At 67.8% G+C, this 56,288-nt stretch carries 53 protein-coding genes, 1 tRNA gene and 1 CRISPR repeat array (1 of these 55 running past the window's edge); of the genes, 36 read left to right on the top strand and 18 right to left on the bottom strand.

Going from position 1 to position 56,288, the window contains the following annotated elements; genetic code table 11:
- The 10 genes from tpiA to glmS form a co-directional block, all read left to right on the top strand.
- Positions 1-552, top strand: the 3' portion of a protein-coding gene (gene tpiA / locus ACTIFS_RS17815) for a triose-phosphate isomerase (RefSeq protein ID WP_439575470.1). Its footprint begins 201 nt before the window's first position; only the last 552 of its 753 coding nucleotides appear in the window; its start codon lies beyond the left edge, outside the window; the stop codon is at positions 550-552.
- Between the two features lie 96 nt (positions 553-648).
- A complete protein-coding gene (gene secG / locus ACTIFS_RS17810) occupies positions 649-1,116 on the top strand; it encodes a preprotein translocase subunit SecG (protein WP_439575469.1) in 468 nt (155 codons plus the stop codon).
- Positions 1,117-1,286: 170 nt separating this feature from the next.
- Positions 1,287-2,915 carry a CTP synthase gene (locus ACTIFS_RS17805; protein WP_439575468.1) on the top strand — a complete coding sequence of 543 codons (1,629 nt, stop codon included), beginning with the start codon at positions 1,287-1,289 and terminating at the stop codon, positions 2,913-2,915.
- A 20-nt stretch (positions 2,916-2,935) separates the two neighbouring features.
- Complete coding sequence (locus tag ACTIFS_RS17800) at positions 2,936-3,262, top strand: DUF1190 domain-containing protein (protein WP_439575467.1); 327 nt, start codon at positions 2,936-2,938, stop codon at positions 3,260-3,262.
- Between the two features lie 54 nt (positions 3,263-3,316).
- The gene (locus ACTIFS_RS17795) at positions 3,317-3,721 is read left to right on the top strand and encodes a DUF350 domain-containing protein (protein ID WP_439575466.1); all 405 of its coding nucleotides are present in this window, start codon (positions 3,317-3,319) and stop codon (positions 3,719-3,721) included.
- Positions 3,722-3,731: 10 nt separating this feature from the next.
- A complete protein-coding gene (locus ACTIFS_RS17790; RefSeq protein WP_439575465.1) occupies positions 3,732-4,322 on the top strand; it encodes a hypothetical protein in 591 nt (196 codons plus the stop codon).
- A 1-nt stretch (position 4,323) separates the two neighbouring features.
- Entirely contained in the window at positions 4,324-5,484 is a 1,161-nt protein-coding gene (locus ACTIFS_RS17785; protein WP_439575464.1) for a glutathionylspermidine synthase family protein, read from the top strand.
- Positions 5,485-5,577: 93 nt separating this feature from the next.
- On the top strand, positions 5,578-6,429 hold the full coding sequence (gene kdsA, locus ACTIFS_RS17780; RefSeq protein WP_439575463.1) for a 3-deoxy-8-phosphooctulonate synthase: 852 nt from the start codon (positions 5,578-5,580) through the stop codon (positions 6,427-6,429).
- A 253-nt stretch (positions 6,430-6,682) separates the two neighbouring features.
- A complete protein-coding gene (glmU, locus tag ACTIFS_RS17775; RefSeq protein WP_439575462.1) occupies positions 6,683-8,059 on the top strand; it encodes a bifunctional UDP-N-acetylglucosamine diphosphorylase/glucosamine-1-phosphate N-acetyltransferase GlmU in 1,377 nt (458 codons plus the stop codon).
- A gap of 510 nt (positions 8,060-8,569) precedes the next feature.
- Positions 8,570-10,396, top strand: a complete 1,827-nt coding sequence (gene glmS, locus ACTIFS_RS17770; RefSeq protein ID WP_439575461.1) for a glutamine--fructose-6-phosphate transaminase (isomerizing) — start codon at positions 8,570-8,572, stop codon at positions 10,394-10,396.
- Positions 10,397-10,517: 121 nt separating this feature from the next.
- On the opposite strand, the gene ACTIFS_RS17765 is transcribed toward glmS, so the two are convergent.
- The 6 genes from ACTIFS_RS17765 to topA all read right to left on the bottom strand — a co-directional run bounded on the left by ACTIFS_RS17765 (position 10,518) and on the right by topA (position 19,065).
- Positions 10,518-11,690: an MFS transporter gene (locus tag ACTIFS_RS17765; protein ID WP_439575460.1), complete on the bottom strand. Its 1,173-nt coding sequence runs from the start codon at positions 11,688-11,690 to the stop codon at positions 10,518-10,520.
- A 55-nt stretch (positions 11,691-11,745) separates the two neighbouring features.
- Positions 11,746-12,675 (bottom strand): PepSY domain-containing protein, encoded by a 930-nt coding sequence (locus ACTIFS_RS17760; RefSeq protein WP_439575459.1) that lies wholly within the window; start codon positions 12,673-12,675, stop codon positions 11,746-11,748.
- Positions 12,676-12,763: 88 nt separating this feature from the next.
- Positions 12,764-13,507, bottom strand: coding sequence for an NUDIX hydrolase (locus ACTIFS_RS17755; RefSeq protein ID WP_439575458.1), 744 nt, complete (start codon positions 13,505-13,507; stop codon positions 12,764-12,766).
- The gene (locus ACTIFS_RS17750) at positions 13,504-13,941 is read right to left on the bottom strand and encodes a DUF983 domain-containing protein (RefSeq protein ID WP_439575457.1); all 438 of its coding nucleotides are present in this window, start codon (positions 13,939-13,941) and stop codon (positions 13,504-13,506) included. Before ACTIFS_RS17750 ends, ACTIFS_RS17755 begins: the two co-directional genes overlap by 4 nt.
- The gene (gene rnr, locus ACTIFS_RS17745) at positions 13,938-16,292 is read right to left on the bottom strand and encodes a ribonuclease R (protein ID WP_439575456.1); all 2,355 of its coding nucleotides are present in this window, start codon (positions 16,290-16,292) and stop codon (positions 13,938-13,940) included. The genes ACTIFS_RS17750 and rnr overlap by 4 nt, the downstream gene beginning before the upstream one ends.
- A gap of 67 nt (positions 16,293-16,359) precedes the next feature.
- The gene (topA, locus tag ACTIFS_RS17740) at positions 16,360-19,065 is read right to left on the bottom strand and encodes a type I DNA topoisomerase (RefSeq protein WP_439575455.1); all 2,706 of its coding nucleotides are present in this window, start codon (positions 19,063-19,065) and stop codon (positions 16,360-16,362) included.
- A gap of 241 nt (positions 19,066-19,306) precedes the next feature.
- On the opposite strand from topA, the gene ACTIFS_RS17735 reads away from it, so the two are divergent.
- Entirely contained in the window at positions 19,307-19,570 is a 264-nt protein-coding gene (locus ACTIFS_RS17735; protein ID WP_439575454.1) for a hypothetical protein, read from the top strand.
- On the opposite strand, the gene dprA is transcribed toward ACTIFS_RS17735, so the two are convergent.
- From dprA to ACTIFS_RS17710, 5 genes are all read right to left on the bottom strand, one after another.
- Positions 19,534-20,673: a DNA-processing protein DprA gene (dprA, locus tag ACTIFS_RS17730; RefSeq protein ID WP_439575453.1), complete on the bottom strand. Its 1,140-nt coding sequence runs from the start codon at positions 20,671-20,673 to the stop codon at positions 19,534-19,536. The two genes, ACTIFS_RS17735 and dprA, sit on opposite strands and share 37 nt — an antisense overlap.
- Positions 20,670-21,290, bottom strand: coding sequence for a glycerol-3-phosphate 1-O-acyltransferase PlsY (gene plsY, locus ACTIFS_RS17725; RefSeq protein WP_439575452.1), 621 nt, complete (start codon positions 21,288-21,290; stop codon positions 20,670-20,672). Before plsY ends, dprA begins: the two co-directional genes overlap by 4 nt.
- Before the next feature lie 28 nt (positions 21,291-21,318).
- Complete coding sequence (locus ACTIFS_RS17720) at positions 21,319-22,617, bottom strand: dihydroorotase (RefSeq protein WP_439575451.1); 1,299 nt, start codon at positions 22,615-22,617, stop codon at positions 21,319-21,321.
- Positions 22,618-22,624: 7 nt separating this feature from the next.
- Positions 22,625-23,575 (bottom strand): aspartate carbamoyltransferase catalytic subunit, encoded by a 951-nt coding sequence (locus ACTIFS_RS17715; RefSeq protein WP_439575450.1) that lies wholly within the window; start codon positions 23,573-23,575, stop codon positions 22,625-22,627.
- 155 nt (positions 23,576-23,730) lie between these two features.
- Positions 23,731-24,387 (bottom strand): alpha/beta hydrolase, encoded by a 657-nt coding sequence (locus tag ACTIFS_RS17710; RefSeq protein ID WP_439575449.1) that lies wholly within the window; start codon positions 24,385-24,387, stop codon positions 23,731-23,733.
- A 249-nt stretch (positions 24,388-24,636) separates the two neighbouring features.
- On the opposite strand from ACTIFS_RS17710, the gene ACTIFS_RS17705 reads away from it, so the two are divergent.
- The 8 genes from ACTIFS_RS17705 (at position 24,637) to ACTIFS_RS17670 (ending at position 32,005) form a co-directional block, all read left to right on the top strand.
- A complete protein-coding gene (locus ACTIFS_RS17705) occupies positions 24,637-25,794 on the top strand; it encodes a cysteine desulfurase family protein (RefSeq protein ID WP_439575448.1) in 1,158 nt (385 codons plus the stop codon).
- Positions 25,795-25,842: 48 nt separating this feature from the next.
- The gene (gene sufB / locus ACTIFS_RS17700) at positions 25,843-27,315 is read left to right on the top strand and encodes a Fe-S cluster assembly protein SufB (RefSeq protein ID WP_439575447.1); all 1,473 of its coding nucleotides are present in this window, start codon (positions 25,843-25,845) and stop codon (positions 27,313-27,315) included.
- 76 nt (positions 27,316-27,391) lie between these two features.
- Entirely contained in the window at positions 27,392-28,147 is a 756-nt protein-coding gene (sufC, locus tag ACTIFS_RS17695) for a Fe-S cluster assembly ATPase SufC (RefSeq protein WP_439575594.1), read from the top strand.
- Between the two features lie 10 nt (positions 28,148-28,157).
- The gene (sufD, locus tag ACTIFS_RS17690) at positions 28,158-29,495 is read left to right on the top strand and encodes a Fe-S cluster assembly protein SufD (RefSeq protein ID WP_439575446.1); all 1,338 of its coding nucleotides are present in this window, start codon (positions 28,158-28,160) and stop codon (positions 29,493-29,495) included.
- 2 nt (positions 29,496-29,497) lie between these two features.
- Entirely contained in the window at positions 29,498-30,754 is a 1,257-nt protein-coding gene (locus tag ACTIFS_RS17685) for a cysteine desulfurase (protein WP_439575445.1), read from the top strand.
- Positions 30,755-30,779: 25 nt separating this feature from the next.
- The gene (locus ACTIFS_RS17680) at positions 30,780-31,151 is read left to right on the top strand and encodes an SUF system Fe-S cluster assembly protein (RefSeq protein WP_439575444.1); all 372 of its coding nucleotides are present in this window, start codon (positions 30,780-30,782) and stop codon (positions 31,149-31,151) included.
- A gap of 108 nt (positions 31,152-31,259) precedes the next feature.
- Positions 31,260-31,637, top strand: coding sequence for a Fe-S cluster assembly scaffold SufA (gene sufA, locus ACTIFS_RS17675; protein WP_439575443.1), 378 nt, complete (start codon positions 31,260-31,262; stop codon positions 31,635-31,637).
- Positions 31,637-32,005, top strand: a complete 369-nt coding sequence (locus ACTIFS_RS17670; RefSeq protein WP_439575442.1) for a TfoX/Sxy family protein — start codon at positions 31,637-31,639, stop codon at positions 32,003-32,005. Before sufA ends, ACTIFS_RS17670 begins: the two co-directional genes overlap by 1 nt.
- A 6-nt stretch (positions 32,006-32,011) precedes the next feature.
- Here the strand turns inward: ACTIFS_RS17670 and ACTIFS_RS17665 are convergent, their stop codons facing one another.
- Both ACTIFS_RS17665 and ACTIFS_RS17660 read right to left on the bottom strand, forming a co-directional pair.
- Positions 32,012-33,076: a GGDEF domain-containing protein gene (locus ACTIFS_RS17665; protein WP_439575441.1), complete on the bottom strand. Its 1,065-nt coding sequence runs from the start codon at positions 33,074-33,076 to the stop codon at positions 32,012-32,014.
- A gap of 128 nt (positions 33,077-33,204) precedes the next feature.
- Positions 33,205-34,776 carry a DEAD/DEAH box helicase gene (locus tag ACTIFS_RS17660; RefSeq protein WP_439575440.1) on the bottom strand — a complete coding sequence of 524 codons (1,572 nt, stop codon included), beginning with the start codon at positions 34,774-34,776 and terminating at the stop codon, positions 33,205-33,207.
- A 249-nt stretch (positions 34,777-35,025) separates the two neighbouring features.
- On the opposite strand from ACTIFS_RS17660, the gene ACTIFS_RS17655 reads away from it, so the two are divergent.
- Positions 35,026-35,724 carry an alpha/beta fold hydrolase gene (locus tag ACTIFS_RS17655; protein ID WP_439575439.1) on the top strand — a complete coding sequence of 233 codons (699 nt, stop codon included), beginning with the start codon at positions 35,026-35,028 and terminating at the stop codon, positions 35,722-35,724.
- Here ACTIFS_RS17655 and ACTIFS_RS17650 read toward each other — a convergent pair whose 3' ends face one another.
- Together ACTIFS_RS17650 and parE are read right to left on the bottom strand one after the other, a co-directional pair.
- A complete protein-coding gene (locus tag ACTIFS_RS17650) occupies positions 35,725-36,189 on the bottom strand; it encodes a hypothetical protein (protein WP_439575438.1) in 465 nt (154 codons plus the stop codon).
- 3 nt (positions 36,190-36,192) lie between these two features.
- A complete protein-coding gene (parE, locus tag ACTIFS_RS17645) occupies positions 36,193-38,232 on the bottom strand; it encodes a DNA topoisomerase IV subunit B (RefSeq protein WP_439575437.1) in 2,040 nt (679 codons plus the stop codon).
- 215 nt (positions 38,233-38,447) lie between these two features.
- Between parE and ACTIFS_RS17640 the strand changes: the two genes are divergently transcribed.
- The 7 genes from ACTIFS_RS17640 (at position 38,448) to argC (ending at position 43,047) form a co-directional block, all read left to right on the top strand.
- Positions 38,448-38,930: a TspO/MBR family protein gene (locus tag ACTIFS_RS17640; protein WP_439575436.1), complete on the top strand. Its 483-nt coding sequence runs from the start codon at positions 38,448-38,450 to the stop codon at positions 38,928-38,930.
- Positions 38,931-38,948: 18 nt separating this feature from the next.
- Complete coding sequence (locus ACTIFS_RS17635) at positions 38,949-39,140, top strand: twin transmembrane helix small protein (RefSeq protein WP_439575435.1); 192 nt, start codon at positions 38,949-38,951, stop codon at positions 39,138-39,140.
- A gap of 10 nt (positions 39,141-39,150) precedes the next feature.
- A complete protein-coding gene (locus tag ACTIFS_RS17630) occupies positions 39,151-39,729 on the top strand; it encodes a cob(I)yrinic acid a,c-diamide adenosyltransferase (RefSeq protein WP_439575434.1) in 579 nt (192 codons plus the stop codon).
- Between the two features lie 10 nt (positions 39,730-39,739).
- On the top strand, positions 39,740-40,261 hold the full coding sequence (locus ACTIFS_RS17625; RefSeq protein WP_439575433.1) for a GNAT family N-acetyltransferase: 522 nt from the start codon (positions 39,740-39,742) through the stop codon (positions 40,259-40,261).
- Positions 40,262-40,367: 106 nt separating this feature from the next.
- Positions 40,368-41,027 (top strand): hypothetical protein, encoded by a 660-nt coding sequence (locus ACTIFS_RS17620; RefSeq protein WP_439575432.1) that lies wholly within the window; start codon positions 40,368-40,370, stop codon positions 41,025-41,027.
- Positions 41,028-41,191: 164 nt separating this feature from the next.
- A complete protein-coding gene (locus tag ACTIFS_RS17615; RefSeq protein WP_439575431.1) occupies positions 41,192-41,809 on the top strand; it encodes a hypothetical protein in 618 nt (205 codons plus the stop codon).
- Positions 41,810-41,997: 188 nt separating this feature from the next.
- Positions 41,998-43,047, top strand: a complete 1,050-nt coding sequence (argC, locus tag ACTIFS_RS17610; protein ID WP_439575430.1) for an N-acetyl-gamma-glutamyl-phosphate reductase — start codon at positions 41,998-42,000, stop codon at positions 43,045-43,047.
- Positions 43,048-43,057: 10 nt separating this feature from the next.
- Here the strand turns inward: argC and ACTIFS_RS17605 are convergent, their stop codons facing one another.
- Together ACTIFS_RS17605 and phaC are read right to left on the bottom strand one after the other, a co-directional pair.
- A complete protein-coding gene (locus ACTIFS_RS17605) occupies positions 43,058-43,492 on the bottom strand; it encodes an acyl-CoA thioesterase (RefSeq protein ID WP_439575429.1) in 435 nt (144 codons plus the stop codon).
- A gap of 3 nt (positions 43,493-43,495) precedes the next feature.
- On the bottom strand, positions 43,496-45,484 hold the full coding sequence (gene phaC / locus ACTIFS_RS17600; protein WP_439575428.1) for a class I poly(R)-hydroxyalkanoic acid synthase: 1,989 nt from the start codon (positions 45,482-45,484) through the stop codon (positions 43,496-43,498).
- 557 nt (positions 45,485-46,041) lie between these two features.
- Between phaC and ACTIFS_RS17595 the strand changes: the two genes are divergently transcribed.
- The 6 genes from ACTIFS_RS17595 to recJ all read left to right on the top strand — a co-directional run bounded on the left by ACTIFS_RS17595 (position 46,042) and on the right by recJ (position 52,960).
- Positions 46,042-46,482, top strand: coding sequence for a hypothetical protein (locus tag ACTIFS_RS17595; protein ID WP_439575427.1), 441 nt, complete (start codon positions 46,042-46,044; stop codon positions 46,480-46,482).
- Positions 46,483-46,583: 101 nt separating this feature from the next.
- Positions 46,584-47,813 (top strand): LL-diaminopimelate aminotransferase, encoded by a 1,230-nt coding sequence (locus ACTIFS_RS17590; RefSeq protein ID WP_439575426.1) that lies wholly within the window; start codon positions 46,584-46,586, stop codon positions 47,811-47,813.
- A gap of 30 nt (positions 47,814-47,843) precedes the next feature.
- The gene (gene dapB, locus ACTIFS_RS17585) at positions 47,844-48,650 is read left to right on the top strand and encodes a 4-hydroxy-tetrahydrodipicolinate reductase (RefSeq protein WP_439575425.1); all 807 of its coding nucleotides are present in this window, start codon (positions 47,844-47,846) and stop codon (positions 48,648-48,650) included.
- A gap of 126 nt (positions 48,651-48,776) precedes the next feature.
- Positions 48,777-50,096 carry a homoserine dehydrogenase gene (locus tag ACTIFS_RS17580; RefSeq protein ID WP_439575424.1) on the top strand — a complete coding sequence of 440 codons (1,320 nt, stop codon included), beginning with the start codon at positions 48,777-48,779 and terminating at the stop codon, positions 50,094-50,096.
- Positions 50,097-50,143: 47 nt separating this feature from the next.
- Positions 50,144-51,145: a class II fructose-bisphosphatase gene (gene glpX, locus ACTIFS_RS17575; RefSeq protein WP_439575423.1), complete on the top strand. Its 1,002-nt coding sequence runs from the start codon at positions 50,144-50,146 to the stop codon at positions 51,143-51,145.
- A 12-nt stretch (positions 51,146-51,157) separates the two neighbouring features.
- Positions 51,158-52,960, top strand: a complete 1,803-nt coding sequence (gene recJ, locus ACTIFS_RS17570) for a single-stranded-DNA-specific exonuclease RecJ (RefSeq protein ID WP_439575422.1) — start codon at positions 51,158-51,160, stop codon at positions 52,958-52,960.
- A gap of 57 nt (positions 52,961-53,017) precedes the next feature.
- Here the strand turns inward: recJ and ACTIFS_RS17565 are convergent, their stop codons facing one another.
- On the bottom strand, positions 53,018-53,437 hold the full coding sequence (locus ACTIFS_RS17565) for a hypothetical protein (protein WP_439575421.1): 420 nt from the start codon (positions 53,435-53,437) through the stop codon (positions 53,018-53,020).
- Between the two features lie 177 nt (positions 53,438-53,614).
- Between ACTIFS_RS17565 and lysM the strand changes: the two genes are divergently transcribed.
- From lysM to ACTIFS_RS17550, 3 genes are all read left to right on the top strand, one after another.
- Complete coding sequence (lysM, locus tag ACTIFS_RS17560; protein ID WP_439575420.1) at positions 53,615-54,049, top strand: peptidoglycan-binding protein LysM; 435 nt, start codon at positions 53,615-53,617, stop codon at positions 54,047-54,049.
- A gap of 69 nt (positions 54,050-54,118) precedes the next feature.
- Complete coding sequence (locus ACTIFS_RS17555; RefSeq protein ID WP_439575419.1) at positions 54,119-55,096, top strand: tripartite tricarboxylate transporter substrate binding protein; 978 nt, start codon at positions 54,119-54,121, stop codon at positions 55,094-55,096.
- A 76-nt stretch (positions 55,097-55,172) separates the two neighbouring features.
- Positions 55,173-55,248: transfer RNA gene (locus ACTIFS_RS17550), tRNA-Glu, on the top strand.
- Positions 55,249-55,606: 358 nt separating this feature from the next.
- Positions 55,607-56,170: a CRISPR direct-repeat array (repeat unit 36 nt; unit sequence GTTGCCGCTGGACCGCGATCTCTGAAGCGCTAATCT).
- Positions 56,171-56,288 lie beyond the last annotated feature (118 nt).

Raw genomic sequence — 56,288 nt, 5'->3', positions numbered from 1 at the left:
TGCCACCCCGAATCCTCCGGGGCCTTCACCGGCGAGGTCTCCGCCGCGATGCTGGCGGATGCCGGTGCCAGCGCGGTCATCGTCGGCCATTCCGAGCGGCGCCAGTACAACCGCGAAACCGACGCCGACGTGGCCGCCAGGGCCAAAGCGGCCATAGCGGAGGGCCTGACGGCGATCGTCTGCGTCGGCGAGACGCAGGCCGAGCGCGAGGCCGGAAAGGCGCTGGCCGTGGTTGCCCGCCAGCTTGGCCGTTCCGTGCCCGAGGGCGCGACGCCGCAGACCGTCATCGTCGCCTACGAACCGGTCTGGGCCATCGGCACCGGCCTGACCCCCACCACGGACGATGTCGCCGAGGTCCATGCCCTGATCCGCAAGCGGCTCGTCTCCCGCCATGGCAGGCAGGCCGCCGGCATCCGCCTCCTCTATGGCGGCTCGGTCAAGCCGGCCAATGCGAAGGACCTGATGGGTGTCGCCGATGTCGACGGCGCGCTGGTCGGCGGGGCAAGCCTGAAGGCCGCCGATTTCCTCGCCATCGCGGCGGCCTTCCGGTGAAACGGTAAAGGCCGGCCGGCTCACCCCCGGAGGGTAGGCAAGTCCCGGCCGATCGTGTAGAGACCCGCTTTCTTTCGCACAGGACCCGTCGCCGCCATGGAGACCGTCATCCTCGTCATCCACCTGATGATCGTGCTCGCACTGATCGTCGTGGTGCTGCTCCAGCGCTCCGAAGGGGGCGGCCTTGGCATGGGCGGGGGCGGCGGCAACTTCATGTCCTCGCGCGGATCCGCCAATGTGCTGACGCGCGCCACGGCCGTGCTGGCCGGTGCCTTCTTCCTGACCTCGATCACGCTGGCCATCATGGCGACGCAGGCGCGTGGCCCCCGCTCGCTGCTCGACCGGCCGGCGGGTGCGCCGACCGCGCCTGCTGCCCCCGCGGCGCCGGCCGTGCCGGCCTCGCCCGGCGTGCCCCAGGTGCCGCAGTCGGGCGGGCAGGGCGGCGGGACCGGCATGCTGGAGGGGCTTCGCGGCCTGTCGCAGCCGCCGCAGGCCCCGGCTGGCGGTTCGCCGCCGCCGCAGGCTCCGGCCGGCGGTTCGCAGCCCCCGGCGCCGCGGCCCTAGCGGCGGCGCGCCCAGGACCCGCAGTCCGGCCCTGCCGGAACGCGTCGGAACGAGGGCCGGGAAACCGGCCCTTCTCTTTTGTGGACCGGCCCTTCTCTCTTGTGGACAGCGTCTGGCGTGCAGCCGTCCCGCTACCCGAATCAGACATGCGGCCTTAAAGAGGAAGCCCCATGACGCGGTATATTTTCATCACCGGCGGCGTGGTCTCGTCCCTCGGAAAAGGTCTGGCTTCGGCGGCGCTCGGCGCGCTGCTGCAGGCGCGTGGCTACACGGTCCGGCTGCGCAAGCTCGACCCCTATCTCAATGTCGATCCGGGCACGATGAGCCCGACGCAGCACGGCGAGGTCTTCGTCACCGACGACGGTGCCGAGACCGATCTCGACCTCGGCCATTACGAGCGCTTCACCGGCCGTCCCTGCACGCGTGCCGACAACATCACCACCGGCCGCATCTATCAGGACATCATCACCAAGGAGCGGCGCGGCGACTATCTCGGCGCCACCATCCAGGTGATCCCCCACGTTACCGATGCCATCAAGGACTTCGTGCGCACGGGCAACGAGGGCTATGATTTCGTCCTCGTCGAGATCGGCGGCACGGTCGGCGATATCGAGGGCCTGCCCTTCTTCGAAGCCATCCGCCAGCTCGGCAACGAACTGCCCGAGGGCGACAGCATCTTCATCCACCTGACGCTGCTGCCCTACATCGCCTCGGCGGGCGAGTTGAAGACCAAGCCGACCCAGCACTCGGTGCAGGAACTGCGCTCGATCGGCATCGCGCCCGACATCCTGCTGTGCCGCTGCGACCGGCCGATCCCGGAGGGCGAGCGCAAGAAGCTGGCGCTGTTCTGCAACGTGCGGCCCTCGGCCGTCGTCGAGGCGCGCGATGCAGCCTCCATCTACGATGTGCCGCTCGCCTATCATCGCGCCGGCCTCGACGACGAGGTGCTGCGCGCCTTCGCCATCGACACGGCGCCCGAGCCGGACATGCGGCGCTGGGCGGACGTCTCCAACCGGGTCCACAATCCGGAAGGCGAGGTCAATATCGCGATCATCGGCAAGTACACGGGGCTGAAGGACGCCTACAAGTCGCTGATCGAGGCTCTGGCCCATGGCGGCATGGCCAATCGGGTCAAGGTCAATCTCGAGTGGATCGAGAGCGAGGTCTTCGAGCGCGAGGATCCCTCGCCCTATCTGCAGGACGTCCACGGCATCCTCGTGCCCGGCGGCTTCGGCCAGCGCGGGGCCGAGGGCAAGATCCGGGCGGCCCGCTTCGCCAGAGAGCGCAAGGTGCCCTATTTCGGCATCTGCTTCGGCATGCAGATGGCGGTGATCGAGGCGGCGCGGAACCTCGCCGGCATCGCCGGCGCCAATTCGACCGAGTTCGGCCCGACCCCCGAGCCGGTTGTCGGCCTCCTGACCGAATGGCTGAAGGGCAACGAACTGGTCAAGCGGAGCCAGGGCAGCGATCTCGGCGGCACCATGCGGCTCGGCGCCTTCACCGCCCATCTCAAGCCCGATTCGAAGATCGCCACGATCTACCGCTCCGACATGATTTCCGAACGCCACCGCCACCGCTACGAGGTCAATCTCGACTACCGGCAGCGGCTGGAGAGCAAGGGGCTCGTCTTCACCGGCCTGTCGCCGGACGGCGTGCTGCCCGAGACCATCGAATATCCGGACCATCCCTGGTTCATCGGCGTCCAGTATCATCCCGAGCTCAAGAGCCGGCCCTTCGACCCGCACCCGCTGTTCCGCTCGTTCATCGAGGCGGCGAAGGTGCAGTCGCGCCTCGTCTGATGCGGAAAGGCGCGCTGATCGTGGCCGCGGCGGTCCTGGCGGCTGCGGCGCTGATGGTCCAGGTCTGGCGCAGCGGCGGGGAGTGCGGCGCGGCGCCGGTCTGGCATTCGGTGGAGGCCTGCGCGGCCGCGGGCCATGCGGCCGGGCGCTGCCAGTCGATGTGGAACGAGGCGCAGGCCCTGCTCGCCCGCACCGGCCCGGTCTATAACGACCGCACGCCCTGCGAGGACCGCCACGGCACCTGCGAAGCCAGTCCGACGGCTGCCGGCTTCGTGCCGCGCGCGACCGGTTTCTGCCTTGCCGGGTCCGGAACCACCCGGATCATTCCGGTCGCCGGCCCGAGGTAGCCCGGAGCGGCGTGTCGGGTTAGCATTCCCTATCGTCAGAGGGGAATCGCCAAAATGATCGCGGACTATCTGTCGGGCTTTCCGGCCTTCATCGCCCATTTCGCCCTGGCGGCCTGCTTTCTCGCCCTGTTCGCGGTCATCTATACGCGCATCACCCGCCACAACGAGTTCGACCTCATGCGCGGTGGCAACATGGCCGCCGCCGTGGCGCTGGCGGGAAGCCTCATCGGCTTCTCGATCCCGCTGGCCGCCACGGTCGAATATTCGGAATCCATCCTCGACAATGCGCTGTGGGCCGGTGTGTCGCTGGTGGTGCAGGTTGGCATCTACTACATGGCGCGCATCTTCCTCGACGACCTGTCAGGCCGCATCGAACGCAGCGAGATCTCGGCCGGCATCTGGCTCGGCGCCGTGTCCATTGCCGGCGGCCAGCTGGTCGCGGCCTCCATGACGACGTGAGGGCCGGGCGGTGACCGGCAACAACCGGGGCGAGGGAAAGCAGCGCCGCAGGCTCGCCAAGCCGAAGGTGAGGGTGGATGCCCCCGCGGCCACCCCCCAGCGCAAGCGCTCGGCACTGTTGTCGCCGATCGGCATCGGCACCGCGGCCCTGCTCGGCGTCGGCGCGATCACGGCCACCAACGGCTTCGGCACCGGCCGCACCCGCACGGACTGCACGACCACGCAGATCGTCACGACCCAGATGCAATGCGAGGCCGTGGTTCCCGGCGAGCAGTGCCGGGTGGCCTTCAGCGGGGCGCCTGCCGCCGTCGGCCTGTCCCGCAGCGGTTCGGGCTCGTGGAGCATGCAGCCCCTCGGCATGTCGACGCCCGGACGCTACATCACGGCGACCGGACAGGTCTTTTCGGCCCGCCGGTCCTGCCCGACCACGCGATCGTCCAATTCCTTCTTCTGGACCGGCGGACGCGGTGGCTCGGCGCGTTCCGTCGGCTGGGGCAGCAGTTCGGGCCGGTCGGCCACGCAGAGCCAGGGGGTGACACGCAGCGGCTTCGGCTCGACCGGTCGCAGTTTCTCGTCCTCGTCGTCGCGATCGGGAGGCTGACATGAAGCGGGTGGCTATCGCCGAAAGGCCCAACTGGAAGGCGCTCGCCGACGAATATGGCTTCGCCTATGCGATGCCGGACGGCCAGCGCTACTGGGACGAGCGGGCCTACTACCAGTTCACGCTGCACCAGATCGAGAAGGACATCGAGGAGGGCACCGAGGAACTGGTGGCGCTGTGCGGGGAATTCGCAGGCCGGGCGGTGCGCGACGAGGAATATCTGCGCCGCCTCAACATCCCCTCCATCTACTGGGACTGGCTGGCCAAGAGCTGGCAGCGGCACGACAAGAGCCTCTATGGCCGGTTCGATTTCACCTATGACGGAACCTCGCCGCCAAAGCTTCTGGAGTTCAACGCCGACACGCCGACCTCGCTCTACGAGGCCGCCGTGTTCCAGTGGTTCTGGCTGGAGGACCGGATCAAGGCCGGCGCCCTGCCCAAGGATGCCGACCAGTTCAACAGCCTGCATGACAAGCTGATCGCGCGGTTCAAGGAATGGCCGAAATCCGGCCTGTTCCACATGACGGCCTTCTCCGAGGAGCTGGAGGACCGCAAGAACGTCGAATACATGGCCGAATGCGCCACCGAGGCCGGCCACCGGCTGGTGCTGATCGACATTGCCGATATCGGCCTGTCCCGCAACGGCCAGTTCGTCGACCTGCAGAACCGCTCGATCGACACGCTGTTCAAGCTCTATCCCTGGGAATGGCTGATCCACGAGGAGTTCGGCTCGGCCATGCCGGCCAGCAACACGATCTGGATCGAGCCGCCCTGGAAGATGCTGCTCTCGACCAAGGCTATCCTGCCCGAATTGTGGAAGCTCGCGCCCAATCACCCCAACCTCCTGGAATGCTACCACGAGGGTGATCCCGCCGCCTCCAGTCTCGGCTCGAGCTATGCCGCCAAGCCGATCTTCTCGCGCGAGGGGTCGAACGTCGAAATCCGCCGCGACGGCGTGGTTCTGGCCGCGCCCGAGGGTCCCTATGGCGATCAGCCGCGGGTGCTGCAGGCGCTCGCCCCGGACGTCGTGTTCAACGGCATGCGGCCGGTTCTCGGCTCGTGGATCATCGACCAGGACCCGGCCGGCATGGGCATCCGCGAGGATGCGGGCCTCGTCACCGGCAACACCTCCTGCTTCATCCCGCACGCCATCGTCGGTTGATCGGCGCGCGCAGGTCTGCCAGAAGGCGTCGGCGACCGTAACCCGGCGCCCGGGTCCCGCATGGCCGGGCGCTGCAGGGCCCGGAGACCCGACATGACCTCATTGTCCGAACTGGCTCAGGCGACCGTGACGGTCGGCCCGGTGACCTTCGGAAACCGCCTGCCGCTGGCCCTGATCGCGGGGCCCTGCGCCATGGAAAGCCGCGAGCACGCGCTGGAGGTTGCCGCCGCCCTGAAGGAGATCACGGAGCGGGTCGGCATCGGCCTCGTCTACAAGTCGTCCTTCGACAAGGCCAACCGCACCTCGGGCAAGTCCTCGCGCGGCATCGGGATGAAGGCGGCCATGCCGATCTTCGCCGAGGTGAAGGAGCGGCTCGGCCTGCCGGTCATCACCGACATCCACGAGATCGACCAGTGCGCGCCGGTCGCCGAGGTCGCCGACATCCTGCAGATCCCGGCCTTTCTCTGCCGCCAGACCGATCTGCTGGTCGCCGCCGCGCGGACCGGCCGGGCGGTCAATGTCAAGAAGGGCCAGTTCCTCGCGCCCTGGGACATGGCCAATGTCGCCGCCAAGGTGACCGAGGCCGGCAACCCGAACGTCATGGTGACCGAGCGCGGCGCCTCCTTCGGCTACAACACGCTCGTCTCCGACATGCGCGCGCTGCCGATCATGGCGGAGACGACCGGCGCGCCGGTCATCTTCGATGCCACCCATTCGGTCCAGCAGCCCGGCGGCAAGGGCGCGTCCTCCGGCGGCCAGCGCGAATTCGTGCCGGTGCTGGCGCGGGCTGCGGTGGCGGTCGGCGTTGCCGGCCTGTTCATCGAGACCCATCCCGACCCCGACAAGGCGCCGTCCGACGGCCCCAACATGGTGCCGCTCAGGCAGATGGAGGGCCTCCTGAAGATCCTCGTGGCCTTCGACCGGCTGGCCAAGGGGCTTGCCTGACGGCGGGCATCCTGCATCAGTGTTGGCCGTCCTTCGAGGCTTGCCCTTCGGGCTCGCACCTCAGGATGAGGCCAGGGGTGTCTTGCACCTCGGTTGATGCTGCGGACCTTCCGTGCCTTTTCCGACGCTGATGCCAGTGACAATCCCCCTCATCCTGAGGTGCGAGCGGAGCGAGCCTCGAAGGACGCAATCCCACGATGCCGGTCTCCAAAGGCCCTAGAATGCCGATGATCTGCCGAATCGGAACCTCCCCATGACCGAACGCTCCTGCCTTTCCATCGTGCTCGCGGCCGGCGAGGGCACGCGGATGAAGTCCGCACGGCCCAAGGTCCTGCACGAGGTGGCGGGGCTTTCCATGCTCGGTCACGTGCTGACCGCGGTGGCGGCGGCCGGCGGCACGGCGGCAGCGGTCGTGGTCGGGCCGGATCGGGACGATGTCGCCGCGGAGGCGCGCCGGCTGGTGCCGGAGGCCACTGTCCATGTCCAGGCCGATCGCCTCGGCACCGCCCATGCGGTGCTGCAGGCCGAGGCCGCCCTCGCGAAGGGCTTTGACGATGTGATCGTCGCCTTCGGGGATACGCCGCTGGTGACGCCTCAGACGTTCCTGCGCCTGCGCGCCGCGCTGGCGGGGGGCGCGGCCGTGGCGGTGCTCGGCTTCCAGGCGGCGGACCCGTTCGGCTACGGACGGCTGGTGATGGAAGGCGGCGCGCTTGCCGCCATCGTCGAGGAGAAGGACGCGACCGAAGCGCAGCGCGCCATCACGCTCTGCAATGGCGGGCTGATGGCGCTGGCCGGGACCCATGCGCTGGCTCTCCTGAAACGGATCGGCAATGCCAATGCCAAGGGCGAATTCTACCTGACCGATGCGGTGGCCCTGGCCTTTGCCGGGGGTCTGCCCACGGCCATCGTCACGTCCCCTGAAGAAGAGGTGCGCGGCGTCAATGACCGCGTCCAGCTTGCCGAGGTCGAGGCCATCGCGCAGACGCGCCTGCGCGTCGCGGCCATGCGCGGTGGCGCCACGCTGACCGCGCCGGGCACCGTCTTCCTGTCCTTCGACACGCGGCTCGGCCGCGACGTGCTGGTCGAGCCCAATGTGGTGTTCGGCCCCGGCGTGACGGTGGAGGACGGCGTCATCATCCGCGCCAGTTCCCACCTTGCCGGCTGCCACGTCGCGCGCGGCGCCATTGTTGGCCCCTTCGCGCGCATCCGGCCGAAGAGCCGGATCGGGGAGGGGGTGCATATCGGCAATTTCGTCGAGGTGAACCGCACGACCATGGGGCCGCGGGCGGAGGCGAACCATCTTGCCTATCTTGGCGATGCGACTGTCGGCGAGGGCACCAATATCGGCGCCGGCACCATCACCTGCAATTTCGATGGCGCCGACAAGCACCCGACCGTCATCGGCCGCGACGCCTTCGTCGGCTCCAATTCCACCTTGGTGGCGCCGCTGACCATCGGCGACGAGGTGCTGATCGCGGCCGGCTCGACCATCACGCTGGATGTCGCCTCCGGCTCGCTCGCCTTCGGCCGTCCCCGGCAGGCAGCGCTTCCGGACCGGGGGGCCGAGCGCATCCGGACGAACAAGCGCCGCCGGGCCGCGCGCAAGGCAAAGGAAGCGGGGAAAGCCTGAGGGCAGCGCCAGATTGGGGGACTGCAGCCCGGGCCTGCGTCCTTCGAGGCTCGCTGTCGCTCGCACCTCAGGATGAGGTGGGCAGAGGACGGCACCGAGGGCGATCTGAAGCGCAACGGGCGAGCCTCTCGCCGCTGATGCCATTCCCAACCCTCCTCATCCTGAGGTGCGAGCGACAGCGAGCCTCGAAGGACGCACGTGGCTGGTGCCGCGCAACGCCAGGGAGCTCCTCAGGATGAGGAGCATCGGGGTCTGCATCCCGGGTGGGCAGGCGGAGCGGGGGGGCACTCACTGGAGAAGCCGATGCCGCTCACCACCCTCCTCATCCTGAGGTGCGAGCGACAGCGAGCCTCGAAGGACGCACTGGCGTGGTGCAGCCCATCGCCTTCGCCCCTGTCTCACATCGTCACAGCTTTTCATTTCCCGGCGGCCTCGCGCCGCCGTTAAACCCCTTTTGACGCCGATGGGCCTATCAAGGGCAGAGTCGGGCATGAACGGAGCCAAGAGCGCATGTGCGGTATCATCGGCATCCTCGGCAAGCAGCCCGTGGCCGGCCAGCTCGTCGACAGTCTCAAGCGGCTCGAATATCGCGGCTATGATTCGGCCGGGGTCGCCACGCTCGAGGATGGCGTGCTCACCCGCCGCCGCGCCGAGGGCAAGCTGAAGAACCTGGAGGCGGTCCTGGCGGGCGCGCCGCTGAAGGGCACCATCGGCATCGGCCATACCCGCTGGGCCACCCACGGCGCGCCGACCGAGACCAATGCCCATCCGCATGCCTCCGAGGGGGTCGCCGTCGTCCACAACGGCATCATCGAGAATTTCCGCGAGCTGCGGCGCGAACTGGAGGCGGAAGGCGTCGTCTTCTCCACCCAGACCGACACGGAGACCGTCGCGCATCTGGTCGGCCAGCTGATGAAGGCCGGCAAGAGCCCGGCCGATGCGGTCGGCGCCGTGTTGCCGCGCCTGCGCGGGGCTTTCGCGCTCGCTTTCGTGTTCGAGGGCAACGACAACCTGCTGATCGGCGCCCGCAAGGGCTCGCCGCTCGCGGTCGGCTATGGCGATGGCGAGATGTATCTGGGCTCCGACGCCATCGCGCTCGCGCCCTTCACCTCGGCGGTCGCCTATCTGGAGGAGGGCGACTGGGCCATCCTCGACCGCAACTCCGTGGAGATCCGCGACGAGCAGGGCCATGTCGTGCAGCGGCCGGTGATCCGCTCCTCGGCGACCGCCTTCCTCGTCGACAAGGGCAACCACAAGCATTTCATGCTCAAGGAGATCTACGAGCAGCCCGAAGTCGTCGCCCGCACCACCGCCCACTATCTCGACATGGCCGCCGGAAAGGTGCGGCTGCCCGCCGACCTGCCCTTCGACTGGGCCAAGCTGCCGCGCATCTCGATCGCGGCCTGCGGAACCGCCTATCTCGCCGGCCTCACCGCCAAATACTGGTTCGAGCGCTTCGCCCGGATCCAGGTCGACATCGATATCGCCTCCGAGTTCCGCTACCGCGAGACGCCGATGGTGCCGGGCGGCCTGATGATCGTCGTCTCCCAGTCCGGCGAGACGGCCGATACGCTGGCCTCGCTGCGCTACGCCAAGGAGAACGGCCAGCACGTCCTCGCCGTGGTCAATGTGCCGACCTCGACGATTGCCCGCGAGAGCCACATCGTCATGCCGACGCTGGCCGGTCCCGAGATCGGTGTCGCCTCGACCAAGGCCTTCACCTGCCAGCTCGCCGTGCTCGCCTCGCTGGCCATCGCCGCCGGCAAGGCCCGCGGCTATGTCGGCCCCGAGGACGAGGACCGGCTGGTGCGCGCCATGATGGAGGCGCCCCGCTACATGAACGAGGCGCTGAAGCAGGAGGACGAGATCGCCGGTCTCGCCAAGTCGCTCTCCAAGGTGCGCGACGTGCTCTATCTGGGCCGCGGCACCTCCTATCCGATCGCCCTGGAGGGCGCGCTGAAGCTGAAGGAACTGTCCTATATCCATGCCGAGGGCTATGCCGCCGGCGAGCTCAAGCACGGCCCCATCGCGCTGATCGACGAGACCATGCCGGTGGTCGTCATCGCGCCCTTCGACAAGGTCTACGAGAAGACCGTGTCGAACATGCAGGAGGTGGCGGCGCGGGGCGGCCTGATCATCCTGGTGACGGATGCCAAGGGGGCCGAGCACGCCGCCGTCGATACCGTCGCCACCATCGTGATGCCCGACGTGCCGGCCACCATCGCGCCCATCGTCTATGCGGTGCCGATCCAGCTCATCGCCTATCACACGGCCGTGGAGATGGGCACGGATGTCGACCAGCCGCGCAACCTCGCCAAAAGCGTGACGGTGGAATGAAGCCGCGGCAGGGGTCTGCCGGTGCCAGTCCCTGCCTTCAGGCGCAGCTTTCGAACATAGCGGGAATCTACCAAACCATCGTCACGCTGTCAAGGACCGTAGTCCTATAATCGGACGAATGTCAGGCCGACTGGCGGGTGATCGCGATCCGCGTCACCACCACGGCCAGATAGAAGGCGAACAGCAGGGCCAGCGTGGCGGCAAGGCCGTGGGGTGGCCAAAAATCCATGCCGGCCCCCGCCAGCGGCGGCCCGACGATCAGCCCGATCGAATACATCACCACGAAGGCCGCATTGGCCTGGGCAAGGTCTGCGCCGCGAAAGCGGCTGCCGAGATGGGCGAGCCCCACGGTGTAGAGCCCGGCGACGATGCCGCCCCACACGAACAGCAGCGCCATCAGCGCGGTCAGGCCGAGCGGGACCATGGCCATGACGGCCATGCCGGTCGCGCCGACGCTGGCGCAGAACAGCAGCACCCAGCGCCGGTCGATCCGGTCGGCGATCATCCCCAAGGGGATCTGGAACAGCACATTGCCGAGCACGAAGGCCGTCACCAGCGACAGCGCGCCCATCGTGTCGAGACCGATGGCCGTGCCGTAGAGCGGCAGCAGCGCGATGGCGCCGGTTTCCGCGGCGCCGAACACCAGCGCCGCCAGCGTGCCCGCCGGCGCCGCCCACAGGTACGTCATCAGCCCGGACGTCGGTTCGTCCCCGATGACGGGGGCGATGCCGCGCGCCAGCACGACCGGCAGGGCGGCGAGGCCGAAGACGGCGCTGCCCGCCAGGAACGGCGCCGGCCCCGCGGTGCCGACGAAGGTCAGGATCTGCGGCCCGGTGGCAAATCCCAGCGACAGGGCGGTGGCATAGATGCCGAGCACGAAGCCGCGCCGCGCCTCGGGGGCGGCCGCGTTGATCCAGTATTCGGAGAGCACGAACAGCACGGCCAGCGAGCCGCCGAACACGAATCGCAGGGGGAACCAGGCCCAGAGCGGCTCGACCACCAGGAAGGCGAGAAGCGAGACCACCCCCGTTGCAATCGCCACCCCCAGCACCGCCCGCACGCCATAGGCCCTGGCCCAGCCGGAGATGAACGGCGCGCAGGCGATCGTCGCCACGCCGCCCATGGCTGTGTTGATGCCGATGAGCGTGCGCGAGGCACCCTTGGCATCCATGGCAAAGGACAGGAGCGGGATCGACAGCGACAGGCCGATTCCCACCGACACGATGCAGGCAATGGCCGCAGCGATGGACAGGGTCGTCTGGCGGTCGAAGGTGGGGGATGCGATGACGGTCATGAGGCCGCCTGACATGACGCCGTGACCGCGCCATGACAAGCGCCGAATTGGCGCCTCAGGCCGGCGCAGACTGAACGGTACGGCGGGGGCGGCTGGCGGACGGGCGCCTGCGGAAGCGTCGCCGCGCCCAGATGACGAGACCGGTGGTCATCAGGATGATGAAGGCAAGGGAGATCACCACGTTCATCAGGCCCGCCCAGATGCCCGCGAAATTGCCCTCGTGCAGCAGGCGCGGCCAGTTGCGCGAACTGGCGACAAGGCCGTCGCGCGCCACCGAAAAGACCCGGTACTCGCCACCCTCGACGAGGCGGATCAACTGGCGGCCGTTGCGGCTGCGCAGCCAGACGAGGCCCGACAGGTCATGCTGCGCTCCCGCGATGCGGATCGCCTCGCGCAGCGGGACGGGTTCGGCACGGGCGGTCGGCGGGGGGCCGGTAAAGGTCACACCCCAGGCGAGGAACAGGCCGGTGAGGGGCGACAGGATGAGCAATGGCAGCAGGATCCACGCCACACCCTTGTGCCAGCCCGACACTGAGTTGGCGAGGCGCGGCCAGCCCATGGCGATGCCGATGGCCACCAGCAGCAGCATGGCCATCGTCGAGACGTGCACCAGCCAGCCGAGTTCCAGCATTAGCGTCTCGTGCAGAACGCGAGAATAGTAGAAGAGGTCGGAAACCGTGCCGCCCTCCGTCAGTTCGGCTCCGGTGCGAATATCGACGTCGATCGTGTCGTCGGGCCTGACCCCGCCGATGGACAGCCGGTTCTCATAGGCGCGGAAGGTCAGCGAGCGTGCCTTGCCCTCGGGATCATGGCGATCCAGGATCGCCTCGATCCGGGCGGCATCGAGCGATCCGGGGCGGGTGGCGCCGATCTGGGCGATCGGTTCGAACGACAGGATCAGCCCGGTCAGGATGATCACAGCGAGAGGCAGGGCGAAGACCAGCGTGATCCAGCGGTGAAACCGCAACAGCCAAGGCTTCCACATCCGCGCGGCCCTTCCATGATCGCCACATATTCGGTCAGGACGCTAGTCGGTCGCCTCGGGCCACCTCAAATGAATTCGCGTTAATGTGTCAGAGCAGTTCCCGCCGGAACTCCTTGCGGACCATGTAGTAGAACGGCACCGGCAGGGCCGGCGAGAACCCTTTGGTGATGCGGTCGCCGAGTTCCTCGAGCACCACCGTGGTGATGGTCGGCAGGTCCTCGTGGAGCGCTTCTTCCAGCGTCAGCCATTTCAGTTCGGTCAGTTCCGCATGGGGGCCGACAACGCCCTCGATCCGGTGGGCGACATGGTCGGCGTCGCAGGCGAAGAAGCGGGTGTCGAAACGCTTCGGCCGGCGCGGCGGCGTGATGGCGCGGGCGACGAAATGGAGGGATTCAAGGTCCGGGAACACGCCGTGCGCGGCGAAAAGCTCCCAGCCTTTCGGAACGACCTCCGGCTTGCCGGCATCGCGGGTGCCGAGCAGCAGCCCGGTCTCCTCGCAGGTCTCGCGGATGGCGGTCAGCGCCAGCGATCGGGCACGGGACATGGACGGTCGCTGGACGCGCGCCATCAGACGCGCCTGGGCGAGGTCGTGCAAGGTGCCATAGACCGGCATGGCGCGGTCGTCGGGGTCGCGCCGCCCGCCGGGAAAGACGAACTTGCCCGGCATGAACTTCAGGTCAAGGCGCCGCTTGCCCATCAGCACCTTGGGGTGCTTGCCGGTGCGGTCGATCAGAATGAGGGTCGCGGCATCCACCGGGCGCTGGTTCGCCCAGCGCTGCTCGCGCTCCGTCTTCGTCAGCCTCTCGGCCAGCCCCGAACCCTGTTCGCTCATCCCGGTATCGCGTCCCTTGCTTCGTCGCTGTCCTCGTCGAAGCCATGCATCCTGAGCGCCCACTGATAGGCCACCACGGCCCCCTTCAGCACCGGCAGGAACGCCAGGCACAGGATCAGCGTCAGCGGCAGCCAGATCGCGATATGGATCCAGTAGTCCGGTGCGTAGCCCACCTCCAGCCAGAGCATGAAGGGCACGAGCAGGTGGCCGACGAGGAGGATCGTCAGATAGGGCGGTGCGTCGTCCGCCCGGTGATGGTGCAGCGCCTCGCCGCAGCGCTCGCAGGCCGGCGCCACCTTCAGGTAGGACGAGAACATGCGGCCTTCGCCGCAGGCGGGGCAGCGACAGGCAAGGCCGCGCCTCAGCGCGGGCCAGACCGGCCGGGCCGGCTTCTCGGCGGCAACCGGACTGCCATGAAGGTATTGCACGCTCATTTGCGGCCCTTCCTTTTCCACGGGGGCTTGGACGGCTTGTCGCCGGGGCGGGCGCGCCGACCGTCGGAAAAGCCGTCGTCGCGACGGTTGCGCCGTATGTGCTCTCCGCGCCGGGGCGAGGCAACCCCGGCCCGGCCATCGCTCATCAGTTCGAAACGCAGGGCTCCCGCCACGGGGGCGGCCTCGACCAGGCGCACCGTCACCGGATCGCCCAGCCGGTAGGTTTCGCCGGTGCGCGAGCCGACGAGGGCCTGCTGGCCCTCCTCGTAGCGGAAATAGTCGCCGCCGATGCTGGCGGCCGGCACGAAGCCGTCAGCGCCCGTCTCGGCCAGTTTCACGAACAGGCCGGACCGGGTCATGCCCGAGATGCGGGCCTGGAAGATGTCGCCGATCCGGTCCACCAGATGGGCGGCGATCAGCCGGTCGATCGTTTCGCGCTCGGCCGCCATCGCCCGGCGCTCCGCCGCGGAAATCTCGGCTCCGATCTCGGCCAGCGCCGAAGCCTGGCCGTCGGTCAGGCCGTCCGAACCGAGGCCAAGCGCCCGGATCAGCCCGCGATGGACGATGAGGTCCGCATAGCGTCGGATCGGCGAGGTGAAATGGGCGTAGCGGCGCAGGTTGAGGCCGAAATGGCCGATATTCTCCGGCGAATATTCCGCCTGGCTCTGCGAGCGCAGCACCACCTGGTTGACCAGTTCCACCGAATCCGTGGCGCCGGCCCGGCGCAGGATCTGGTTGAAATGGGAGGGTCGCAGCAGCGCCGCCTTGGGCAGGGCGATGTCGAGCGTCTTGAGAAACTCCTTCAGCGCCATGAGCTTCTCCATGCTCGGCGCGTCATGGATGCGGTACATGCAGGGGACGCGATGCTTTTCCAGCGTCTCGGCCGCGCAGACATTGGCGAGGATCATCATCTCCTCGATCAGCCGGTGGGCGTCGAGCCGCTCCGGCACCACCACCCGGTCGACCGTGCCATCGGGCTTCAAGAGGATCTTGCGCTCGGGCAGGTCGAGGTCCAGCGGCTCGCGGTCGTCGCGGGCGCGCTTCAGGGCCGCATAGGCCTCCCAGAGCGGTTTCAGCACGCCATCGACCAGCGGATCGGTGATGTCGTCGGGCCGGCCGTCGATGGCCGCCTGCGCCTGGGCATAGGCGAGCTTTGCCGCCGAGCGCATCAGGATCCGGTGGAAGGAGTGGGACTTCCTGCGCCCGTCGGCGCGGATGACGATCCGACAGGCCATCGCCGGCCGGTCCTCGAGCGGGCGCAGCGAGCACAGGTCGTTGGAAATGCGCTCGGGCAGCATGGGCACCACCCGGTCGGGGAAATAGACCGAATTGCCGCGCAGCGCCGCCTCGCGGTCGAGCGCCGTGCCGGGGCGCACATAGGCCGCGACATCGGCGATGGCGACCGTGAGGATGAAGCCGCCGGGATTGTCAGCCGCAGGATCGGGTTCGGCATGGACCGCATCGTCGTGGTCCTTGGCATCGGCCGGGTCGATGGTGACCAGCGACAGGCGGCGCCAGTCCTCGCGCCCGCCGGGTCGCACCGGCTCGGCGCGCTCGGCTTCCGCCAGGGTTTCGGCGCGGAAGACATGCGGGATGCCGTGGATCTCCAGCGCGATCAGCGAGATGGCGCGCTCGGATGTCAGGTTGCCGAGGCGTTCGCGCACCCGCGCCACCGGTGGCCCGAACCGCGAGGTTTTCACGACATCGACCGCGACGAGATCGCCGTCCCTGGCGCCCTCCGTCGCCTCGTCGGGAATGGTGAGCTCCCGCCCGGAATTCTTCTTGTCGACGGGCAGCAGCCGGCCGCCATGACCGGGAATGGCGCGGAACACGCCGATCACGCGGGAGCGGCCGCGATCGAGGATCTTCATCACCCGCCCGACCGGCCTCGAATCGTCGGAGGGCCCGCCGCCATCGGCCAGGCGCACCAGCACACGGTCGCCGACGCCGGGCACCGGCTCGCCGGCGCGCGGGCGATGGGGCAGGGCGATGACGATATCCGGCACCGCGCCGTGCTCGGCCTCGTTCCATTCGGCCGGGCTCGCGACAAGGTCGCCGTCCGCATCGCGGCTCACCACGTCGACCACCAGCACAGGCGGCAGCGCGCCGCGCTTGACCAGCCGGCCCCGGCCCTTGGTCACCAGGCCCTCGTCGAGGATGCCCTTGAGCAGCGCCTTCAATTCCGCCTTGTCGGCGCCATGCAGGCCGAAATGGCGCGCGATCTCGCGCTTGCCCACGCGCCCGGTCTGGCTCGCGATGAAGGCAAGAACCTCCTCGCGGGAGGGCAGGCGGACGGGCGCGTCGGTCTTGGGCTTGCGGGGCAAGGAACTTCCGGAATCGGGCCCGGCCATGCGACGGGACCGCCGCACGCTACCGGATCGGCGGCGTCAGGGAAACGCTGCGCCGCGCAGCGCTGCCTCAGTCCTTCGGGGCAGGGGCTTTCTTCGCGACGGGTTTCTTGGCCCCAGCCTTTTTCGCGGCTGGCTTCCTGGCCGCCGGCTTGGTCGCGCCCGCCGCCTTGGGTGCGGATCGCGCCGCCGCCGGACGCGCCTTGCCCTTGCGCCCCGAGCCGGCGCTGTCGGCGCGCGCGGCAATGAGCGCCACCGCCTCGTCCATCGTCAGTTCGTCCGGGTTCTTGCCCTTCGCGATGGTCGCGTTGACGGCGCCGTGCTTCACATAGGGCCCGTAGCGGCCCGGCATCACGGTGATCGGTCCGCCCAGCGTCGGATGGTCGCCGAGCACCCGGCCCGTGGCCTGCGCACCGCGGCCGAAGCGCGATTTCGCTCCGGTCTCCTTGGCGATGATGAGGTCGATGGCCCGGTTCGAGCCGATCGCCAGCACGTCATCGTCCTTTTCCAGATTGGCGTAGGTGCGATCGTGCTGGACATAGGGGCCATAGCGGCCGATGCCGACGAGGATCGGATTGCCGCTCTCGGGATGGCGGGCCACCTCCTTCGGCAGTTCCAGAAGGGCGAGCGCGCGGGCAAGGTCGAGGCTTGCCGGTTCCAGCCCCTTGGGCAGCGACGAGCGCTTCGGCTTCTCGCCCTCGCCGAGCTGGATGTACGGTCCGAACCGGCCGTCCCGGACGATGACCTCAAGTCCGCTGACAGGGTCGTTGCCGAGCCGCCGCGTGCCGTCGGGCGCAGCGTCCGCCGGTCCCTCGCCATTGCCCTCGCCGGGGGCGGCAAGCTGGCGGGTGAAGCGGCATTCGGGATAGTTCGAGCAGCCGATGAAGGCGCCGAATTTGCCGAGCTTCAGCGAGAGCATGCCGGAGCCGCAGCTGGGACAGGCGCGCGGATTGGCGCCGTCGGCACGGTCGGGGAAGATATGCGGCCCAAGGCTCTCGTTGAGCGCGCTGAGCACGTCGGACACGCGCAGTTCCCGGGTCTCCTCGATGGCGGCGGCAAAGTCGCGCCAGAACGCGCGCAGCAGGGCCTTCCAGTCGAGTTCGTGGTTGGAGACGAGGTCGAGCTGCTCCTCCAGCGCCGCCGTGAAGCCGTATTCCACATAGCGGTTGAAGAAGTTTTCCAGGAAGGCGGTGACCAGCCGGCCCTTGTCCTCGGGGATCAGCCGCTTCTTGTCCAGCCGCACATATTCGCGGTCCTGCAGGGTCTGCAGCGTTGCGGCATAGGTGGACGGCCGGCCGATGCCAAGCTCCTCCATGCGCTTGACGAGGCTCGCCTCGGTGTAGCGCGGCGGCGGCTCGGTGAAGTGCTGCCCGGCGGCAATGGCCCGACGATCCAGCTTTTCGCCCATCGTCATGGCCGGCAGCCGGCGCGAATCCTCATCGTCCGCCTCGTCGTCGCGGTCCTCGGTGTAGAGGGTCAGGAAGCCATCGAACTTCACCACCTGCCCGGTGGCGCGCAGGTCGAGCTTGCGGCCGAGCGAAGGCCCCAGTCCCCCCACGGTGGCCGTGATTTCGACGGTGGTGCGCTCGAGCTCGGCGCTTTCCATCTGCGAGGCGACCGTGCGCTTCCAGATCAGCTCGTAGAGCCTGGCCTGTTCCGGTTCGAGGAAGCGGGCGACCTCGCGCGGGTGCCGGCGTGCATCGGTCGGCCGGATCGCCTCGTGGGCCTCCTGCGCGTTCTTCTGCTTGGACGTGTATTTGCGCGGCGCGCCGGGCAGATAGCGGGGGCCGAAATCCTTGCCGATCAGGCTGCGGATGGCAGAGACCGCCTCCGGCGCCACATCGACGCCGTCGGTGCGCATATAGGTGATGAGGCCGACAGTCTCGCCGCCGATATCCGTGCCTTCGTAGAGGCGCTGGGCGACCTGCATGGTGCGGGCCGGGGCAAAGCCGAGCTTGCGGCTGGCCTCCTGCTGCAGCGTCGAGGTGGTAAAGGGCGCATAGGGGTGCCGGCGGGCGGGCTTGGCCTCGACCGAGGCAACCGCGAAATGGGCCTCGTTCAGCGCTTTCTCGAAGGCCCGGGCCTCGTCCTCGGTGCCGACGTCCAGCCGCTGGAGCTTCTTGCCGTCCGCACCGACCAGCCGCGCCTCGAAGGTCTCGCTGCGCGGAGTGGCGAGGGTCGCCACCAGCGACCAGTATTCCTGCCGCCGGAACCGCTCGATCTCGGCCTCGCGCTCGCAGACGAGGCGCAGCGAGACCGACTGCACGCGCCCGGCCGACCGCGCGCCGGGCAGCTTGCGCCAGAGCACGGGCGACAGGCGGAAGCCGACCAGATAGTCGAGCGCGCGGCGGGCGAGATAGGCCTCGACCAGTGCCTCGTCGATGGCCCGCGGGTTGGCCATCGCGTCCTGCACGGCCTGCTTGGTGATGGCGTTGAACGTCACCCGTTCGACCGGCATGTCCTTCAGCACGCGCTTCTCGCGCAGCGCCTCCAGAATGTGCCAGGAGATCGCCTCGCCCTCGCGGTCGGGGTCGGTGGCCAGGATGAGCTTGGCGGCGCCCTTCACGGTGCGGGCGATCTCGGCAATGCGCTTGGCGCCGCGCCCGTCGGCCTCCCAGATCATGGTGAAATCGGCATCGGGGTCCACCGATCCGTCTTTCGGCGGCAGGTCGCGGACATGGCCGAAGGAGGCGATGACCTCGTAGCCGGAACCAAGATATTTGTTGATCGTCTTGGCCTTGGCCGGCGATTCGACGATGACGACGTTGACGCCCACGCGCTGTCAGTCCCTTGCAAAGCCTTGCGCCGCCGCCCCTGGTGCGGCGCAAACAGGCGCGGAACATGGGCACAAGCCAACGCAGTGTCAAATGGCAGCGACAACACCAAAAGATTGTAAAATCTATTGACTGATATCAAAGGTTGTATATCGCTCTGGGGATGCCGCACGTCATCCGTCAGCCGGGCCCATCGCCATGACCGATCGAAGGACGACCGACCGAAGGACATCTGCCCGCAGCATGCGCCGTCCGGCGGAATCCGACCAGCGGGCGGCAGGTCCCCCGCCGGCGACCTGGCCCGTGGACCGCGCCGAACTGTCCGCCTATCTCGCCGCCGCAACGGCGGAGCTTGCAGGGCTTGCCCATGCCGGCGGATTTCGCACGCTTGGGTTCCTCACCGATATGGCGCGAATGGAAGCCGAACGGCTCGCCGCGACTTTCGCGCGGCTCGACCCGGGCGAGGCGGATCAGACGAGCGAGACACGGCCGCCCGGTTCCCGGTGAAGCCGGCCGGCGAGTTCCAGCTCGAGCAGCACCACGCGGACCGCGGCAACGGGGGCCTCCGACGCCCTGACGATGTCGTCGATGGTCACGGGCACCGGGCCGAGCAGGGAATGGATGCGGCTGCGCGTATCGTCTCCCGGCTCGACGGGCTCCATCGGCACATCGGTCTCGCCGGCTTCCACGGGGCCGGGATCGCGGGCCATGACCGGCCTCAGGACCTCGATGATGTCGGCCGGTTCGGTCACGAGCACGGCGCCCTGCTTGAGCAGCCGGTTGGTTCCGGCGGCGCGCGGATCCAGAGGTGATCCGGGAACTGCAAAGACCTCCCGGTTCTCCTCCAGCGCCATGCGCGCGGTGATCAGCGAGCCGGACCGGTCGGCCGCCTCGATCACCACGACGCCGAGCGACAGGCCGGCGATGAGCCGGTTGCGGCGGGGGAAGTCGCGCGCCCGGGGCTCGTGGCCCATGGGCATCTCGGTGATGGCCGCGCCGGAATCGAGAATGCGGGCCAGCAGCGGCGCATTGTCGGGTGGATAGATCCGGTCCGCGCCACCGGCCAGCACGGCAATCGTGCCGGTCGCGAGCGAGGCATCGTGGGCGGCGGCATCGATGCCGCGGGCAAGGCCCGAGACCGTGACGAAGCCGGCTTCGCCCAGACCGCGGGCGATGAGGGTGGCCATCTTGAGGCCGGCGATCGAGGCATTGCGCGACCCGACGATGCCGACCATCGGGCGCAGCAAGGCGCCGGATTGTCCGGCAATGGCGATGATCGGCGGGACGGCGGCGATGCGGCGCAGGCGGTCGGGATAGTCCGGTTCGCCGAGGGCGACGAAGCGCACGCCCATGCGGGCGCCCTGTGCGATCTCCCGTTCGGCATCCTCGCGGCTGGCGATGCGGATCGTGCGCAGGCCGCCGCGGCGGGAGAGTTCGGGCAGGGCGTCGAGAGCGGCCGCGGCGCCGCCATAGAGGTTGAGCAGATCGCGGAAAGTTCGCGGGCCGACATTCTCGGACCGGGCAAGGCGCAGCCAGTCGACACGCTGGCGGTCGGTCAGCCGTATGGCCGGCGAGGGGCGGGCGAAGAGATCGTCCGCATCCTGGCTCATGCGGGCGGCGCCGCACTCTTGCTGCCGATCCGGCTTTCGCTGCCGGCGATCAGGTTGGCGATGTTCTGGTGGTGGCGCAGCCACAAAAGGGCGACCATCACGACCGTGACCAGGATCACCGGCCAGCCGAGACCGAAGGCGATCATGCCGGCGGGCGCGGCGAGGCTCGCGGCTAGGGCGGCGAGCGACGAATAGCGGAAGGCGAAGGCCATGACGAGCCAGACCGCCGCGAAGACGAGGAAGGACGGCCAGTGCAGGCCGGCGAGCACGCCGACGAAGGTGGCAACGCCCTTGCCGCCCCGAAAGCCCAGCCAGACCGGGAACAGGTGCCCCAGAAACGCGCCAAGACCGGCGGCCAGGCCGAGCCAGGGGCCGAACTGGGCGCCGATCAGCACGGCGGCCGTGCCCTTCAGTCCGTCCAGCAGGAGCGTAGCCGCGGCCAGCCCCTTGTTGCCGGTGCGCAGCACATTGGTCGCGCCGATATTGCCCGACCCGATGGACCGGATATCGCCGAGGCCGGCGGCGCGGGTGAGCAGCAGTCCGAAGGGGATCGAGCCGAGCAGATAGCCCAGCACCAGGGCAGCAACTGCGGGAAGGGACAGGATGTCTGCAGGCATGGGTTGCATCCGGCGGCGGGCCGGCAGGCTAGCCGTGGACGAGGCGCCCGGCAACGAGTGTCTTCACCACGCGTCCGGTCAGGCGGGCCTCGTCGAAGGGCGAGTTCTTGCACTTCGACTTCAGCGTGTCGCGGTCGAGCACCCAGGGCTCGTCAACGTCGATGACCACGAGATCGGCCGGTCCGCCCGCGGCCAGCGAGCCACCGGGCAGGCCGAGAAGCCGCGCCGGGTGGGTGGACAGGGCCTTCAGGAGCTGGATGAGGCTCAACTGGCCGGCATGGACGAGGCGAAGCGCGGCCGGCAGCATGGTCTCGATGCCGACGGCGCCGGGGGCCGCCTCGGCAAAGGGCAGGCGCTTGGTCTCGACGTCCTGGGGGTCATGGTCGGAGACCACGACGTCGATCACGCCGTCGGCGAGCGCATCGGCAAGGGCCAGCCGGTCGTCCTCGGTGCGCAGGGGCGGCGTCACCTTGCAGAACGTGCGGTAGCTGCCGATGTCGTTCTCGTTGAGGGTGAGGTGGTTGATCGTCACGCCGGCGGTGACAGGCAGGCCCTCGGTCTTGGCCCGGGCGATGATGGCCAGCGAATCCCGGCAGGTGATGGAGGCGGCGTGGTAGCGGGCACCTGTCAGCTTCACCAGGCGCATGTCGCGCTCCAGCATGATGGCTTCCGCCTCCACCGGCACCCCGACCAGGCCGAGGCGGGTGGAAAACTCGCCCTCGTTCATCACGCCCTCGCCGACGAGATCGGGATCCTCGGTGTGATGGACGATGAGCGCGTCGAAGTCGCGCGCATAGGTCATGGCCCGTCGCATGACGAGCGTGTCGCTGACCGAGCGGGCGCCATCGGTGAAGGCGACCGCGCCGGCGGCCTTCAGAAGGCCGAACTCGGTCATCTCCCGCCCGGCCAGCTTTTTCGTAATGGCGGCCATGGTGTGGACACGGACGATGCCGGTGTCGCGCGCGCGCCTGAGCAGGAAGTCGACCAGCGCCGGATCGTCGATGACCGGGTCGGTGGCCGGCTGGCAGACCAGCGTGGTGACGCCGCCCGCCGCGGCCGCCTCGCTCGCCGAGGCGATCGTCTCGCGATATTCGAAGCCCGGTTCGCCGACGAAGCAGCGCATGTCGACGAGCCCCGGGGCGACGACCAGACCGCGGCAGTCGATCACCTCGGTGCCCTCGGGGACGGCCTCGCGGGTCAGGTGCGGGCCCGCATCCCGGATGATGCCGGCCTCGATGAACAGCCCGCCGGGCCGGTCGGTGCCGGCCTCCGGGTCGATCAGACGGGCGTTGGCGAGGAGCAGGGGGCGCGGATCGGTCAGCGGCATCGCGCCCTCACGCGTTCGGCAGGTTGCGGGAGAGCGCTTCCAGCACCGCCATGCGGACCGCCACCCCCATCTCGACCTGCTCGCGGATCAGCGACTGGGCGCCGTCTGCCACCGATGTCGCGATTTCGACGCCGCGGTTCATCGGGCCGGGATGCAGGACCAGCGCATCCGGCCTGGCATGGCGGAGCTTTGCCTCGTCCAGCCCGTAGAAGTGGAAATATTCCTGCACCGAGGGCACGAAGGAGCCGTTCATCCGCTCGCGCTGCAGCCGCAACATCATGACGATATCGACGTCCTTCAGCCCTTCCTTCATGTCGCGATAGACCTCGACGCCGAGGCGCTCGGCGGAGGCCGGAAGCAGGGTCGAGGGTCCGATCGCGCGCACGCGCGCCTGAAGCGTGTTCAGGAGGATGATGTTCGAGCGCGCCACCCGCGAATGCAGGATGTCGCCGCAGATCGCCACTGTGAGCCGCTCGATGCGCCCCTTGTTGCGGCGGATGGTCAGCGCGTCCAGGAGCGCCTGGGTCGGGTGCTCGTGCGTGCCGTCGCCGGCATTGACCACGGAGCAGTCCACCTTGTTGGAGAGCAGTTCCACCGCCCCCGACGCGGCATGGCGCATGACCAGAAGGTCCGGGTGCATGGCGTTAAGGGTGAGCGCCGTGTCGATCAGCGTCTCGCCCTTCTTGATGGCTGACGAGGCGACCGACATGTTCATGACGTCGGCGCCGAGCCGCTTGCCTGCCAGTTCGAACGAGGACTGGGTGCGGGTGGAGGATTCGAAGAAGAGGTTGATCTGGGTGCGGCCGCGAAGGCTCGTCCGCTTCTTCTCCACCTGCCGATTGAGGGTGACGAATTCCTCGGCGAGGTCGAGCAGTCCGACGATCTCGGAAGCGGAAAGCCCCTCGATCCCCAGAAGGTGCTTGCGGTTCAGCACGAAGGAGGAGGGTGCAGGGCTCATGAGCCCCGGCCTTTAAGCGGAGTCGAGGGGGAGAGCAAGGGCGCGGCGCGAACCGGCAGGGGATATCGAGGCGGCCGGCCGGTGCCACCGTGCCGACGCCCCTGAAACGGCCCCGCAGCCCATGGGGCGAGGCCGCGTGGAAGGCCCGGGCGGGCTTACTCGGCCGCGTCCTTCCGGCCGAGGCGCTTGTCGAGATAGGTGCCGACGACGCTCATCAGTTCCTCCAGAGAATTCTCGAAGAAGTGGTTGGCGCCGGCGATCACCTGCTGTTCGATGATGATGCCCTTCTGGGTCTTGAGCTTCTCGACCAGGCCCTGCACCGAAGTCAGCGGCACCACGGCGTCCTTGTCGCCATGGACGATAAGGCCTGAGGACGGGCAGGGGGCGAGGAAGGAGAAGTCGTAGAGGTTGGCGGGCGGGGCAATGGAGATAAAGCCCTCAACCTCGGGACGGCGCATCAGCAGCTGCATGCCGATCCAGGCGCCGAAGGACGAGCCGCAAATCCAGCAGGCGCGCGCCTCCGGATTGATCGCCTGGGCATAGTCGAGAGCGGCGGCGGAATCTGACAGTTCGCCCACGCCGTGGTCGAAAGAGCCCTGGCTTCGCCCGACGCCGCGGAAATTGAAGCGCAGCACCGAAAAGCCTCGGTTCACGAACTGATAATAGCAGTTATAGACGATCTGGTTGTTCATCGTGCCGCCGAACTGCGGGTGCGGGTGCAGGATGATGGCGATCGGCGCCTGGCGGTTCTTGGCGGGATGATACCGCCCTTCGATGCGACCCGCCGGACCGCCGAAAATCACCTCAGGCATCAGGAACCTCTCGCGTTCGTCAGGCCGTCGCTCAAGTCCTCGGGGACCATCGCGGCGGCGGGGGCCGTCCTTGACAGCGGAGCAGGCCCCCTCTATTTCTTAGAATTATTCTAAACTGAGCCGGCTCGGTCCGTTGGGGCCCGTCACCGGCTCTTTGGCGTCGGGACCGGGCCTATAGCACGATCACGGACCGGATTGCCAAGCATTTCCAGCCGGGCGCACTCGGACCGCGCTTGCAGACGGGATCGGATGACAGGACCCAGGGCCTATCTCGACCACAATGCCACCGCGCCGCTCAGGCCCGAGGCGCGCGAGGCCATGCTCGCAGCCATGGACATTGCCGGCAATGCCTCGTCGGTTCATGCCGATGGACGGGCCGCGCGCCGGCTGATCGAGCGGGCACGCACGGGCGTGGCCAGCCTTGTCGGCGCCGACCCTTCGCTCGTGACCTTCACCGCCGGTGGCAGCGAAGCCGCAACCACGCTGCTCGCGCCGGGCTTCTTGGGAGCGGGCGGGGAGGGGCCGGTCCGCTCCCTCATTGTCTCGGCGGTCGAGCATTCCTGCGTCCTGGCGGGCGGCCGCTTCGACCCGGCCGACATCCATGTCTGCCCTGTCGATCCGGCCGGTCTGGTCGATCTTGCCGAACTGTCCGCCCTGCTGGACCGGGTGCCGGGCCCTGCGCTTGTCGCCGTCATGGCGGCCAACAACGAGACCGGCGTGATCCAGCCGGTGGCCGCCGTCGCCGCGCTCTGTCGCGCCAACGGTGCCGCGCTGGTCGTCGATGCCGTGCAGGCTGCCGGCCGGCTGGCGCTCGACATAGCAAGGCTCGGTGCCGACGCGCTGTTCCTGTCGGCCCACAAACTCGGCGGTCCGCAGGGTGTCGGAGCCATTGTCCGTGCGTCCGACCGCGTGACCTTCGTGCCCCTGTTGCGTGGTGGCGGGCAGGAGGGACGGCTGCGTTCGGGAACGGAAAACCTGACTGGCATTGTCGGCTTTGGTGCGGCGGCGGCGGCCTCGGCCGGGACGATCGATGTCGAAATGCAGCGACTTCGTGCACTGAGAGACTGGCTTGAGGCGGACATTGTCACTATCTCACCGGACAGTCGGGCCGTCGGCTTGCCAGCGGACCGGCTGGCGAATACCAGCCTGACCGTCCATTCCGGCCTCGACGGCGAGACGGCGCTGATCGCGCTGGACCTTTCCGGCGTATCGGTTTCGACCGGTTCGGCCTGCGCGTCCGGCAAGGTGGCACCCAGCCACGTTCTGGCCGCTATGGGGATGGAACCGCGCCTTGCCCGTTCGGCGCTTCGGGTCAGCCTCGGCTGGTCGACGGAACGGGCAGACGTGGAACGGTTTGCAGGCGCCTTCGCGGCGCATGCAAGGACGATCGCGGCACGCGCCGCGTGAGAATGCCAACCTGCGGCCCTTGAAGCCGCCAGGGAGAAGGAGAGGCCCATGCCCGCGGTTCAGGAAACCATCGAACAGGTCCGCTCGATCGATGTCGACCAGTACAAGTACGGGTTTTCGACCGATATCGAGATGGAACTCGCCCCCAAGGGCCTGTCCGAGGACATCGTGCGCTATATTTCCGCGCGCAAGAACGAGCCGGCATGGATGCTGGAATGGCGGCTCGACGCCTATCGTCGCTGGCTGACCATGCGCGAGCCGGACTGGGCCCGCGTCGACTACCCGCAGATCGACTTCCAGGACATGTATTATTACGCCGCGCCGAAATCGAACGCCGCGCCGAAGTCGCTGGACGAGATCGACCCTGCCATCCTCGAGACTTACAAGAAGCTCGGTATCCCGCTGCGCGAGCAGGAGATTCTTGCAGGGGTCGCGCCGGAGAACCGGATCGCCGTGGACGCTGTCTTCGACAGCGTGTCCGTGGTCACCACCTTCAAGGCGGAACTGAAGAAGTCCGGCGTCATCTTCTGCTCGATCTCCGAGGCCCTTCAGGATCACCCGGAGCTGGTGAAGCAATATATCGGCTCGGTGGTTCCGACGACCGACAACTTCTATGCCACGCTGAACGCCGCTGTCTTCTCCGACGGCTCCTTCGTCTACATCCCGCCGGGCGTGCGCTGCCCGATGGAGCTGTCGACCTATTTCCGCATCAACGAGCAGAAGACCGGCCAGTTCGAGCGCACGCTGATCATCGCCGACAAGGGCTCGTATGTGAGCTACCTGGAAGGCTGCACGGCGCCGATGCGCGACGAGAACCAGCTTCACGCGGCCGTCGTCGAGCTGATCGCCCATGACGATGCCGAGATCAAATATTCCACGGTCCAGAACTGGTATCCGGGCGATGCCACGGGCAAGGGCGGCATCTACAATTTCGTCACCAAGCGCGGCGACTGCCGCGGCGCGCGCTCGAAAATCTCCTGGACGCAGGTCGAGACCGGTTCGGCGATCACCTGGAAATATCCCTCGTGCATCCTGCGCGGCGACGACAGCCAGGGCGAGTTCTACTCGATTGCCGTGTCCAACGGCGCCCAGCAGGTCGATTCCGGCACCAAAATGATCCATCTGGGCAAGAACACCCGCTCGCGGATCATCTCCAAGGGCATTTCCGCCGGCACCTCGCAGAACACCTATCGCGGCCTCGTTTCCGCCCACCGCCGGGCGACGAATGCCAAGAACTTCACCAACTGCGACTCCCTGCTGATCGGCAACCGGTGCGGCGCGCACACGGTGCCCTATATCGAGAGCAAGACCGCCTCGGCCGTGTTCGAGCACGAGGCCACCACCTCCAAGGTCTCGGAGGACCAGGTGTTCTACTGCATGCAGCGCGGGCTGACGCAGGAAGAGGCCATTGCGCTCATCGTCAACGGCTTCGTCCGCGACGTGCTCCAGCAACTCCCCATGGAGTTCATGGTGGAGGCGCAGAAGCTGATCGCCATTTCGCTGGAAGGCTCGGTCGGCTGAGCCTGACGCCTTCCACGCCCCGTTTCGGCCGCCCTGCCGCGGCCATCGCTTTTGAACAGGACCGCCCCCCATGTCGCTGCTTGAGATCAAGAACCTGACTGCCAGGCTCGCCGAGGAGGACAAGCAGATCCTCAACGGCCTGAACCTTACCGTCGAGAAGGGCCAGGTCGCCGCCATCATGGGCCCGAACGGTTCGGGCAAGTCGACGCTCTCCTATGTGCTGGCCGGCCGTCCGGACTATGAGGTGACCGAGGGCGAGGCGCTGCTCGATGGCGAGAACCTTCTGGACATGGAGCCCGACGAGCGGGCGGCGAAGGGCCTGTTCCTCGCCTTCCAGTATCCGATGGAGATTCCCGGCGTCGGCCAGATGACCTTCCTCAAGGCCGCCATCAACGCCCAGCGCAAGAAGCAGGGCCTTGACGAGATTCCGACCCCGGAATTCATCAAGCTGGTCAACGGCAAGGCCAAGGAACTCGGCATCGCTCCGGAGATGCTGCGCCGCTCGGTCAATGTCGGGTTCTCCGGCGGCGAGAAGAAGCGCAACGAGATTCTGCAGATGGCGCTGCTCCAGCCGAAGCTCGCCATCCTCGACGAGACCGATTCAGGCCTCGATATCGACGCGCTGAAAATCGTCGCGGACGGCGTCAATGCCATGCGCTCCGCGGACCGGGCCTTCGTGGTCATCACGCACTACCAGCGCCTGCTGGACCACATCAAACCGGATGTCGTCCACGTGCTCTCGGCCGGTCGCATCGTCCGCTCGGGCGGGGCGGACCTGGCGCTTGAGCTGGAAGCCAAGGGCTATGCCGATATCGTCGGCCAGGCGGCGTGAGGATCATCCGATGAATGCGGTCACCCCCATCCGCACGGCGGCCGAGCAGGCGCTGATTGGCGCCTATGGTGCCCAGCCGCCCGCGCCAGCCCCCCTCGGTGCCCTGCGCGCCGACAGCTTTTCGCGCTTCGAGGCGAGCGGCCTGCCGCATCGCCGCGTCGAGGAGTGGAAATATACCGATCTGCGCACGCTGATGCGCGAGGCCCGTCCGCTTGCACCGGCTCCCGATGCCTCGCGAATCCTCGCGGCCAAGATCGCGCTGGCCGACGTGCCGCGCACCGGCGGCTGCCGCATGGTGCTGGTCGATGGCACCTATGTGCCGAGCCTGTCGGACGCCGACAAGGTGCCTGAAGGCGTCACGGTGACGGCCCTTGCGGCCGCCATGGCGGCGCGTCCGGACCTTGCCGGCCGGCTCGCCGGCAGCGAGGCCGCGCGCGCCAACACCGCCTTCGCGCTGAACGGCGCCTTCCTCACCGACGGCCTGGTGATCGAGATCGCGCCCGGCGCCGAGGTCGGCCACGCGCTCGACCTCGTCTCCCTGACATCGGGCGGGACCGCGCATCTCGTCACGTCGCGCGTGCTGGTGCTGGTGGGCGAGGGGGCCTCAGCCGGCATCATCGAGACCCATGCCGGTCCGGCCGGCCTCGACTATCAGAAAAACCTGGTCATGCAGGTCGTGGTCGGCGACGGCGCGACGCTGGAGCACGGCCGCCGCCAGATCGAGGGCGATGCCGCCCTGCATCTTGCCACCCTCGATGCCGAGATCGGTGCCCGGGCGCATTTCGACACGCTGACGCTGACGACCGGCGCTGCCGTCTCGCGCAGCCAGCTGTTCGTTCGCTTCGCGGGCGAGCACTCCAACGTGACCCTGCGCGGGGTCTCGCTGCTGAACGGCCGCCAGCATGCGGACACCACGCTGCTGATGGATCACGCGGTGCCGCACTGCGAGAGCCGCGAACTGTTCAAGCATGTGCTGGACGGCGAGGCGCACGGGGTCTTCCAGGGCAAGATCATCGTTCGCCCCGAGGCGCAGAAGACCGACGGGCGGATGATGAGCCAGACGGTCATGCTCCGCGAGGGGCCGGCCATGGACAACAAGCCGGAGCTGGAGATCTTCGCCGACGACGTCGCCTGCGCCCATGGCTGCACCTGCGGCGAACTGGACGAGGACCTGATGTTCTACTTGAAGGCGCGCGGCATTCCGCACACCGAGGCGGAGGCCATCCTGGTCGAGGCTTTCGCGCGCGAGGCCATCGAGGATTTCGGCGAGGGACCGCTCGGCATGGTCGAGGAACTGCGCGGTGCGCTGCTGTCGACCGTCACCGACTGGATGCGGGCGAGGGGCTGACCATGGGCCCCGATGGCCAGCATCCTGCGGTAGCGGGCGGACGCTACGACGTCGACCTGATCCGGCGTGACTTCCCGGCCCTGTCGCTGAAGCCCTACGGCAAGGATCTGGTCTATCTCGACAATGCCGCCTCGGCGCAGAAGCCGCAGGCGGTCATCGACCGGATCAGCCGCGCCTACGAGACCGAATATGCCAATGTGCACCGGGGGCTGCACTATCTGGCCAATGCCGCGACAGAAGCCTACGAGGCGGCGCGCGAAAGCGTGCGCGCCTTCCTGAATGCGCCCTCGGTCGACCAGATCATCTTCACCCGCAATGCTTCGGAGGCGATCAACCTGGTCGCGACCTCCTTCGGCGGGCTGCAGATCGGCGAGGGCGACGAGATCGTCCTGTCCATTCTGGAGCACCATTCCAACATCGTTCCCTGGCACTTTCATCGCGAGCGGCGCGGGGCGAAGCTCGTCTGGGCGCCGGTCGACGACGAGGGCAATTTCCTCCTCGAGGAGTTCGAGAAACTGCTCGGCCCGCGCGTGAAAATGGTCGCTCTGACCCACATGTCCAATGCACTGGGCACCGTCGTGCCGGTCAGGGAGTGCATCCGGATGGCGCATGAGCGCGGCATTCCGGTGCTCGTCGACGGCTCGCAGGCGGCCGTTCACATGGACGTGGATGTCCAGGGTCTCGACGCCGATTTCTATGTCTTCACCGGCCACAAAGTGTATGGGCCGACCGGCATCGGCGTCCTCTACGGCCGCAAGGAACTGCTGGAGAGGATGCCGCCCTACAATGGCGGCGGCGAGATGATCAACGTGGTGACCACCGACACGGTCACCTACAACGACCCCCCCCATCGCTTCGAGGCCGGAACCCCGGCCATCGTCCAGGCCATCGGCCTCGGGGCTGCGCTCGACTACATGCGCTCCATCGGCCGCGATGCCATCCGCGCCCATGAGGACGACCTCGTCCGCTATGCGCAGGAGCGGCTTGGCGCCATCAACTCGCTGCGCATCTTCGGCACGGCGCGCGACAAGGGCGCCATCGTCTCCTTCGAGATGAAGGGCGCGCATGCCCACGATGTCGCCACTGTCATCGACCGCCATGGCGTGGCGGTCCGCGCCGGCACCCATTGCGCCATGCCGCTGCTTCAGCGATATGGCGTGACATCGACCTGCCGGGCCTCCTTCGGCCTCTACAACACCCGCGAGGAGGTCGACCGCCTTGCGGAGGCCCTGATCAGGGCCCAATCTCTGTTCGCATGAACCCTGGCCACGGACCTTGAACCCGATGGACGAAGCCCAGACCCTGAACACCACCGTGGGCGCCGATGCCGGCGCCATCCCGCCGGAAGAGCTCGACCGGATGACCGATGACATCGTCTCGGCCATGAAGTCGGTGTTCGACCCGGAAATCCCGGTCGACATCTACGAGCTCGGCCTGATCTACCGGGTCGATATCGACGACGACCGCAAGATCGCCATCGACATGACGCTGACCTCGCCGTCCTGCCCGGCGGCGGCCGAACTGCCCGGCATGGTCGAGAATGCGGTCAATGCCGTCGCTGGCGTCTCGGAGGTGAAGGTGAACCTGACCTTCGACCCGCCCTGGGACCAGAGCCGCATGTCGGAAGAGGCGCGCGTCGCCCTCAACATGTGGTGAGGGGAGCCTTGCACCACGGCCGACTGTCGCCGCGGTGAGGGAGTCCCTATATTCAGGCTTCAGACTGTGACCGCCGGGCCTTGAACCCGGTCGGACCGGAGAGACGACATGCCAGCATCCCGCATGCAGGCGATGCGCCTGACAGACGCCGCCGCAACCCGCGTCAAAGCGCTCATGGCCTCGGCCGGCAAGGCCGAAGGCGGATTGCGCGTGGGCGTCAAGAAGGGCGGCTGCGCCGGTATGGAATATACGATGGAGTTCGTGGACGCTCCGGCGCGCTTCGACGAGGTCGTCGAGGACCGTGACGTCAAGCTGTTCATCGACGCCAAGGCGGTTCTCTACCTGCTCGGCACGGAGATGGATTTCGTGACCGACAAGCTGTCGTCGAAGTTCGTGTTCAACAATCCGAACCAGACCTCGGCCTGCGGCTGCGGAGAATCGATTGCGCTGAACCCGGCCCGCCCGGAGGCGCTGGAAGGCGCCTGATGGCCGAGCCCGCTTTCGATCCGGATTTTCTCGTCGACCTGTTTGCACCCTTCGCGCGCGTGACCACCCGCCGGATGTTTTCCGGCCATGCGGTCTATCGCGACGGCATCGTCTTCGCGCTGGCGATCAGGGCCGGCCTCTACCTCAAGGCGGATGGCGAAACGGCGCCGCTGTTCGAGGCAGCGGGGCTTGCGCCTTTCACCTATTCCGTGAAGGGGCGCGAGAAGGTTCTGACGAGCTATCGCCGGATGCCTGACGCCTGTTTCGACGATGAGGACGATCTCAGGCAATGGGCGGGCATCGCCTGGCAGGCCGCATTGAGGGCGCCACCAAAGCGGGCGCGAGCAGCAAGGCGCCGGACCGCCTGAACGGGCTCACGCCACCTTGGGCTGGACCGACTCAAGTTCCGGGTCGCTCTCGCAGATCACGCGGTTGCGGCCATTGCGCTTGGCCGCATAGAGGCAGCGGTCCGCGCGCTCGTAGAGCGACATGGGCGTGTCGCCGGGGTGGAAGGTCGCAACGCCCAGCGAGATGGTGATCCGACCGAGGTTTTCGCTCGTCGAGCGCTTGATCAGTTCCTTCGTCATCACCGCCCTGCGAATATGCTCGGCAATGGTGACAGCGGCGCGCAGCGTCGTGTCGGGCAGGATGATGGCGAACTCCTCGCCGCCATACCGGCAGGCGAAGTCCTGGCCCTTGACGTTCTGTTTCACGGAATGGGCCACAAGGCGAAGCACCTGATCGCCGGTGAGATGGCCGAACGTGTCGTTGAACTTCTTGAAATGGTCGATGTCGCTGACGAGGAGCGACAGCGGCGTGCCGCATTTCTTCGCGTGGGCCAGAGCCTTGGTCATCGCCTGATCGTAATATTTGCGATTGCCGAGGGCGGTCAGCGGATCGGTCAGGGATTCGGTGCGCACCGCATCGAGATTGTCCTGCAACTGGCGGATCTCGGTGCGCGAGGCCTTCAGGCGCTGTTCCAGCGCCTTGTTGTTGGCCTCGATCTCGCGGGTCGAACGAACCAGCGCCTCGATGATGCCGCGCACGGCATCGGTGCTGGAGGCAGCGGCAAGCCGGGCCGAGGCGCCGGCCAGATCGCTGCCATAGGCCGAGGCCTGGCCGGCCGCGGCATCGATCATGCTCATGACCTGCTCGATCTCGTCCATCACCCGGTTGCCGACGACATCGATCTTGTCGGTCATCCGGCTCGGAGACAGATGGGCTTCGTAGATCGTGTCGAGCTGTTCCTGGGTGATCCCGTGGGTTTCGGCCAGGATCGTGTTCAGGGCGTCGGACAGCTCGGTGTGATAGCCCGAGGCGTAGCTGTACCAGATTTCGTAGTTCCGGGGTATGGCGGCCAGCCGTCGTCCCCGGATCTGGCCCAGGGCCAGATCGCCAAATCCGTAAGTTCTCTCGATGTCATCCTGACGATCGTACATGTCCGGTCCGCTGTCCCCGGCAACCGGGGCCGCTTCTGCGACCCCCGCTCCCATGGTCAGGACGGTAACCTCACAGTGTGAACCGACCGTAAAGCTGTACCGACATTCCCCAAGGGCATGTCAGGCCGTCACTTGGCCTTCAGGCGGACAGGTCGGAGCAGGAACTGGGGAAGATGCGTGCCATCCGGCTCGTCATTGTCGGCGGCCGGCGGGGTCTGGCGGCCCTGGCTCGGAACGCGCGCGGGACGGGCCGGGCTGCGCGGCTCGTCGCGGCGGTGGGGGGGAGCGTCCTCGCTCCGCTCCGGACGGCGCCGCTCGCTGGGACGGTCGCTGGCCGGCCTGTCGTCGGGCCGGCGGGTGGTGCGCGCCCTGGGCTCTGCCGGCCTGGATTCGGCCGACCGCGGTTCAGAAGGTCTCGGTTCGGAGGACTTCGGTTCGGACGACCGTGGCTCCGACGACCGTGAGCCGGACCCGCGGGAACTGCCAGACCGGGGCTCGCGCTTCTCCCTGCCGCCGCGGCTTTCGCGGCCGCCGCCACGCCGCTCGCGGCGGGCTTCCGAGGCTTCCTCCTCGCCGATGGCATCGCCATCCCAGGGCACCGGCTGGCCGATGAGCTTCTCGATCGCGCCGAGCAGCTTCAGGTCCTCGCCGGTGACGAGGGTGATCGCGGTGCCGAGCCGGCCGGCCCGGCCGGTGCGGCCGATGCGGTGGACATAGTCCTCGGCATGATGCGGGGTGTCGTAGTTGAAGACGTGGCTGACATCGGGAATATCGAGCCCGCGGGCGGCGACATCGGACGCCACGAGCAGCTGGATCTCGCCGTCGCGGAAGGACGCAAGGGCTGCCATACGCGCCCTCTGGTCCATGTCGCCATGCAGGGCCACGACCGAAAAATCGTGCTTCTGCAGGGACTTGTAGAGGGTAGCAACCTCGCTCTTGCGGTTGCAGAAAATGATCGCGTTCTTCAGGTTCTCGGCATTGCGGATCTGCTCGCGCAGGACCTCGCGCTTCTCGAAATCCTTGCGGCCGGCGCGCACCAGCTTCTGCGTGATGGTGGTGGCGGTGGACGCGGCGCGCGAGACTTCCACCTTCACCGGGTTGTGCAGGAACTGCTCGGTGATGCGCTGGATCTCGGGCGGCATGGTCGCCGTGAAGAACAGCGTCTGGCGCGTGAAGGGCACCATCTTGCAGATGCGCTCGATGTCCGGAATGAAGCCCATGTCGAGCATGCGGTCGGCTTCGTCGATGACCAGCAGTTCGACACCGGTGAGCAGCAGACGGCCGCGCTCGAAATGGTCGAGCAGCCGGCCGGGCGTGGCGATCAGCACATCGACGCCGCGCGTCAGCTTGGCATCCTGATCGCCGAACGAGACGCCGCCGATGAGCAGGGCGACACTCAGCTTGTGGTTGACGCCGTACTTGATGAAATTGTCTTCGACCTGCGCCGCCAGTTCGCGTGTCGGCTCGAGGATCAGCGTGCGCGGCATGCGGGCGCGGGCGCGGCCTTCCTCCAGCATGGTCAGCATGGGCAGCGTGAAGGCCGCCGTCTTGCCGGTGCCCGTCTGGGCGATGCCGAGCACGTCGCGACGCGCCAGGACATGCGGGATGGCCTCGGCCTGGATCGGGGTGGGGTCGGTATAGCCGGCGGAAGCAACGGCCGCCTGAACCTTGGCGCTGAGGCCGAGTTCGGTAAATGACATGTGGTTGTGGTGTCCTTGTGGCTCTCGTGAGGGGTGCTGTGCAGGAGGCGTACGGCGCGAATCGGTTTCGCGCGGATCGGCCCCTGGAACCCACGAGGCCGGACGGACGGGCGGAGACTCGCCGGAACGGAGCCTTCGTCGCGGCGCAACATAGTGATCAAGCGTGAATTGTCAATGAAATGGCCACGTGGCAGAGCTGCGGACCGCCGGATTCGTGCGCGATTGCCACCGACGTGAAGGAGCCGCCCCGTGTCCGATCTGCCGCTCGTCCTCGTCCCTGGCCTCAATTGCACGCGCCTGCTGTTCGGGCCCCAGATCGAGACGTTCGGGGCGGGGCGGACCGTGCAATTGGCCGATCATGCGGGGTCCGAGACGATCGAGGCGATCGCCCGGCAACTGCTGAAGGAGGCTCCGCCGCGGTTCGCACTCGCCGGCCTGTCCATGGGCGGCTACGTCGCGCTGGAGGTCGTGCGCCTCGCGCCCGGCAGGGTGGACCGGCTGGCCCTGCTCGATACGCGCGCAAGTCCGGACAGCGAACAGGACCGCGAGATCAGGCTGGCGACGATCCGCCTCGCCGAGACCGGCCGGTTCGACGACATCCATCCCGCCCTCTGGCCGCGCCTGGTCCATCTCTCGCGCCTGCGGGAACCAGCACTGGAAGCGACCGTGAAGGCGATGAGCGAGGCAACCGGCCCGCGCGTCTTCATCCGCCAGCAGAAGGCGGTGATGAGCCGGCGCGATTTCCGCGCCGGCCTCGGTGCCATTGCCTGCCCGACGCTGGTTCTGGTCGGCGATCAGGACGCCATCACGCCGCCCTTCATGGCCGAGGACATGGCCGCGGCCATTCCCGGCGCCCGGCTGGTCGTGGTGCCGGACTGCGGCCACCTGTCGACACTGGAGCGGCCGGAAGCGGTCAACGCCGCGCTGTCCGGGTGGCTGGCGGCCTGATCAGCGCAGCGCCGAGAAGCTGATCTCGCCGGGCGGGCCGATGACCAGCAGGTAGCGTCGGCTGCGGCCGGATGTCAGCACGGTGCCGTCGATGGCGACGCGGGCGCCGTCCACGTCCGGCTCGATGCGGTAGTCGTCGATCCGCAGCCGCCAGTCGAAGACCTCCGGGATCTCTTCCGTGGCGAGCGTTGCAAGCCGGCCGGCGCGCTCGTCGGCCACCTGCAGCCATTGCACGTAGAGGCGCATGGCGCCGTCGGGCGAGGTCGTGCGCAGCAGCACGATGCGCAAGGGGCCGGACCGGTCGCCCTGCCGCCACTGGCCCGCGGCCCGCAGGAACATGACCTCCGGCGGAATGGCCGAGAGGGTGCGCAAGGGGTCGGACTGGGGCAGGGCCGGGCTGACGGGCACGACTGCCAGCAGGCAGGCGGCCATCGCCCCGCGCCAACCTGTCAGCCGGACTGCCATGGTTCAGATATCCAGTTCCTGCGCGAACTCGGCGCGCTCCTGGATGAAGGCGAAGCGCGGCTCGGCCTTGGCGCCCATCAGCCGCTCGACGCTGTCTGACGTCTCCGGCCGCTCCTCGGGTACCACCTGCACACGCAGCAGCGTGCGCACTTTTCTGTCCATGGTGGTTTCCTTGAGCTGCGCGGGCATCATCTCGCCGAGGCCCTTGAACCGGCCGATCTCGACCTTCTGGTTGCCCTTGAAGGCCGTCTTCAGCAACTCGTCCTTGTGCGCCTCGTCGCGGGCATAGAGCGTCTTGCCGCCCTGGGTCAGGCGAAACAGCGGGGGCACGGCGAGATAGAGGTGTCCGTGGTCGACCAGGCGCGGCATCTGCCGGTAGAAGAAGGTGATCAGCAGGCTGGCGATATGGGCACCGTCCACGTCGGCATCGGTCATGATGATCACGCGCTCGTAGCGCAGGTCGTCATCGCGGTAGTGCGAGCCGGTGCCGCAGCCGAGCGCCTGGACGAGATCGGAGAGCTGCTGGTTCTGCGCGAGCTTGTCCCGGCCGGCCGAGGCGACGTTCAGGATCTTGCCGCGCAGGGGCAGGATCGCCTGCGTCTGCCGGTCGCGCGCCTGCTTGGCCGAGCCGCCGGCCGAGTCGCCCTCGACGATGAACAGCTCCGAGCCGGCGGCGGAGGTGTTGGAACAGTCCGCCAGCTTGCCCGGCAGGCGCAGCTTGCGCACCGCCGTCTTGCGGCTGACATCCTTCTCGGCCCGGCGGCGCAGGCGCTCCTCGGCCCGCTCGATCACCCAGTCGAGCAGGCGATTGGCCTGGTTCGGATTGCCGGCGAGCCAGTGGTCGAACGGGTCGCGGATCGCATTCTCGACGATGCGCGAAGCCTCCTGGCTGGCCAGCTTGTCCTTGGTCTGGCCCTGGAACTCCGGTTCGCGGATGAACACCGAGAGCATGACGCAGCAGCCTGCCAGGATGTCGTCGGTGGTGATCTGCGCCGCGCGCTTGTTGCCCGTCCGCTCGGCATGGTCCTTGAGGCCGCGGAGCATGGCGATGCGCAGGCCCTGCTCGTGCGTGCCGCCGTCCGGCGTCGGAATGGTGTTGCAGTAGGAGGAAATGAAGCCATCCTGGTCGCCGACCCAGCCGATGGCCCATTCGACGGCGCCGTGGCCTTGCTTGTCCAGCTTGCCGCCGAAAATGTCGGGATGGACGCGCGTGGCGCCTTCCAGTGTCGCCCCGAGATAGTCCTTGAGGCCGCCAGGGAAGCGCAGCACCGCCTTTTCCGGCGTGTCCGTGCCCTTCACCAGGTCCGGCGCACAGGACCAGCGGATTTCCACCCCGCCGAACAGATAGGCCTTCGAGCGGGCCATCTTGAACAGCCGCGCCGGCTTGAACGTGCTCGTCTCCCTGAAGATCTCGGGGTCCGGCAGGAAACGGACCCGCGTTCCGCGCCGGTTGTTGACCCGGCCGAGTTCCTCGAGACCCGTCTGCGGAATGCCGCGGGAGAAGCGCTGGCGGTAGAGCATCTGGCCGCGGGCGACCTCCACCTCGAGCTCGACCGAGAGGGCGTTGACCACCGAGACGCCGACGCCATGCAGGCCGCCGGAGGTCTCATAGACCGTCGAGTCGAACTTGCCGCCCGCATGGAGCGTGCACATGATGACTTCGAGCGCCGACTTGTCCGGGAATTTCGGATGCGGGTCGACCGGAATGCCGCGGCCGTTGTCGGTGACGGTCAGCGACCCGTCGGTCGACAACTCCACCTCGATCCAGTTGGCATGGCCGGCCACCGCCTCGTCCATGGCATTGTCGATGACCTCGGCGAAGAGGTGATGCAGCGCCTTCTCGTCCGTGCCGCCGATATACATGCCGGGCCGGCGCCGCACCGGCTCCAGCCCCTCCAGAACCTCGATGTCGGCGGCGGAATAGCCCTGTTCGCCGGGCGTGCCGGCGTTGGGCCTCGCCTTCGCAGGCTCGGGCTTCGGACGCGAGGGGGCCGCCTTCTGGACGGTGTCGCGCGCAGAACCGAACAGATCGCTGTTGTCCATCGTTCACCAGCTCTGGCCGCATGGCGGCCTCGAATCACTCCGGTCCATCATGCCATGAGCCATGGCCGACGCGAACGGAACGGAAACGCCCTGTGGAACGTTGCTGCCAGAGCAACCCGCGCCGAAGCCGGGCAGGGCCCCTGATCCCGCAACCTGTGCCTCTCGTAGACCGCTCGTCGGCCAAAGGAAACCGTGAAAGGATGTGGACGGAACCCATGAACCCTTCCCGAAGCAGGTGGATCGCCACCCACGCCGCCTTCGTGGTGATCTGCCTCGCCGTCGCGGCAGCGGGAGGTCTCGCCAATTCCTACGGCCTGACCGACTGGTATCCGCGGATTGCCAAGCCCTGGTTCAACCCTCCCAACTGGGTCTTCGGCCCGGTCTGGACCGTGCTCTACCTGATGATCGCGGTCGCCGGCGCCCGTTTCGCGCTGCTGCCCGCCCATCACCGCGCACTGCCGGTCATCACCTGGGTCGTGCAGCTTGCCGTCAATCTCGCCTGGTCCTGGGTATTCTTCTACGGGCAGGCCATCGGCTGTGCCCTCGTGACGATCGCCGCGCTCTGGGTGTCCATTGTCGCCACCATTCTCGCCGGCTGGACGAAGGACCGCTTGGCATCCCTGCTTCTGATCCCCTATCTGCTATGGGTGAGCTTTGCGGCCGTGCTCAACTTCGCCATCTGGCGCCTCAACGGCTAGTTTCCGAAGGCTTTCGCCATGACCTTCTCCGCTCTCGTGCCCGTCGCCATCGGCGCGGTCGCCGTGGTCCTGATCCTCGGCCTCGTCAACATGCTGCGGGGAGGCTCGCCCGGCACGTCGCAGAAGCTGATGCGCTGGCGCGTCGGCCTGCAGTTCGTTGCCATCATCATCATCGTCATCGCCATCTGGCTGAAGGCCGGCGGCGGCTGAGGACCCACCCGTGGTGAAGCTCAACAGGATATACACCCGCAAGGGCGATGACGGCAGCACCGGGCTTGCGGCCGGGCCACGCCGCCTGAAATCCGATCTCAGGGTGGCGTCCTACGGTGACATCGACGAGGCCAATTCGATCATCGGCATCGCGCGCCTGCATACGGCAGGCGATGAGGAGGTCGATGCGATGCTGATGCGCATCCAGAACGATCTGTTCGACCTCGGTGCGGACCTCGCCACACCCGAGACGGGTGAGGACCTCGTCTATGAGCCCCTGCGGATCGTCGAGGCGCAGGTGAAGCGGCTGGAGACGGAGATCGACAGGCTGAACGGCGAACTGTCGCCGCTGAAGAGCTTCATCCTGCCCGGCGGCAGTCCGGCCGCCGCCCATCTGCACCTTGCGCGGACGGTAGCGCGCCGCGCCGAGCGCCTGATGGTCGACCTTGCCCGCAAGGACGGTGAGGCGGTGTCGAAACCGGCGCTCAAATATGTGAACCGGCTGTCCGACTTCCTGTTCGTCGCGGCCCGCTATCTGAACGACAGGGGCAGGGCGGACGTGCTCTGGGTGCCCGGCGGCAGCCGATAGGGGAGGCGCCGTGGTTCCGCATCTGGAGACGGAGCGCCTGACGCTGTCGCCGCGCGTGCTGGCCGATATCGACGATTTCGTCGCGATGGATTCCGATCCCGAGGTGCGGCGCTATCTGCCGCCGGCCTTCCGGGATGGTTTCGATGCCGCGGCCTATCGGGCCGTGCTGCCGGACCGGATCGCCCTGGACCACGGGCAGGGCCTCGGTCACTGGACATTGAGGCTGAGGGACTTGGCGCGCAGTTTCGTCGGCACCGCGCTGCTGATCCCTGTCGAGGGCGCGGGTCCTGATATCGAGATTGGCTGGCGCATGCCGCGATCCTCGTGGGGCCGCGGCTATGCCGGCGAGGCGGCACGTGCCGTGCTCGGCCACGCGCGCGGTTCGGTCGCACTGAGCGGGATCATTGCCCTGATCCACGAGGACAATGTCAGGTCCGCGGCGCTCGCCGAACGGCTGGGACTGGCGAGAGCGGGCCGGCGAGCGGCCTACGGGACCGAGTTCGACCTGTTCCGTATCAGTCTGCACGCGTGAGCAAGGCCTCCCAAGGCGGCGCAATGGTTCCCGAGGCCGCCCTCCTCCAGACAAAGGGACGTCCCGGCACTGGTGCCGCCGGACGTCACCATCGCGGGAGGTCAATATGCGTCGCCATCTTGGGTTTGCCGCCATCGTGGCCTGCGGTCTTGCCGGCTCCCTGCCGGCCATCGCCAGCCCGGAACGGGATCAGTTCTGCCGCCAGAGCCTGTCGAACGGCCTGCACTGGGGCGGCCAGCCGCTCAGCGCGCCGGGTCGCAGTTATCTCGGCCGGCTGCCGATTGACATGGGGCCAGCGCTTGTCGCGCCCTCCCTGCAAGCGCGCTTCTACCAGTACTGCATTCAGGGCGGAAACATCGCCTACTGGCCCTACGTTCATACCTTCCTTCGGACCAACGGCTTCTACATGTTCTCCGAGACCGCAGACGGTGCGGCCGTGCGGTTGATCCGCGAGGACGGCCAAAGGGCCGTTGCCCCGCGCCCGGCTGCCGACCATCGCCGCATCGCGCCCGAGGGTGCGGCGCAGACGCCCGAAGCCGGCCGCTTGCCGCAGGCCCAGCCGGAGGCGCGCGTTCTGGTCATGCTGCAGGGTGCCTATGTGAGCAGCGAACTTCCGCACATGGTGGAGGGGACGCTCTATTTCGACATGAACAGCCCGCAGGCCTACCGGATCATTGCCGGTCGCACTGTGGTCTATTCAGGCGCCACGTGGCAGTTGCATGCCTCCCGGTTCCGGGTCGATGGCCCGGCCTCCTATCGCTACTGACGTCGGCCCGCGCCCGAACAGCGGCGCGAGTGTCGATGACCGTTCATGCACATCCCCGACCAAGCGGCATCAACGCCCGGCATTCCCGCCGGGAAAGGCGCCCGGATAGGAACAGTCATGGACCCGGCCATTGCCGGCGCGGGTCGAACGCAGGGAGACCGATCATGAATCGCATTCTGAATCTGGTCTGCGCGCTGGTCCTTGGCTTCCTTGCCATCGGCCCTGCCGATGCCTCCCCTGGTTCCCGCCCTGTGGCGGCCTGCCGGGCGAGCATCGAGGAAGGGCTGGACCTCGCCCGCGGCAATCCGGAACAGGCGAGCTTCTCCGACGGCGGATGGCACAGGGCAAGCTTCGCGCCGCACCTCACGACCCCGCTGATGGCCGCAAGCTTCCGTCGCTACTGCGAGACGGGCGGGCGGCTGGGCTACCTTGACTACGTCCGCACATTCGTGAGGACGAACGGCTTCTTCGGGTTCGGCATGTCGCCCGATCAGGCAGCCGAGCGACTGAGGCAGGATGCAAGCCTCGGGAGCCGCGCCAGCCCGATGCCGCCGGTCATCGTGCTGACCGGGGACATGCCGCGTCCGCACGCGTTCGTTTCGCTCACCGGCCTGCGTCTGAACCTGCCCGATCTGCACAGAGGGATCCTCCACATCGATGCCCGCGAGATGTTCGCCGTGGTCAGCATGGGGGGCCGTGTCCAGGCGTTCTGGCAGGGGCAATGGATGGAGCTCTACCCGGACCGCGAAAGGCCGGCAGCGGCCCCGTCAGCCACGCCTTGACAGCCGGCGCGGTTGGCATCACAAACCGCGTCATGAACACGATCACGACCAGCACCCGACGCGAGCGCCTCATCTGCCGATGAGCGCGGGCGGCCGTTTGCCCTGATCGACCCGATCGCCGCGCTCGCCAGCGCGGCGTTTTTGTTTCTGTTCCCACTTTCGACATCTCGCACCCTGCGGAGACTGCCATGGCGACCAAGGCCAGAATCGCGATACTCGGCGCGTCCGGTTACACCGGCGCAGATGCCGTCCGCCTTGCCGCGCGCCACCCGCATGTGGAGATCGTCGCCCTGACGGCGAACACCCATGCCGGCAAGGCCATGGCCGAGGTCTTCCCGCATTTCTTCATGCTCGATCTGCCGAAGCTGGTCTCCTGGGAGAGCGTCGACTGGACCGGTCTCGACGCGGTGTTCTGCGGCCTGCCGCACGGCACCACGCAGGAAATCACCGCGGCGGTGCTCGCCGCCAATCCGAAGATCAAGATCCTCGACATGTCGGCCGATTTCCGCCTGCGGGACGGGGCGACCTATGCCCAGTGGTATGGCCATGAGCATCAGGCCCCCGCGCTGCAGAGGGAGGCCGTCTATGGTCTCACCGAACTCTATCGGGAGGCGATCACCGCCGCGCGGCTCGTGGCGTGCCCCGGCTGCTATCCCACCGCGACGCTGCTGGCCCTCGTTCCGGTCGCGAAGGCCGGGCTGATCCATGCCGACGACATCATCGTCGATGCCAAGTCGGGCGTGACCGGCGCCGGCCGCGGCCTGAAGCAGAACACGCTGTTCTCGGAGGCAGGCGAGGGGCTCTCGCCCTATTCGATCGGCAAGCACCGGCATGCGCCCGAGATCGAGCAGGAGATCGGCGTGGCCGTCGGACGCGAGGTGACGATCAATTTCACCCCGCATCTCATCCCGATGGCGCGCGGCGAACTGTGCACGTCCTATGTCAGGCTGAACGGAGCAACCGCCGACGACCTGCGCAAGGCACTCGCCGACGCCTACCGGGACGAGCCCTTCGTCCATGTGGCACCGAAGGGCGTGGTGCCCCAGACGCAGAACGTTCGCGGCTCCAACTACGTGCAGATCGGCGTGTTCGAGGACCGCATTCCCGGCCGCGCCATCATCATCTCGACGCTGGACAATCTGGTGAAGGGCTCGGCCGGTCAGGCGATCCAGAACATGAACCTCGTGCTCGGCTATCCCGAGACGATGGGCCTGGAGCAGATCGCGCTGTTTCCGTAAGCGAGCCGCGCTAGCGCATCATCAGCGGCGCGAACTTCGCGCGCTGGGCGTCGTTCCACGGCGTCGAGCGGCGGAGCTTCAGGTCGATCTGCGCGGTCGTCGACGAGCCTGACACGAAGCGCTCGCCGCCGACGAAGACCGCCTGGTCGAAGGTGATCGACGACGATCCGATCTTCCTCAGGCCCGCTGCGATCTGCACGAAACCGGGATAGAGGATCTCCCGGTGATATTCGATCTCGACATGGACGAGCGAGATGCCGCGGCCCTCGCCGGTGAGGCGCACGCCCTCCTTGTCGAAGAACTCGGTCCGGCCGATTTCCAGATAGGTGGCGATCGCCGCGTTGTTGACGTGGTTGTTCGGGTCGAGATCGCCGTAGCGGATGGGATGCACGGTGACGAACGGATAGGCATCGAGCGGCGGACGCTCGCTGATCGGAAGTCGCAAGGGTCAGTCCTTCACTTTGACATAGGAGCCGGGGGCATCCTCGATCGGCGGATGCTGCGCAGAGCCCGGCTTGCGGGCCGCAACCTCCTTGCCGTCGTGGCCGCGCACCCATTCGCGCCAGTGCGGCCACCACGAACCGGGGTTCTCGGTGGCGCTGGCAATCCAGTCTTCGAACCGTCCGGTCGGCGGGCCGCCGGTCCAGTGCTGGTACTTCTGCTTGGCAGGCGGATTGACGACGCCGGCAATGTGGCCTGAGCCGGCCATGACATAGTCTACAGGCCCGCCGAAGCAGGACGAGCCGACGAAGACCGAGCGGGCGGGCGCGATGTGGTCCTCGCGGGAGGCGAGATTGTAGATCGGCACCTTGACGGTCTTCAGGTCCAGCGCCTCGCCCGCCACCACCATCCGCCCCTGGCTGAGGTCGTTCTGCAGGTAGCAGTGGCGCAGGTAGAACGAATGATTGGCCGCCGGCATGCGCGGGGAATCGGCATTCCAGTAGAGCAGGTCGAAGGGCATCGGCTGCTTGCCCTTCATGTAGTTGTTGACGAAATAGCTCCAGATCAGATCGTTCGAGCGCAGCATGTTGAAGGCGCTCGCCATCTGCTTGCCCTCCAGATAGCCGGTCTGCGCCATGCGCTTCTCAAGGCTCTGGATCTGCTCCTCGTCGACAAAGACCTTGAGGTCTCCCGCATAGGTGAAATCGACCTGTGTGGTGAAGAAGGTCGCGGTCTTCACCGTGTCGATGCCCTTCGAAGCCATGTAGGCGAGCGTGACCGCCAGCAGCGTGCCGCCGACGCAGTATCCGATGGCGTGGGCCTTGTCCTCGCCGGTGATCTCGCAGGCGACCTTCAAGGCCGCGACCGGGCCCTCCAGCATGTAGTCGTCGAAGCCCTTGTGGGCGTGGCGCTGGTCCGGATTGACCCAGGAGACGACGAAGACGGTCAGACCCTGGTCGACCGCCCATTTGATGAAGCTCTTCTCCTGGGTCAGATCGAGAATGTAGAACTTGTTGATCCACGGCGGCACGATGACCAGCGGCACCTTGCCGACTTTCGCGGTCGTCGGCTCGTACTGGATCAGCTGGATCAGGTCGTTCTGGTACACCACCTTGCCGGGCGTCATGGCGAGGTTCTTGCCGAGCGCGAACTGCGTCTCGTCGGACTGGCGGATGCGCAACTCTCCACCGCCGCGCTCGATATCCTCGGCCAGCATGGTCATGCCGCGCACCAGATTCTCGCCGCTGGACGAAATGGTTTCGCGCAGGAGCTCCGGATTGGTCGGCACGAAATTGGAGGGTGAGAGCGCGTTGCCGATCTGCTTCGTATAGAAGCTCGCCTTGTGCTTGAGATGCTCGTCGAGCTCGGCCTCGGTGACGAAGCGCTCGGCAAGATCCGTCGTCACCAGGTAGAACTGCTTCAGGAAGTCGAAGAACGGGTTCTTCTCCCATTGCGGGTCCTTGAAGCGGGCATCGCGCGGATCAGGCCTGGCCACGGGCTCGGCCGGTTCTCCGGCCATCGTCTTGAGCGACTGGGCCCACAGATCCATGAACCGCCCGGCGATCTGCGACTGGGCGGCGACCGACCGGGTCGGATCCTTCAGCCAGTATTCGGCCACCTGGCCGAGGGTCTTGACGACATCCGCGACGGTGTCGGGCGAGTCGGCATGCTGGCCGGTCTCGCGCGGCTTCATATAGGCGGCGACCGCCTTGCCGCCGAGTTCGACCATGCGGGCAAGGTTGGTCGACAGCCGCTCCACGTCCATCGACTGGAAGCGGAACGGATCGTCGCCGCCCGTCTCGGGCCTGGCGGCAGGGGCGGGTTGGGCCGGGGGAGCCTTGGTTGCGGATCCCGCGCCGCCCTCGATGGCAACGAGTTTCGGCCGTTCGCTCCGCGTCGGAGCCGGCGGGGCCGCGGGTGCTTCCGGCGCCCGGACCCGTTCGGCAGGAACCTCGACCGGCGGCGGCCGGCGCGACACGGTGAGGGCCGGGGACATCGCGGAGGCCGGGACCGACGGTTTGGTCTTCGATGACCGGGCAGGGGTGGGGGAAGCCGACGCCCGTTTGGTGGCAGCAGGCCTGGACGCAGGTGGCTTGGTCGCAGGAGGTTTGGCTTTGCCCGCCTTGCCGGCCGCGGGCCTGGTGGGAGCCGACCTGCTGCCGGCAGCCTTGGAGACCGCGGTCTGCATACGGGCCGGCTTGGGCGCGGCGGCTTTTGGCGCGGCGGTTTTTGGCGCAGCGGTCTTGGGCGCAGCGGTCTTGGGCGCAGCGGTCTTGGGCGCAGCGGTCTTGGGCGCGGCCCGTTCGGATCCGGTCGGCGCGACCGTCACGGCCGGCTCGGCCGACCGCTTGCGCGGCCTGGCTTTCTCGACGGGAGGCTTGCCGTCCGAGGGGCCGGTCGACCCTGGTCTGCGCGAGACCCGCCTTGCCATCCGCTCCTCCGAAAAACGCCGCTTTCGCCCGATACGAAAACGATCCACTTTCTTGTGCGATCATATTAGGAAGGCCCGCCGGCCACCGCCAGCGAAAGATGAACCGGGCCCCGGAGACGGACATGAGTCAAACGACCGAGCGACGAACGGCCAGAAGGCTGATCGGGCCGGCGCTCGTGCTGGGCCTGGGACTGACGCTCGGCGGCTGCCAGAGCGTCGGCGACGGCTATCCCTCGCCCTACGGTCCCTCGCGGCCGACACCTCTGCCGGCGGTTGCTGGTGGCGGCCTCTGGAATCCGACGCCGCTGCGCACCTCGGGTTATGGCTCGGCCACGCTGATCAACCGCCTTCCTCAGCCCGATCTCGTCGCGCCGCCGCCGCGTTCGGCCGAAACGCCGGAATTGCTGACGCCCCAGCAGGAACTGGCCCGGCGCCAGGCCCTGGAAGCCGAGGGCCGAAACCATGTCGCGGCCATGAACCGGCGGCTGCAGACACGTGGTCGCGTGCGCGGTCCCGATCCCGGTTCGCGCCCGGCCATCGAATCGCCGGCCGACGGGGACTGAGTCCAAAGGCCGGGTGGCTTGGCCCGCCTGGCCCGTTTTCCGCAGGGCGGGGCTGTGATAGGCCGTGCCGATCCGCGGCAAGAGGCCGCAAGGGCAGATCGATGACCGACAGCCAGTTCCACCGCATCCGCAGGCTTCCGCCCTACGTGTTCGAGCAGGTGAACCGGGTCAAGGCCGGTGCCCGCGCCAAGGGCATCGACATCATCGACCTCGGCATGGGCAATCCCGACCTGCCGGCGCCCGACCACGTCATCGAGAAGCTGAAGGAGACGATCGGCAAGCCGCGCACGGACCGCTACTCGGCCTCCAAGGGCATTCCCGGGCTCAGGCGCGCGCAGGCGGCCTATTATGCTCGCCGGTTCGGCGTGAAGCTCGACCCCGAGACCCAGGTCATCGCGACCCTCGGCTCGAAGGAGGGCTTTGCCAACATGGCGCAGGCGATCACCGCGCCCGGCGATGTCGTGCTCTGCCCGAACCCGTCCTATCCGATCCACGCCTTCGGGTTCCTGATGGCGGGCGGCGTCATCCGCTCGGTGCCGGCAACGGCCGATGACGACTATTTCCGGGCCATGGAACGCGCCATGCAGCATTCCATCCCCAAGCCGATCGCGGTTGTCACCTGCTACCCGTCCAATCCGACCGCGCAGGTCGCCGACCGCGACTTCTATGCCGAACTGGTGCGTTTCGCGAAGAAGCACGACCTCATCGTGCTCTCCGACCTCGCCTATGCCGAGGTCTATTTCGACGACAGCAATCCCCCGCCCTCGATCCTGGAAGTGCCCGGCGCCTTCGACGTGGCGGTCGAGTTCACCTCCATGTCGAAGACGTTCTCGATGGCCGGCTGGCGCATCGGCTTTGCGGTCGGCAACGAGAGGCTCTGTGCCGCGCTTGCCCGGGTGAAGAGCTATCTCGATTATGGTGCCTATACGCCGGTGCAGGTCGCCGCGACCGCCGCCCTGAACGGCCCCGAGGAGTGCATCCGCGAGATGCGCGGCACCTATCGCCGGCGGCGCGACGCGCTGGTCGAGAGCTTCGGCAAGGCCGGTTGGGATATCCCCGTGCCGGAGGCGTCCATGTTCGCCTGGGTGCCGGTGCCGGAACGGTTTCGGGTGATCGGCTCGCTGGAATTCGCCAAGCTGCTGGTCGAGAAGGCGGAGGTCGCGGTGGCGCCCGGCATCGGTTTCGGGGAGCACGGCGACGACTATGTCCGCATCGCGGTGGTCGAGAACGAGCAGCGCATTCGCCAGGCGGCACGCAACGTGAAGCGCTTCTTCGACACCGCCGCGCAGACCCTGCACAATGTCGTGCCGCTGTCGGCGGCGGGCCGCTGACGGGCAGGTCCGTCGCAAGCGAGGTTGAGCATGATCCGCGTCGTTGTCGCCGGGGCATCCGGCTGGGTGGGCCGCGCCCTCGTCGGTGCCATCATTGCCGCACCCGATCTGGAACTGGTGGGCGCGGTATCCCGCTCGGCGGCGGGTCAGGACGCCGGTGAGGTCGCAGGCGGAAGCAGGGCCGGCATCGCGCTCGTGGCGAGCCTTGCCGAGGCGCTGGCCGGGCCGGGCGACGTCGTCATCGACTACACCAAGCCGCTGGTGGTGAAGGGCCATGTCCTGGAGGCGCTGGCTGCCGGCCGCCATGTGGTTGTCGGCACGTCGGGGCTCGCAGCGGCCGATTATGCGGAGATCGACATGGCCGCGCAGGCCGCCGGGTGCGGCGTGATTGCGGCCGGCAACTTCTCCATCACGGCGACGTTGCTGAAGCGCTTTGCCACCATCGCGGCGCGCCATGTGCCCGATGTCGAGATCATCGACTATGCCTCGGCCAAGAAGCCGGACACGCCCTCGGGCACGGGCCGCGAACTCGGCGAGATCCTCTCGAAGGTCCGGCTGGACCCGACCGCAAAGCCCGTCTCCGAACTGGGCGGGATCCGCGAGACACGCGGCGGTGCGGTCAACGATGGCGGCATTGCCGTCCAGGTCCATTCCGTCCGCATGCCCTCCTTCGTGCTGTCTGCCGAGGCGATCTTCGGTCTGCCGGACGAACGCCTGACCATCCGGCACGATGCCGGATCGTCGGCAGCTCCCTATGTCGGCGGCACGCTTCTGGCCGCCCGCCGGGTCGTTGGCACCACGGGTCTGGTGCGCGGCATCGACCACCTGATCGACTGACGTTTCGAGGAGCCCAAATCGGCTGTCGGACCCGCCTCAACGCCCCGCTTCCTTGCGTTGAGCGGCCAGATCGGGCAAAAGCCCGGCTCGGCGTCGCGCCCTCACATTCCCTGGAATCCCGGTTTCATGCAGGACGTCCTGAAGATTGGTATTGCCGGCCTGGGCACGGTCGGGGCGTCGGTGGTGCGGCTGATCGCCAAGCGCGACAACCGGCTGGCGGAGGCCGCCGGCCGGCCGATCCGGGTGACGGCCGTAACGGCCCGGTCGCGGCGCAAGGATCGCGGCATCGAGCTCGGCTCCGCGCGCTGGATCGACGATCCGGTCCAGCTTGCGACCGACCCCGAGATCGACGTCTTCGTCGAACTGATGGGCGGCGCGGGGGACCCGGCCAAGGCAGCGGTCGAGGCCGCTCTCGCCTCAGGCAAGGCGGTGGTCACTGCCAACAAGGCTCTGCTCGCCGCCCATGGCACCGCGCTGGCGCGCAAGGCCGAGGCGAAGGGCCTGCCGCTCAATTTCGAGGCGGCTGTCGCCGGCGGCATCCCGGTCATCAAGACGCTGCGCGAGAGCCTGCTCGGCAATACGATCGAGCGCGTCTATGGCATCCTCAACGGCACCTGCAACTATATCCTCACGCGCATGGCGGAGGAGGGCATCGCCTTCGAGGACTGCCTCGCCGACGCCCAGCGGCTTGGCTATGCCGAGGCCGACCCGACCTTCGACGTCGACGGATATGACACCGCCCACAAGCTGTCGCTGCTGACCAGCCTTGCCTTCGGCACGCTGGTGGACACCAAGGGCATGTCGATCGAGGGCATCCGCTCGATCAAGCCGGTGGATCTCAAGATGGCAGACGAACTCGGCTACCGGGTCAAGCTGCTTGGCGTGGCGGCCCGCACGGCGGACGGGGTGGAACAGCGTGTCCATCCGACCTTCGTGCCCAGGGAAGCGGCCATCGCGCAGGTCAACGGCGTGCTCAATGCCGTCGCCATCGATGCCGATGCGGTCAACCTGACGCTGGTGGGGCCGGGTGCCGGCGGCAACGCCACGGCGTCGGCCGTCATCGCCGACATCGCCGACATCGCCCGTGGCCATCGCACGGCGCCGTTCATCCGGCCGGTGGCCATGCTGACGAAAGCCGGCCGCGCGCCGCTCGCCCATCATGAAGGCGGCTATTACATCCGCCTCGAGGTGGTCGACCGTCCCGGCACGGCGGCGCGCATTGCCTCGCGCATGGCGCAGAACAACATCTCGCTGGAGTCCATCGTCCAGCGCCGCTCCGGCCCCGTTCGCGGCGGCACCGATCCGGCAGCGGCGGCGGCGCCCGCGCCCGTGGTCCTCATCACCTATGCAACCACCGAGGCAGCGGTCCGCAGGGCGCTGAAGGCCATGGAGGCAGACGGCGTGCTGATCGGCCGCCCGCAGGTCATTCGCATCGAACGCAGCTGAGGCCGGACGTTCCGTCCGCTCCAGCCACCCGAGGGAGAACAGAGATCATGGCCGACCAATCGCTTTCCGTTCCGAGAAACCTCGTCATCGAGCGCGTGCTGTCGATGGAACTGGTCCGGGTGACGGAGCGGGCTGCGGTGGCCTCCGCGCGCCTGCGCGGGCGCGGCAACGAGAAGGCGGCCGATCAGGCGGCGGTCGATGCCATGCGGCGCGAACTGAACAAGCTGGACATCGACGGCACGGTGGTGATCGGCGAGGGCGAGCGCGACGAGGCGCCGATGCTCTATATCGGCGAGAAGGTCGGCACGAAGAAGGGCCCGAAGGTCGATATCGCCCTCGATCCGCTCGAGGGAACCACGCTCTGCGCCAAGGACATGCCCGGCTCGATCGCCGTCATCGCCATGGCCGAACAGGGTTCGCTGCTGAATGCGCCCGACGTCTATATGGACAAGATCGCGATCGGCCCGGGTTATGCGAAGGGCGTCGTCGACCTCGATGCCTCGCCGGTCGACAACATCCATGCGCTGGCAAAGGCCAAGGGCGTGAAGCCGGGCGAGATCACGGCGCTGATCATGGATCGCCCGCGCCATGCCAGGCTGATCGAGGCGGTGCGCAGCACGGGCGCTTCAATCCGCCTGATCACCGATGGCGACGTGGCCGGCGTGATCCACACGGCCGATGTGGCCGAGACCGGCATCGACATCTATCTCGGCATCGGCGGCGCGCCCGAGGGCGTGCTGGCGGCAGCGGCGCTGCGCTGCGTCGGGGGCCAGATGCAGGGCCGTCTCATCCTCGACACCGAGGAGCGGGTGGAGCGCGCGCGCAAGATGGGCGTGACCGACCCGAAGAAGAAATACGACATGGAGGAAATGGCCTCCGGCGACGTGATCGTCGCGGCCACCGGAGTCACCGACGGTGCGCTGCTCAAGGCGGTCAACTTCAGGCCCGACCTGATCACGACCGAGACCATCGTCTATCGCTCGACCACCGGGACGGTCCGCCGCATCCTGGGCGAGCATCGCCAGTTCGAAAAGTTCCACCTCGACTGACGGGCCGCAGCCATGCCCGCCAGCCGCCGGCTGTTCCTGGACATCGAAAGGTCGGTGCTCGGGCGCGCCTGGCGCGACCGGCTCGACGATCCGGCCCGGGCGGCGGCGCTGGCGATCACCCAGGACCATGGCCTGCCGGACCTGTTGGCCCGCGTGCTGGCCGGGCGCGGCGTGCGCTCGCCGGATGTGGCGGACTATCTGGAGCCCACCCTGAAGGCCCTGATGCCCGACCCTTCGGTTCTGGTCGACATGGACCGGGCCGTGGAGCGCCTCGCCAAGGCCGTGCGCGATGGCGAGAAGGTCGCGATCTTCGGCGACTACGACGTCGATGGGGCGACCTCCTCGGCGCTGCTGGCCCTGTTCCTGCGTCGCGCCGGGCTGGATCCCTTCGTCCATATCCCCGATCGCATCTTCGAGGGCTATGGCCCCAATGCCGAGGCGCTGGCCGACCTTGCCAGCCGGGGCGCCACGCTGCTGGTGACGCTCGACTGCGGCACCACCAGCCACGAGGTGCTGGGCGGGGCAGGGCGCCTCGGTCTCGATGTCGTCGTCTGCGATCACCACCAGGCCGACGAGCGCCTGCCGGCCGTCGAGGCGCTGGTCAATCCGAACCGGCTGGACGATCTCTCAGGGCTCGGCCATCTGGCCGCGGCCGGCGTCACCTTCATGATGGTGGTCGCGCTGAACCGGCACCTGCGTCAGGTCGGCCATTGGACGACCGGCCGGCCGGAGCCCGACCTGATGGCCTTCCTCGACCTTGTCGCGCTCGGCACGGTGGCCGATGTGGTGCCGCTGAAGGGCCTGAACCGCGCCTTCGTGGCCCGCGGTCTTGCGGTGCTGCGCCGGCGCGAGAATGTCGGCCTCCGGGCCCTGATGGATGCGGCCCGGCTCGACGGCCCGCCCAGTCCCTACCACCTCGGGTTTCTTCTCGGTCCGCGCATCAATGCCGGCGGGCGCATCGGCGATGCGGCGCTCGGGGCGCGGCTGCTGATGACCGATGACAGCGGCGAGGCTGTCCGGGTGGCCGGCGAGCTCGACCGGCTCAACCGCGAGCGCCAGGCCATCGAACAGGCGGCCGTCGCCGAGGCCGAAGCGGAAACGCTCGCGGCCCTCGGACCGGAGGGGGAAGGCGAGGCGGCCCTGATTACGGCGCGCGACGGCTGGCATCCCGGCGTCGTCGGCCTCGTCGCCGCCCGCCTGAAGGAGCGTTTCCGCCGGCCCTCCTTCGCCGTGGCCTTCATCGGCGATGTCGGGACCGGCTCCGGCCGGTCCATTCCCGGTGCTGATCTCGGCGCTGCGGTGCGTCAGGCGGTGGCAGAGGGCCTGCTCATCAAGGGGGGCGGCCATGCCATGGCGGCCGGCATCACCATCGAGCGCGGGATGCTCGCCCCGTTCCGGGCCTTCCTCGACGCGCGGCTTGCCACAGCCGTTGCCGAAGCCCGCCGCAACGATGCGCTGGACGTGGATGCCGCGACGACGGCGCGGGGACTGACGCCCGCCTTCGCGCAGGAGCTGGAGCGGGCCGGCCCTTATGGTTCCGGCAATCCCGAGCCGGTACTTGTCCTGCCCTCGCACGCGATCGTCTATGCCGACCGGGTCGGAAACGGCCATGTGCGCACGAGGCTGAGGAGCGGCGACGGGCAGACTGTGGACGCCACCGCGTTCCGGGCCGGAGACGGGCCGCTCGGCCAGGCCCTGCTCGACGGCCGAGGCCGGTCCCTGCATGTCGCTGGCGCCGTGTCGATGGATCGCTGGCAGGGCAGGGATCTGGTCCGCTTCCGCATCCTCGACGTGGCAGAACCCCGTTCGGCCTGAGAGCCTGCCAGCAGACCGCCTGCCAGATCAGGCCGGATCACGTCAGGGCGGATCAGGTCAGGCCGGAGGCGCGCCGACCAATCCGAATACCCTGGCCTCCGCCGGCGGTGGCGCCGTCTCCGCGCCGGGGTCGCCCGTCGCCAGGGTCTGGCCGGCCGCGATGCGGTCGCGGGCTTCGTCCGCGACCGCACGGATCCGGTCTGCAAGCGCCGGGTCGGTCCGCACCATCGCGGCCAGCGCCGCAAGAACCCTTGACGGCCGGGCTTCCGGCTCGATCGTGCGCACATCATCGAGGAGGTCGAGGAAGGACGGCTTCCAAGCCGGATCCATCAGGCGCCAGCGAACCAGTGCCTGAAAGCCGTCGTCTGAAGCCTGATCATCGCTGGCGGGCAGACCCGCAGACGCCAAACTTACCATGAGAACCCGGAACAATGCGTGCTGGAATCGACTGTCTTCGTCGGTCGGGTGTAATTGCAACGGTCGGATGACGCAACGGCAAGTGGGTGATCGCGTCGGGTTAGGGTTATCCACAGCCGGCCGCGCCGGGTCTTCGGGAACGGCCCGACAGATCGTTTGCGGCCAAGCTGGCCTTTCGTTTGACTGACCGCTAGTCTCATCGCGCAGGCCGAACTGCCGCAGGCTCAGGAGGACAGGATGGGTTTCTTCGATTTCGTCAGGAACGTTGGAAAGAAGTTGACGGGGTCCAGCGAGGCTCAGGCAGCGCCCGCACCGGCGCTCACGCAGGAGGTCGCAAGCCACGGCTTCGACACGTCGGGCCTGCAGATCCAGTCGACCGGCAACACCGTCCAGCTGTCCGGCCAGGTGAAGTCGCAGGAGGAAGCCGAGCGCATCATCCTGGCGCTGGGCAATACGGTCGGCGTGAACCAGGTGGATACCAGCCAGCTGATCGTCAATGCCGAGGCGCCGCAGGCCCGGATGTACACGGTCAAGAAGGGCGACACGCTCTGGAAGATCGCCGAGGTGCATTACGGCAAGGGTGCCGAATATCCGAAGATCGTTGCGGCCAACAATCCGCCCATCGTCAACCCGGACCTCATCCAGCCGGGCTGGGTCCTTCGCATTCCCTGATCGCGCCCTATACTCGGTGAGAGCCGGCGGCCTCGAAGCCGCCGGCGCTTGTCACCGGGAGGTCTCGTCATGGTTCATGTCACACGCCGCGGTCTTGCCGCGGCGGCCTTGTTTCTGCCCGCCGCGCCAGCCGTCCTCAGGGCCCAGACCTGGCCCTCCGGCACGATCCGCATCGTCGCGCCGTTCCCGCCCGGGGGCTCGGTCGATGCGCTCGCGCGGCTCGCCCAGCCAGGGCTCGAGCAGCGCCTCGGCGCCACCGTCATCATCGAGAATCGGCCAGGTGCCAGCGGCAGCGTCGGCGCCAATGCCGTGGCGAAGGCCCCGCCGGACGGCAACACGTGGCTGTTCGTCTTCGACACCCACGCGGTCAATCCGTCACTGATTCCGAACATGCCGTTCGATTCGCTGAAGGATCTCGTGCCGGTCACGCTTATCGGCACGGCGCCGATGGTGCTGACCGCTCATCCGAGCCAGCCCTACCGCACCCTCGCCGACGTGATCGCGGCGTCGAAGCGGAGCCCCGGCTCGGTAGCCTACGGCTCGATCGGCAATGGCAGCCTCGGCCACCTGGCTATGACCCAGCTCGGCCGGCGCGCGGACGTGCGGTTCAACCATATTCCCTACAGGGGCGGCGGGCCGCTCATCAACGACGCCATCGGCGGCCATGTCCCGCTCGCCATCGCCTCCGTGGCAGTTCTGGCGCCGCAACTGACCGCAGGCACGATCCGGCCGTTGGCCCAGACCGGGGCCAGCCGCGTTGCGACCCTTCCGGACGTTCCGACCATTGCCGAGAGCGGCTTTGCAGGCTTCGAAGCCAATGCCTGGTGGGCGGTCTTTGCGCCGGGCGGCACGCCCGAGCCGGTGATCGCCCGGTTCCGGCGTGAACTGGTCGCGGTGTTCTCCGAGGAGCGCATCCGCAAGCAACTGGCCGAGACGCAGCAGATCAGCCTTGCCCTTGGCGAGCCGGCGGAGCTCAGGGCGTTTTTCCAGAACCAGATGGAGACCTGGGGCACGGTGGTGCGGGAGAACAACATCCGCGCGGACTGATGGCCAGATTGTGCGGCGGGGCGCTTGATGCGCGGGCGCAAGCCCCCTATAACCCGGCCCGCCGCACTCGCGGCCTGCTCCTGTCGTCTAGAGGCCTAGGACACCAGCCTTTCACGTTGGATACACGGGTTCGAATCCCGTCGGGAGCGCCATTCCTGTACAGAAGAGAGAACTCCCGGGTTGGCGAGTTCCTCTGCCTTCATCGCACCTCTGGCCAGTTTTTCGTTCGATCCCTTGATCACGATGCGGTCGGTAGTGACCCGCACCTCGGTCATGATGAGACGAGCATAGGCTTGGCGCATTTCAGGCGGGCCGATGCGCAGCTGACCATCGAGGAGCTCGCCGAAACGCCTGATCTTCGCTGCGGTGATGACCGGCTCGCCTGACGCAATCCGCCTGCTCAGGGTCCGTCCCTCTTCCGCGCTACGATCCCGCTGCAGTTTCAGCGCAAAAAGCCGATCACGCAAAGCTGGGTCTTCCGCCTCCTGCTGTGACCCCGGCTTGTCATCCGTTGCCGCTGGACCGCGATCTCTGAAGCGCTAGTCTGGCACGGACCAACTCGACATCGAGGAACTGGTTGCCGCTGGACCGCGATCTCTGAAGCGCTAATCTCACCAAGATTCACGCCTGCGGCCATCTCTAGTTGCCGCTGGACCGCGATCTCTGAAGCGCTAATCTTGCAGATGACGCGCGCCGAGGCCGAAGGCAGTTGCCGCTGGACCGCGATCTCTGAAGCGCTAATCTTCTTCAAGCCGAATTTGAGACGGGGCGGCTGTTGCCGCTGGACCGCGATCTCTGAAGCGCTAATCTATTCGCCTTGGGCTGGTCTCCGGGCTGGTCGTTGCCGCTGGATCGCGATCTCTGAAGCGCTAATCTCAGCGCGAGAACTAGTCGCAGACATTCTGAGTTGCCGCTGGACCGCGATCTCTGAAGCGCTAATCTGTCAAGGCTCACCACCAGCATGGCTCGATCGTTGCCGCTGGACCGCGATCTCTGAAGCGCTAATCTCAGTCGAGCGCGTGATAGGCGACTTCCGGGGTTGCCGCTGGACCGCGATCTCTGAAGCGCTAATCTCGAGCGTCTGGTTCAGACGCCGGTCGAACTGTTGCCGCTGGATTGAACCGCCCCGGTTTTGCCGGAGGCAGGTTGTCGTAAGTTATGCGGCCATCGCTGTCTCTGCCAACGAGGCGTA

The sequence above is a fragment of the Phreatobacter sp. genome, from assembly GCF_051860605.1.
Lineage (GTDB): Bacteria > Pseudomonadota > Alphaproteobacteria > Rhizobiales > Phreatobacteraceae > Phreatobacter.
Note: the sequence above shows the minus strand (reverse complement) of the source record. Positions and strands in the feature narration are given on the sequence as shown.

Coding starts and splice junctions, on each gene's coding strand:
- ACTIFS_RS17785 (WP_439575464.1), top strand. CDS start 4,324: ATGAAGCGGGTGGCTATCGCCGAAAGGCCCAACTGGAAGGCGCTCGCC.
- ACTIFS_RS17685 (WP_439575445.1), top strand. CDS start 29,498: ATGGGCCCCGATGGCCAGCATCCTGCGGTAGCGGGCGGACGCTACGAC.
- ACTIFS_RS17765 (WP_439575460.1), bottom strand. CDS start 11,690: ATGACCGTCATCGCATCCCCCACCTTCGACCGCCAGACGACCCTGTCC.
- phaC (WP_439575428.1), bottom strand. CDS start 45,484: ATGTCCCCGGCCCTCACCGTGTCGCGCCGGCCGCCGCCGGTCGAGGTT.
- dapB (WP_439575425.1), top strand. CDS start 47,844: ATGATCCGCGTCGTTGTCGCCGGGGCATCCGGCTGGGTGGGCCGCGCC.
- recJ (WP_439575422.1), top strand. CDS start 51,158: ATGCCCGCCAGCCGCCGGCTGTTCCTGGACATCGAAAGGTCGGTGCTC.
- ACTIFS_RS17680 (WP_439575444.1), top strand. CDS start 30,780: ATGGACGAAGCCCAGACCCTGAACACCACCGTGGGCGCCGATGCCGGC.
- ACTIFS_RS17760 (WP_439575459.1), bottom strand. CDS start 12,675: ATGTGGAAGCCTTGGCTGTTGCGGTTTCACCGCTGGATCACGCTGGTC.
- ACTIFS_RS17735 (WP_439575454.1), top strand. CDS start 19,307: ATGCGCCGTCCGGCGGAATCCGACCAGCGGGCGGCAGGTCCCCCGCCG.
- ACTIFS_RS17660 (WP_439575440.1), bottom strand. CDS start 34,776: ATGTCATTTACCGAACTCGGCCTCAGCGCCAAGGTTCAGGCGGCCGTT.
- sufB (WP_439575447.1), top strand. CDS start 25,843: ATGCCCGCGGTTCAGGAAACCATCGAACAGGTCCGCTCGATCGATGTC.
- sufA (WP_439575443.1), top strand. CDS start 31,260: ATGCCAGCATCCCGCATGCAGGCGATGCGCCTGACAGACGCCGCCGCA.
- argC (WP_439575430.1), top strand. CDS start 41,998: ATGGCGACCAAGGCCAGAATCGCGATACTCGGCGCGTCCGGTTACACC.
- ACTIFS_RS17750 (WP_439575457.1), bottom strand. CDS start 13,941: ATGAGCGTGCAATACCTTCATGGCAGTCCGGTTGCCGCCGAGAAGCCG.
- ACTIFS_RS17755 (WP_439575458.1), bottom strand. CDS start 13,507: ATGAGCGAACAGGGTTCGGGGCTGGCCGAGAGGCTGACGAAGACGGAG.
- secG (WP_439575469.1), top strand. CDS start 649: ATGGAGACCGTCATCCTCGTCATCCACCTGATGATCGTGCTCGCACTG.
- glpX (WP_439575423.1), top strand. CDS start 50,144: ATGGCCGACCAATCGCTTTCCGTTCCGAGAAACCTCGTCATCGAGCGC.
- ACTIFS_RS17795 (WP_439575466.1), top strand. CDS start 3,317: ATGATCGCGGACTATCTGTCGGGCTTTCCGGCCTTCATCGCCCATTTC.
- dprA (WP_439575453.1), bottom strand. CDS start 20,673: ATGAGCCAGGATGCGGACGATCTCTTCGCCCGCCCCTCGCCGGCCATA.
- rnr (WP_439575456.1), bottom strand. CDS start 16,292: ATGGCCGGGCCCGATTCCGGAAGTTCCTTGCCCCGCAAGCCCAAGACC.
- glmU (WP_439575462.1), top strand. CDS start 6,683: ATGACCGAACGCTCCTGCCTTTCCATCGTGCTCGCGGCCGGCGAGGGC.
- ACTIFS_RS17720 (WP_439575451.1), bottom strand. CDS start 22,617: ATGCCGCTGACCGATCCGCGCCCCCTGCTCCTCGCCAACGCCCGTCTG.
- lysM (WP_439575420.1), top strand. CDS start 53,615: ATGGGTTTCTTCGATTTCGTCAGGAACGTTGGAAAGAAGTTGACGGGG.
- glmS (WP_439575461.1), top strand. CDS start 8,570: ATGTGCGGTATCATCGGCATCCTCGGCAAGCAGCCCGTGGCCGGCCAG.
- ACTIFS_RS17595 (WP_439575427.1), top strand. CDS start 46,042: ATGAGTCAAACGACCGAGCGACGAACGGCCAGAAGGCTGATCGGGCCG.
- ACTIFS_RS17650 (WP_439575438.1), bottom strand. CDS start 36,189: ATGGCAGTCCGGCTGACAGGTTGGCGCGGGGCGATGGCCGCCTGCCTG.
- ACTIFS_RS17590 (WP_439575426.1), top strand. CDS start 46,584: ATGACCGACAGCCAGTTCCACCGCATCCGCAGGCTTCCGCCCTACGTG.
- ACTIFS_RS17670 (WP_439575442.1), top strand. CDS start 31,637: ATGGCCGAGCCCGCTTTCGATCCGGATTTTCTCGTCGACCTGTTTGCA.
- ACTIFS_RS17555 (WP_439575419.1), top strand. CDS start 54,119: ATGGTTCATGTCACACGCCGCGGTCTTGCCGCGGCGGCCTTGTTTCTG.
- ACTIFS_RS17580 (WP_439575424.1), top strand. CDS start 48,777: ATGCAGGACGTCCTGAAGATTGGTATTGCCGGCCTGGGCACGGTCGGG.
- ACTIFS_RS17665 (WP_439575441.1), bottom strand. CDS start 33,076: ATGTACGATCGTCAGGATGACATCGAGAGAACTTACGGATTTGGCGAT.
- ACTIFS_RS17710 (WP_439575449.1), bottom strand. CDS start 24,387: ATGCCTGAGGTGATTTTCGGCGGTCCGGCGGGTCGCATCGAAGGGCGG.
- ACTIFS_RS17615 (WP_439575431.1), top strand. CDS start 41,192: ATGAATCGCATTCTGAATCTGGTCTGCGCGCTGGTCCTTGGCTTCCTT.
- parE (WP_439575437.1), bottom strand. CDS start 38,232: ATGGACAACAGCGATCTGTTCGGTTCTGCGCGCGACACCGTCCAGAAG.
- sufD (WP_439575446.1), top strand. CDS start 28,158: ATGAATGCGGTCACCCCCATCCGCACGGCGGCCGAGCAGGCGCTGATT.
- ACTIFS_RS17640 (WP_439575436.1), top strand. CDS start 38,448: ATGAACCCTTCCCGAAGCAGGTGGATCGCCACCCACGCCGCCTTCGTG.
- ACTIFS_RS17705 (WP_439575448.1), top strand. CDS start 24,637: ATGACAGGACCCAGGGCCTATCTCGACCACAATGCCACCGCGCCGCTC.
- kdsA (WP_439575463.1), top strand. CDS start 5,578: ATGACCTCATTGTCCGAACTGGCTCAGGCGACCGTGACGGTCGGCCCG.
- ACTIFS_RS17805 (WP_439575468.1), top strand. CDS start 1,287: ATGACGCGGTATATTTTCATCACCGGCGGCGTGGTCTCGTCCCTCGGA.
- ACTIFS_RS17620 (WP_439575432.1), top strand. CDS start 40,368: ATGCGTCGCCATCTTGGGTTTGCCGCCATCGTGGCCTGCGGTCTTGCC.
- ACTIFS_RS17715 (WP_439575450.1), bottom strand. CDS start 23,575: ATGAGCCCTGCACCCTCCTCCTTCGTGCTGAACCGCAAGCACCTTCTG.
- ACTIFS_RS17635 (WP_439575435.1), top strand. CDS start 38,949: ATGACCTTCTCCGCTCTCGTGCCCGTCGCCATCGGCGCGGTCGCCGTG.
- plsY (WP_439575452.1), bottom strand. CDS start 21,290: ATGCCTGCAGACATCCTGTCCCTTCCCGCAGTTGCTGCCCTGGTGCTG.